A 45,716-nucleotide genomic window follows, 5' to 3' on the forward strand; every position below is an offset into this window, starting at 1 on the left:
TCCCGGGACAACACACCTAGGGCGTCGGGTGAGGCCGTGGCGGCCCCGACTACCAGCAGCACGACCACAGATACTGCCTGGAGCAGAAGCAGGGGGGCACCCGGGGCGGTACGTGGTCTCTGACGCGGCGCGGGGCAAGACCGGCGGTGCGTACCGCTTCCCGGGGGCGGGGAGTGAGGGCATCGCCGAGCAGGACGCCGCCCACCACGCACAGGCCGAATGCGGTGATGGCGAACACGGCCAGACCGGCCCAGCGGGCGTGGCGGTGCGCCCCGGCACGGAGGCGGGATTCGGACCAGTTGGTATCGAGCATCTGGGGACGCCAGTGAATGGTGATGGCTGCGCGGATGACTGGCAGTGCCGCAAACCGTGCTTGTATCAAGCAGCGAGTACAGGATGCTGTGGGCGGAATCTTGTGTCAACTGCCCGATACAATCGCTGGCCGGTAGCTGCTCGATACCGGTTGAACCGGCCAGCGAAGACGGCCTCGGGGATGTCATGGCTGGATGAGACCCAGGGCTCCGGAAACGTACGCGGCGTGACGGTGACGAGATTGATGTGTCCGGTCGGCCGGGCTCGCCGCGTTCCGTTGGTCGACAATTGGGCAACGGTCGTTCCGTCCCGCTGGAGTCGGAATGGCGCGGGGTGTGAGGGTGAAGCGCATGAAGTTTCCTACTGCCGTGCCGGCCTGCGCTGTCTGCGCCGTCTGCGTTGGGCCCGCTCCGCGGGCCTCGTACGGTCCTGCGAGCGGTTCAAGCTGATGCCGATGCGGAGGGCACGTGGGGATATGCGTGTGGGCACACGTTTACGGGGCCTGCGGATCGGCCTGCGTTTCAAGATCGGGATGACGATCGCCGCGACGGCCGCTGTGTCGGCAACGCTGACCGGCAGGTTCGTTCCGGGGATCGTCCAGGACGACCGCCGTGACAGCGTCCTCGCCGAGTACCAGGAGGCCGCACGGCACTACCGGGAGGGCCGGGTCACGGCCGGTCTCGAAGTCGACCCGGTGAAGGTGCCGGAGGACCTGCGGCGCGCCGTTGGACCCGGAGGAGCCAGGTCGGTCACCTATCTGGAAGCGGACGCGTCGGGAACCACCGTCTGGGCCGCGGGCCCCGGTGAAGACGGCCAACTGCTGGCCTTCCGCCGCCATTTTCCCCAGACCCTTTTCGAGGACCTGGAACACGCCACCCGGAGCGCTGCCGTCGTCGGCGCGCTCGGCGCGAGCATCGTGGGCATCGGGCTGGCGGCCGCGATGGCCCGCCGGCTCCGGCGGTCCACTCGCCAGGTCGACCGGATCAAGGACGGGGAGCTGGACGCCCGACTGCCCCAGCGCGGGCGCGACGAGATCGCCCAGCTCTCCGCAGCCGTCAATGCGATGGCGCAGGCCCTCGCCGCCCGGATCGAGACCGAACGCGCCGTGACGGCGAACATCGCGCACGAGCTGCGCACCCCGATTGCGGGACTGCTGACCGCGTCGAGCCTGCTCCCGGGGGACGACCGTCCGGCCGAAATGGTCCGCGAACGCGCCGTACGGCTGCGGGACCTGATGGAGGACGTCCTGGAGGTGGCCCGGATCGACAACGGGGGCGAGCGTGCCGAGCCGCGGGAGGTGGAACTCGCCGCGCTCGCCCGGCGCGTGGTCGCGGGCGTGCGGGCCGACCGGCCGCAGGCGGCTGTGGCAGTGGAGGTCATCCACGACACCGTGCGGGAGACCGACCCGCGTCGCCTCGATCGTGTCCTCACCAACCTGGTCACCAACGCGCTGCGGCACGGCGCGGAGCCGGTGGTGGTGGAGGTCGACGGCCCCGAACTGCGGGTCCGCGACCACGGCCCGGGCTTCCCGCCCGAGCTGATCGCCCACGGCCCTCAGCGGTTCCGCACCGGCGGCAACGGCGGCCTCGGCCTGGGCCTGGCCATCGCCACCGGACAGGCCGGAGTGATCGGGGCCCGCCTGCGCTGGCACAACCCGCCCGAGGGTGGCGCCGTCGCCACCATCACTCTCCCGCCGACACCCGCGGCCGAGGCGAGCCAGACGGTCAGGGGCGACGCCCCTTTTCACTGACCGCCAGAGGCTCGAGAGCGCCGGGCCAAGACGTTCGCGGAAGCCTTGACGGCGGTCGAGGCGTACCTGGAGATGCCGTACCGCATACGGCGCCGCCCCGAATCCTCAGCTGCCGACCGGCAACAACTCACGGACGAGGTGAGTGGCCTCTTGGCGCGCATGGCCTTCCAAAGGACGCGTTCGTCATCGCCGACCAGGCACGCATGCGCCAGGCCCTTGGTCCCCTGCGGCCCGGCGACGAGATAGCCGTTGACCTGCGCACCCTGACCGCGCGCCGCCTCGATCTGGTCAACGACCGGACCCGTCAGACCAACCGGCAGCGGGCTCAACTGCTGGAGTTCTTCCCAGCGTTGGAGCGCGTGCTGAACCTGAGCAAGAAGGGTCCGGTCGTCCTGCTGATCGGCTACCAGGTGCCATCCGCCGCAGCCGGGGCCAGGCAGATCGGAACCTGACTGGAGAACCGCAAGGTGAAGCGCCGCCGCGCTCGCCGAGACAGCCAGGGCGCAGCACACCGCGCTGCCGGGAGAGACCCTAGCGGCCGCCATGGTCGCCCGCATCGCCACAGTGATCCGGAGCCTGCCCGGCATGGGCACCCTCCTCGGCGCCGAGTTCATCGCCGCCACCGGTGGCGGTCTGGAGGCTTTCGGCACGGCCGACCGCCTCGCGTCCTTCTCGGGTCTCTCACCCGTGCCCCGGGACTCCGGCCGCGCAGGTCGTCGCGGATGTCGTCGGGGTTCCAGCGGGCGCGGGAGAGCAGGTGCTGCAAGCCGTCGGGGGTGAAGTGGCCGGCGTGTTCGGCGAGCTGCCAACTATTCTTGCGGGCTACCGGGGCGAGCCGTGCGCGCACGTAGTCCCGCATCCGGCGGCGGGGTTCGACGCGGCCGAAGTGGTGCCCGATGGTGGTGAAGAGGTGGTCCAGGTCTCGGTCCCAGATCTCGGCTGCCTGTTCGGTGATCACGGCCTGAGGCTTCCCCGGCCCGGGACGATACTGGCGTCGTGGGCACTCCTTCGAGGGGCTCGCGGGCAGAAGCCGTCCGTGACAGCGTTCTGCCCGCTACACTCCCACCGCTCGACGTTTCCCCAGGTCAAGCCACGAAGTGCTGCTGGAGTACGTGATCTCGACGGTGAGGGGCGTCAAGGCGGCAGGTGTCCAGCGTGGATCATCTCGCCCGAGATCGACCATGCCGTCGCGGGCGTCGGCTCCTTCTCCGTCCACCCGAGTTCACCGCGACGGAGGGCGTCCCTTATCTCGCTGAGCTTCGCGGTCGTTGCCGGGGTCCGCTCCTGTGCTTGTTCAGCGAGTCGGAGGGCATCGTCGATCTCGCTGAGCTTCCTGGAGGACAGGACGGCCGCCCGCTCTATCAGGTCGTCCCGGGACACGGTGGTCAGCCACGTGCACGGGGTGAAGCCTGGACGCGGGAACGCGAGCCGCAGCACGCCTTCGAGCGGTAGCCCTTCACCGGCACCGACCGTCACTTCGATGCCCAGACCGCTGATGTCGAGGCCCGCCGGAGCGACGACCTGCATCACCTGGAACCCGGACGCGTCGTCTCCTGACAGCAGTACGACCAACCTCCGCTCGTCGAACTGGACCCACCAGACTTCGCCACGTTGCACAAGCCCTCCGATGCACAGGATGGCAGGCAGACGCTGCGCGACCTGACGCGGTGTGGACACGGGTGCGGCCACCGTTGATCATCGGTGTGTGAAGACAAACGATCATGCGGTGGCCGCAGGTCACAGCGTAGACCCTGCCTGCTGGCAGGAGACGCTCGAGGGCCTGATGAGGCGGATAGCGGGACGCTTCACACGGGTCGAATCCCGACGCCGGGCCCGGAAGTTGGTACTCGGCCTGTTGTCGCACCTGCCGCGCAAGAACTGCTGGACCATCGCCGAGTGGGCCGGGGACAGGACCCCGGACGGCATGCAGCACCTGCTCGGGCGGGCCAAGTGGGATGCCGACCAGGTCCGCGACGAGCTGGGTGACTGCGTGGTGGAGCATCTGCACGCCGTCTACCTGGTCCACGTCGGCCGCCGCGGGCACGCCGCACTGGACCGGGAACTCTATGTTCCGCGTTCCTGGACCTCCGATCCCGACCGCTGCCGGGGCCGCCGGCCCCGGTGACAATACGGAGTTCGCGACCAAGCCGGAGCTGGCCGCTCGCATGGTCACCCGATTCCTCGACGCCGGCCATCGGGCCGCCTGGGTCGCGGGAGACGAGGTCTACGGCTGCAACCCGAGGCTGCGCACCGCGCTGGAGGAACGCGGCACCGGCTACGTCCTCGCGGTGGCCTGCTCGCACGAAGTCACCGCAGGCGCCGGGAGGTTTCGCGCCGACATGTTGGCCAGGAAGGTGCCCAAGAGTGCCTGGCAGAAGCTGTCCGCAGGGGCGGAGCCAAGGGCCACCGCTTCTACGACTGGGCCGTCATCGACCTCACCGATCCCCGGCCCGGGAGCCGGCAGCTGCTGATCCGCCGCAACCGCAGCACCGGCGAACGTGCCTACCACCGCTGCTACTCGCCTGCCGCAGTGCCGCTGACCACCCTGGTGCGCGTCGCTGGGTCAAGGTGGCGGGTCGAGGAGTCCCGCTGGGTCACCCTGGCCATGCTCGCGCATGCCTTCCTCGCTGTCCTCCGCGCGAACGAACACGAGGGTCATCCCTCGCCCGACGAGGTGATACCGCTCACTGGTCCGTCTGGCGACGCCGCCACCAGGCCCGATCCCAGACCAGCCACTACCGGCGTCAAGCCGCTCAAGCATGAAGATCACGATTCTGTCAGCTTGCTGGCGGACCCTTTGTGGTGGGTGTTGGTGGTGATTTCGGAGTCTGGGCAGGTTGCGTGCCCGGCTGTCGCGTCGGGTGGGCGCCGGGTTCCACGGCTCAGGTGGGCTCGTGCTCCTCGCAGGGACGGAAAGGGCTGGGCAGCCTGGGTTTGAGAGGGCGTGGAGCCGGTCCAGGGCGTCGGTGATCACGTCGGTCCATGGCCGATGCCCGGCGAGGCGGAGGATGCGGCGGCGGCCGGTGGTGACGAGCTGGGCGGCGGTGGAGAAGAGACGGAGCCGCAAGCGGCGGGGCTCCCAGAGCCGGACGGTGCCGGTCAGGGCGAGCAGGGGCATCCCGGCGAGCAGGTCCAGGGCGATCTGGATGATCTCCAGCCAGATCTGGTTCTGCGCGGTGTCGTGCGGTGGCAGATTGCGCAGGCCGGTGGCGCGGGCGGCGCGGATGCGGTCCTCGGCCCGGGCTCGCTGGCGGTGACGCAGTTCGAGGGCGGCGATCGGCTTGGCCGCCGTGTTGGTGGCGAAACAGGTCAGCCGCATGCCGTCGGCATCGGCATCGGCATCGGTGTCGGTGAAGCGCAACTGGGTGCCGGGGTGCGGGCGTTCCTCGCGCACGATCAGCCGTAGCCCGTTGGGCCAGCCCGTCAGGCAGTCGCCGGCGAGTTCGGCGACCCAGGCGCCGTCGCGGATGTCGCCGTCGGGTTCGACGGCCGGTGTCCAGGCCGAGGCCGGGACCTTCAGGACGGCGTGGTGGATGGCGTCGGTGATGGTCATGCCGACCGAGTACTCGACGGAGCCGCCCCGGCCGTGGTCGACGAACCCCGTCAGCGGGTGGTGGCCGAAGGTCTTCTGCCAGGTCGCGGTGGCGTCCTGCGTCTCGGAGTGGGCCGGCACGAGAACGCCGTCGACGTGCACGATCACCTGGCCGCCCGCGTCCGGCGCCCCATCACCGGCCAACTTCCAGACGTGTTCGCGCACTTCGGCCCGGGCGGTGCGCAGCGGGGCCAGGACTCGCTTGCCACCCGTCGCCAGCTTGCTGACCAGGCGGAAGACCCGTCTGGTCGGAGGCCACTGGTGCGAACACGGCCGGCTCGGCCCGCAGCAGGGCCACATCGGCCAGGCAGTCCCCGCCCGGCGCGACCGCGAGCGCCACATCCAGCAGGATCTTGCCGGGATCGTGCACCGCGCGGGCCTTCCGCCACGCCGTACTCCAACTCCTGAGACCAAGCGTCCGTGCTGGGAACATCCGGCACGGTCGGTGGGGTTGATCAAAAGAGGGGCCGGGACCACACACGCCGGGATCACGGGGACCGTAAGGTCGTCCGCCGCGCTGGGGTCCGGACCTCATGGTCGCGGCATGCCGCCGCACTTGGATCAAGACATATGTCTGTAGGAGGACTGATTCGTGGCTGGACGGCCCCTGACGCTCATGGCAGTACACGCCCACCCGGACGACGAGGCCACGGGAACCGGAGGGGTCCTCGCGCGGTACGCGGCGGAAGGCATCCGCACGGTTCTCGTGACGTGTACCGACGGCGGCTGCGGTGACGGGCCTGGGGGTGTCAAGCCGGGCGACCCAGGACACGATCCGGCTGCGGTCGCCTCGATCCGCCGGCAAGAACTCGAGGCCAGCTGCGAGGTCCTGAAGATCAGCGATCTGGAGATGCTCGGCTACGCCGACTCCGGGATGGTGGGCTGGCCGAGCAACGACGCCCCCGAATCCTTCTGGCAGACCCCCGTGGAGAAGGGCGCGGCCCGACTCGCGGAACTCATGCGGCACTACCGACCTGATGTGGTCGTCACCTACGACGAGAACGGCTTCTACGGTCACCCCGACCACATCCAGGCCCACCGCATCACGATGGCGGCGCTGGAGATGACCGAGGACCTGGCACCGAAGGTGTACTGGACCACGATGCCCCGCTCGACGATGCGGCGGTTCGGCGAGCTCATGCGCGAGTTCAATCCGGACATGCCGGAGCCGGACCCCGCCGAGGCCGCCGCGCTGGCCGAGATCGGCCTCCCCGACGATGAGATCACCACGTGGGTGGACACCACCGCGTTCAGCGGTCAGAAGTTCGACGCGCTGGCGGCGCACGCCAGCCAGGGCGAGAACATCTTCTTCCTCGGGATGGGCAAGGAGAGGTTCGGCGAGTTCATGGGCATGGAGACGTTCGTACGCGTCCAGGACACCACCGGCGCTGCCCTACCCGAGAGTGATCTCTTCGCCGGCCTGCGCTGATCCGCGCGTCCGACCGGCAGGGGAGGCACACGGGCTGAACGGCGTGATCGAGCGGCTGCGCCCTCATTCCCGTGGGCCGGCCGGATCGCTCCCGCCACGGCCCCGCGAGCGTCCATGGGTGGGCGGTCGAGCGGGCACCGCCCACGGCGACGGTCGGGCGCAGGACCCTCCCGTACCTGCGCCGCCTCCGGGTAGGGTCTTCGCGTCAGACCGCCAGGCGGTTGATTGCATGGGCAGGGCCAGTGCGCAGGGTCAGCGTGGAGGAGAGGCGCGAGAGCGTCGTTCGCGCTGCGATCACCGAGTTCGCGATCGCCGGGTACCGCGGGACCACCACCGCGGCGATCGCCAAGCGGGCCGGCGTCGCACAGCCGTATCTCTTCCGACTCTTTCCGGACAAGAAGGCGATCTTCGTCGCCGCTCTGGCGCGGAGCAGGGGAAGACACTCGGCTGACTTTCGAGAGGGCGGCCGACGCGGTGGAGTGCGGCGAGCAGGCTCTCCAGGCCATGACCGACGCTTACACCTAGTTGATCTCGACGCGCCCGGAAACGCTTGTGGTGCAGATGCAGGGATACGCCACCGTGGCGGCGGCCGAGGCGCGGGGCGAGGATGCGATCGGCGAGCGCGTCCGGGACGGATGGATGAGGATCCGGGAGACCGTGCACCTGTCGCTGGGTGCCGATGCCGGCCGGACTGCGGACTTCTTCGCCTGCGGGAAGTTCGGCACCGCCCTCGCGGCCACGGGGTTCCGGCCGAACGCCGGGCGGCCGAACGCCGGGCGGCAGGGCAGCGCCGCCGAGAAGGTCAGCGCACGCCCGCCGCGTCGAGCAGGGTGATCACCGTGGGCGCGAGGAGCCCCAGCAGTTCGTCCGCGCCGATACCGGCTCGGGCGCTGCCCCCGTCGAAGACCAGGCTGAGCTGCCGGGCCAGCAGACCCGGATCGTTCGCCCCGCCCCGCTCGGCCTCGGCACGGAAGAACGCGGTCAGCTTCTCCTTGACCTGACGGGCGACCCGGCTCGCGGGGTGACCGGGGTCCTTCAGTTCGATCTGCGCGGCCAGGAAGGGACAACCATAGAACTCGGGCGCACCCGACTGCGTTTCCACCTGCTCGAAGACATGCAGGATCCGCTCCCGGGGTGAACGGTCGTCGTCCGCCGCGGGCAGGAGTGCGGCCGCATAGGCGGACGTGCGCCGCTCCAGACTCGCCGCCAGCAACTCGTCCTTGCTCTCGAACAGTTGGTACATGGAGCGCTTGGACACTCCCGCCGCCTTGCAGAGCGCCTCGACGCCGATACCGACACCGTCTCGGTAGGTGAGCGCGGCCGCCGCCTCCAGCAGTCGCTCCCGGGGGCTTGGCTTCACTTCGGTGGTCATAGCACGAGATTAGCCCACGGAGAAGTAAAAGAAAACCGATCGGTTTCCGCGATGGTGCCCCACCCCGGGGGAGGTGACGGGCGGCCTGACCTGCGCGGGGGCCGCCGCCTTCTCCGGCGCTGTCTCCGGTCCATCTCCTGTGAACTCCTGGTTGGCCACGCTGCGGGCCGGGGACCGGCAGTCGTCTCGGTCCCTCCGGACCGCCATCGCGATCAGACTGCGGGTGCCGGGCAGCGCCGACTGCGCGTACGCGCGCTCACCTGCCAGGTCGGGGTGGTCCAGGCTCACCGCCGCCGCGTCGTCCGTACCGGCCGCCAGACACAGCTCGCGCAGCCAGGCCGCGTCGATCACCGCCGGCGAGCGCACCGCCCCTCCGTCACCGCGCCGGGCCAGTACGGCCCGTACGGGTGAGCGGCCAGCTTCGCGGGGAGCCTGGGACCGGGCAGTCGTCGCCCCTCGGCGTCGCGCGCGGCAGTCATCCGTGCTCCTCGTGACTCGGGTCCGGTGCTCGCCCGCGCGCACGCGCGATGCGAGACCGATCAGTTTCACCACGTAAACCGATCGGCTTCCCCGCGCGCAAGGCCGAGCCGAGAGTTCCGCGCGCAAGCCCGCGCCGAGGGCTCGACTCGCACCCCTCCCGAAGCGCACACGAAACGACCCCCACACGGACCGCGAGCCCCTCAGTGGATCCCGGCCTCCACCTCCCCCGAATGCCCCACCGCGAGCTTGCGCCTGGAAACCGATCGGTTTACCTTAATGGAAACCGATCGGTTTCCAGTCTCTGTGGAGGTAGTCATGACCGCTCTCAAGGGCGCACACGTGCTCGTCACCGGTGGCAGCCGGGGCATCGGCAAGGCGCTGGTGGAAGAGCTGTACGTACGTGGCGCCGCCAAGGTCTACGCCACCGCCCGCGACCCGCGCACGGTGACCCACCCCGACGCGGTCCCGGTGGCGTTGGAGGTCACCGACCCGGCCTCCGTGGCGGCGGCCGCCGCACAGGCGGACGACGTCACCGTGCTGATCAACAATGCCGGGGCCGCGATCGGCGCGTCCTTCCTCGGCTCCCCGGTCGAGGACGTCCGCCGGGAGTTCGAGACCAATTTCTACGGCCCGCTGCTCCTCACCCGGGCCTTCGTACCAGTCATCGAGCACAACGGCGGCGGTCACATCCTCACCATGCACTCCGTCCTCTCCTGGCTGGCCCTCGGCGGCTCCTACAGCGCCTCCAAGGCCGCGCTGTGGTCGCAGACCAACTCCCTGCGCCTGGAGTTGCAGCCCCGCGGTATCGCCGTCACCGGAGTGCACGTCGGATACGTCGACACGGATCTGGCGGCCGGTGTCGACGCCCCCAAGTCCGACCCCCGTGACGTCGCCGTACTCGCCCTCGACGGCGTCGAGTCCGGCGCGTACGAGGTGCTCGCCGACGACATCACGCGCCAGGTCAAGGCGGGGCTGGCCGGCGACCTGGCCGGACTGTACGCCGGACTGGCCAAGTAGCCCCGCTTCAGAGCGCAAGGAGTCTGCGAGATGCCCAGCCAGGAGCCACGTCCCACGATCCACATCGCGGGGACCACCAGCCACACCATCGCCCCGCGCGCAGGGCACAGCCGCGAGGGGACGTTGCGCTACCTCAAGGCGGGCCGCGGTGCCCCCTTGGTCCTGCTGCACACCGTGCGCACCCAGGCGGAGCACTTCCGTCTCCTCATCCCGCTGCTCGCGGACCAGTACACCGTGTACGCCCTCGATCTGCCGGGGATGGGCTACTCCGAGATCGTGCCCGGCGCGTCGTACGACGAGCCGGCCATGCGCGCGGGCGTCAAGCGGCTGCTGACCGAACTCGACCTGCACGACGTGACGTTGGTCGGCGAGTCCATGGGGGCGGTGCTCGCGCTGACCACGGCGGCCGACCTGCCGGAGCGGGTGCGGCGCGTCGTGGCCGTCAACACGTACGACTTCCGCGGGGGGATCGCCCGCTCCGGCCTCCTCGCCCGCGTGGTGGTCGGCGGTGTCCTCACGCCCGGGGTGGGCCCGGTGATCGCCGGTGTCGAGCCCAAGCCCGGGCTCAGCAAGATCCTTCAAGGCGGTCTGGACGACAAGAGCGCGCTGCGGGAGGACTACGTGGACGAGCTGCTCCAGGTGGGTGCCCGCCCCGGATACGCGACCGTCGCCCGGGGCGTGTACCGGAACCTGCCGAGCCTGATCGCGGCCCGCTCGCGCTACCCCGAGATCAAGGCGCCGATCCACCTCGTCTACGGGGAGAAGGACTGGTCGCGGCCTTCGGACCGGGAAGCCAACAGGCGGCTGCTGCCGGCCGCCGACTTCACGCAAGTGCCCAAGGCCGGCCACTTCATCGCCCTGGAACGGCCCGACGTCTTGGCCGACCTTCTGAACGCGACGGCGTGACCGCCCCGGACCGCCCCGGACCACTGTGCCCACACCTGGGGAGGGCTGCCCGACGGAGACGGAAGCCCAGGGTGCGGGTTCAGCCACGGCGAGCGTGCGTTTCGTCAACGGCGAGCGTGCGCTTCGTCGACGGCCGACGTCTCGGCGAGGAGTCGCTGCGGGGTGCCCTGCGGGCCCCGCGGCGCTCGCGGTGCCCGCTCGACGGCTTCGCGTGATTCCCGGCGCCCGCGGCGCCCAACTCCGCGGCGCATCGGCCGCTGTTCCGGCATCCGATTCCGGCGCGGATCAGACGTCGAGGACCAGGCGGTCGCCCTTGGCTCGGGAGACGCAGATCATCATGGTGTCGCCCGCGGCGCGTTCCGCCTCGGTCAGGACCGAGTCGCGGTGGTCGATCGCCCCGGACAACACCTTCGTCTCGCAGGTTCCACAGATCCCCTCCTCGCAGGAGGTCATCACCGGCACACCCGCGGCTTCGACGGCCTCGAGGACGGACATGTCCTCCGAGACCAGCAGCTTCTTGCCGGACTGGGCCAGCTCCACCTCGAAGCTGCTCTGCGGCCCGGCGGTGGCGCCCTGCTTCGGGGCGAAGCGCTCCAGGTGCAGGGATCCGCTCGGCCACTTCTCGCAGCCGACCTCGACCGCCGCGAGCAGTGGTTCCGGACCGCAGCTGTAGACGGCTGTCCTCCGTTGCGGCTTGCCGAGCAGCGCAGGCAGGTCCAGCAGCCCGTACTCGTCCTGCGGCCGCAGGCTCACCCGCTCTCCGTAGGCCCGCCGGAGCATCTCTCCGAACGCCATCGAGGCCCGGGTGCGGCCCCCGTAGACGAGGCGCCAGTCGGCGCGGGTCGCGTTCACGGCCGCCACCATGGGCAGGATCGGGGTGATCCCGATGCCGCCCGCGATGAACAGGTAGTTCTTGGCCTTCACCAGCGGAAAGTGGTTGCGGGGCCCGCGGACGCGTACCGACTCACCTTCCATGAGCACCTCGTGCACGTGGCTCGACCCGCCGCGGCTTTCCGGTTCACGCAACACGGCGACCTGGAAGCGGGACCGATCCGCCGGGTCCCCGCACAGCGAGTACTGCCGGACCATGTCGACCCGCAATACCAGGTCGATATGGGCTCCCGGCTGCCATTCCGGCAGTGGACGGTTTTCCGGGTGCCGCAGCGTCAGCAGCACCACCCCTACGGCCATCGTTTCCTTGCGTTCCACCACGAGGTCGAGCTCGACTTCGGTGCCGAGAGTGCTCATGATCCGCCTTTCGTTTCTTCAGTGATGCTTCAGTGATGCGTTCTTCCTTGACCGGTCAGGACGGGAAGCAACGGCCGAAGTCGCGCAGCAGTCGGGGGGAACCGTGCAGCTTGATCTGCCGACGTACGAGCGCCCACGCCAACACTGACGGCTTGGCGAGGAAACGCAGCCAGGTGCGCGTGTCGGCGGTGATCGTGAGATCCGGCTCGCCGTGATGCCCCTCGGCGACGTCGAGTTCGCGGTCGCGGATGGTCACGGTGATCTGCCGGGACTCGTCGCCGGTGAAAGTGAAATGGTAGGTGGCGGACATGTCCTTGGCCTGTTCGCGCTGAAAGATCAGCGGCAGTCCTTCCACCAGACCGTCGATGCTGTTCGCCCGCAGGCTCATCGCCACATGCTTCGTGCGCTTGTTGGGGAACCGGTCGGCGACATGCTGCTCGGCATCGGAGCCGGGGACGACGTAGACGGTCTCGTCCTTGTCCATCAGCGGGCGCACGACCTGGGTCAGATGCGCCTTGCGGTCGTCCAGCCACGGGCCGATGACGTCCTCACCGGCCGGGCAGACCGACATGCAGTAGGCCGCTTTGTAGTTGGCGCCGAAGGACAGGCTCTGCCACATGGAGGCGCTCTCGCTGTCACTCACTCGTGCGCGGTAGTCGTGGGCATCGCGGCTTTCGGCGACCTGTTCGGCCCAGTCACCGAAGCCGCCCATGAACTCGCGGTAGTTGTGCGTGTAGCAGGCGGAGAAGTTGAAGTGACCGTCGGAGGCGATCGCCCCGGTCGGGCAGGCCGTCACGCACAACTTGCATTCCAGGCACGGGTTGTACGCGATGGGCCGGGTGTATTCGCTGACCTCGGCGTCGATGAGGATCGTGCCCAGCAGGATGAAGTTGCCGAATGTGGGGTGGATGACGTTGCGGTGAATACCCATCTTGCCGAGCCCCGCCGCCACGGCGACCGGCTTGTGCGAGACGACCCATGCCTTCCTGGGGAAATGGTCCATCTCCATGGGAAAACCCATCGCCGGGTTGATGGCGCGCACCCCCACCGCTTCCAGCTCCCTCACCACCTGCCGACCGACCTCGTTGGTGTGGTCGCCGCTGTGATGGAACTCCAGGTTGGCGACCGAGCGGGCGGGAGTGCGGATGTTCTCCCGGTTCATCCGGGTCACGATGCTGATCAACGTTCGGACGCCTGGCAGCGCGGCGCTCAGGTCCTCCCGCTGATCGGCGATGTCCGACCGGTGGATCTCGACGAAGCCGACGTCGTCAGCACCCGCGTCGAGACACAGCCGGCGCAACCACGCCGCGTCCAGCGGCTCGGCGGGCCGGGCGGTGGTCCGGTCGCGGCGACGGGCTCGGACGACGGTGGGATGGTCTTCGAGTTTGTTCTTGGCCATCGAGCGTCACCTCAGGGGCGGGATACGAGGAAGTTTCATGAAGCAACTCGCACCCTAGCCCTGCGAGTTTTGTGAAGCAACTTACTGCCTGGCCGTGAGCATTCCGCGAGAGTCGGCCGCCGGACGTGAGGACTGGTGACTCACACACGAGAGGACGTCAGCGGGCGTGCGTTCGCCGCGCCGCGAGAAAACGGCACGCAGAGCAGCTACGCGCCCCAGCGGGCGGCAGCGAGTAGGCCCTGGAGCGATGCGTCAGGCCGACGAGTCGGTGAGTGCCGGGCCGGGAAGCAGCTGAACATCGTCCGGACCCACGACCTGTCCGCAGTGGGTGCAGACGAGTTGTTCCCGAACGTTGCCGCCGCATCCCGCGTGGTTCGTGATCCGCGGAGGGCCCGCCGGGCTCTCGGCGTGCTCATCACCCCAGTGCATCAGGCCGAGCAACGCGGTGAGCAAGTCCTTGGCCTTGCTCGTCGGCTGGTACTCATAGCGGGCGGGGCGCTCCTGGTAGCAGACCCGTTCCAGCAGACCGTCGTCGACCAGCTTCGACAGGCGGTTGGTGAGGACGTTGCGGGCGATGCCGAGACTTTCCTGGAACTCCTCGAACCGACGCAGGCCCAGATACGCGTCACGAATGATCAGCAAGGTCCAGCGCTCCCCCACGACCTCCAGGGTTCGGGCGATGGAGCACAGTTGACTTTCGTAGGTTCGGCCCAGCATGCTCCGAACCTAGCACGTTGCGTCAAGCAACTGATTGCTTGACGGGGTGAGCCCGCTCGCCCTCGGAGCGGGCGGCGGGTGCTGCGGCTCGGGCAGCCGCCGAGTCGCCCCAGGGCCGCCGCCGGCTGCGCCATGGGCCCGGCTCCGCGCCCGCCGCCCGGCGTCGGCGGAGGCTACCGGGCGTCAGGGGTGCCGTTGTCCGAAGGCTGGGGGGCTTCGCAGGTGATCTCGTCGCGGGGGGTGTAGTGGGTGTGGAACGGCTCCCGCTTCACCACCTTGCCGTCGTCGTGGAAGACGCGCTCGACGGTGACGTCGAAGCCTTCGAGCGGGGTCTGCGGCACGCACTTCTCGTCGGTGCTCACCTGCTTCTCCGGCGGCTGCACGTGGGTCCGGGGGCCCTTCACCGACTCGATCTCGTCGTACTTCTTCGTACCGAGGAAGGTGACGGTCACCGAGGTGTCCGTGGCCTCGGCCTGGATGTATATGGCGTGGCCGGAGTCGTTGGTGAACCTGAGATCGAGGCTGCCCCAGGCGACCGTCGCCTCACGGCCCTCCGGGTACCGCTCGATGTAGAAGGAGTGGGCACCGTGCTCCACCGGCTTGACCCCGGCGAAGAACATCGCGTTGTACATGGTCGTGGCCACGGCGGAGACACCGCCGCCGGGCGCCTCCGTGAACTTGTCGTCGAGGATCATGATGCCGTCGACGAAGCCGTTGGCCGCGGTGCGCTCCCCCACGGTCCGGTTGAAACTCCAGGTCTCGCCGGGCTGGACGACGGAGCCGTTGATGAGTTGCGCGGCCCGCCCGATGTTCTTCGTGCGGTAAGGGGCCGGTTCGAAGTTGACGGTGAAGGAGGACATCTTCTCCGTCAGCCCCAGCCGCGCCGCGTTCTCGCGGGTCACCTCCGGCTGGATCCGTCGCACGGCGACCTCACCGCTGCGTGCGGCGCCCGTCTTGGTGAGCAGCGGCAGCACGGCCTTGGTCAGTGCCTGGTCGGTGACCTGCGTGCCGGGCCGGGCGTCGTCGGCCACCACGACCCGGTCGCCGTCCAGCCGCAGTCGGGCGTTCTCGGCCGTCGTGGTCAGGCCGGCCAGGGGGCGGGCCACCGCGGGAGCGGAGCGCAGCCCCTTGCCGTCCAGCTTCGGGATCAGTTCGCCGGAGTCGTCCGCCCGCATCGTCAGGTGCTCGCCCACGACGGCGGGGCTGAGCGTGAACTGTCTGCCGCCCGCGGTGAGCGTGACGGGCGCCGACATGGCGGGCCGGGCGAAGTCGCGCACCGCCCGCCGTACCTCCGCCGCCGCCACCTTCGGCTCGGTCTCGCGAGTGGGCAGTGTCGTGACCGCGTCCGTCGGGCCGTGCAGGAAGGAGACCCGCAGGGTGTCGACCGCGGCGTCCACGTCCAGTGCGTAGCCACGGCGTGGGGTGACCTGGTCGACATGACCCTCCTCGAAGGTCACGGCTCCGTCGCGCACCTTCTGGTCGAGGTTCCGCGCCAGTTTCCCGAGGGCGGTGCGGGCCTTGCTCTCGTCGAGATCTACGACCGGCTCGATGTCGTCCCCCGAGTGGAAGAACGCGCCGATCACGCTGAACGGATCGGAGGCGGTGCGCGCGGCCCGGTCGACGGTCCGCTCGGTGTCGAAGGTGAGGCCTGCCCGGCGAGGGTCGACGGTCCCCTTCCGGCCTCCGACCTTCACGGCCAGCTTCTTCGCGCCTGCCGCCGCGAGGTGATCGTCCAGCTTGCGGACGGCTTCCGCGCGGCTGAGGCCCCCGATGTCCACCCCGCGCACCGTCGTCCCCGCTTCGATCTCACCACCCGTGACGAGCAGCCCGGCCAGATACAGACCGCCGAGGCCCACGGTCAGCGCGCCGCCGGTCAGGGCGAGGGACGGCACGGAGGCTATTCGAAGGCGCATGGGTCTCCCGGACCGGGGATCGATGGGCGGCGCGTGCGGTCACGCAGCGCCATGGACGGGCGAGCCCCTCAAGCTACCCAAAGCGGAGCAATGGCATGTATGTCGCACATCACTCCCGCCATGGATCACATCGGACAATCCGGGGTGCGGTGAGGGTCGGGGCTGTGGGTTTGACCTCTGTGTGGGCCATCGCTGGTCCTAGTGCTTTCTTCCGAGACGCGTTGCGCCAGGAGACCGATTCGCGCCGGTCGAGGCATCCCTACTGTCGAGCGCATGAGTGACGCACCGCACAGGACCTCCCACGACGCCGCACTGGACGCCGTCAGGGGCTACGCGCACAGCGACGCCGTCGCGGTGCGGGAGGCATTGGCCGGTCTGGACGCACGGGCCTGGACGGAGGTGTACGCCGTCCAGGGCGGTCTGCTGCGCTCCACCATCAGCATCATGGAGCTGACCGGCAGGCACTGGAAGCTGGACGACCTCGTCCGGTACACCGACGAGGTCTCCGCCGCGGCTCCGCCCCACTACGAGTTCGCCATGGCCGAGGCGATACGGGCCTGGGCGCGCGGGGACCAGTCGATGATGCGGGCGTTCTCGGGACGGGACATCCATGGGGCCGTCCACATGTCGGCCATAGGTGTCGCCGTGCTGGGCCTGGCACTGTGGGGCAGGAGCGGGCTCCTCGCCGTCCTGGAGGAGTTCCGCGCGACCGCCGACGCACTCGTGCACGACCCGCCGACCGTCACCTGACAGACGGTCAGGTCACTGGTGAACAGTCTCAACGACCGTTGCTGTACGTACTCTTGACGCTCCGTCATGCGCGGAACTGAGACCGCCGGAACCGAAGTGCCGTCAGGGCGGCCTGCTTTGCCGGTGATGTGGGTGGGTGAGATACTGCGCGCCGCGGAATCAGCGGAGCTTACGGGGGCGCGATGAGCCAGGTGGTGACCACCGCAGCCATGCTGCGGGTGGCGGATGTGCACAAGTCGTACGGGCGGGGCGCGAGCGCTGTTCATGCGCTGCGTGGCGTCTCCTTCGAGGTCCCTCGGGGGGAACTCGTCGCTCTCAAGGGGCGCTCGGGCTCCGGCAAGACCACCCTGCTCAACATCGTCGGTGGTCTGGACGAGCCGGACAGCGGAAGCGTCACCGTCGACGGGCTGGACCTCGGGGAACAGGGTGAGGACTCCCTCCTCGCGCTGCGCCGGGAACGCATCGGCTTCGTCTTCCAGTCGTTCGGGCTCATCCCCATCCTCACGGCCGCCGAGAACGTGGGCATGCCGATGCGGTTGCGCAGGGCCGACCCGCGCGAGCGGCGGGAGCGCGTCGATCTGCTGCTGTCCCTGGTGGGGCTCGCCGACCATGCCGCGCAGCGGCCCGGCGAGCTGTCGGGCGGGCAGCGCCAGCGCGTCGCCATCGCCCGCGCCCTGGCCAACAGCCCCTCGATCCTCATCGCCGACGAGCCGACCGGTCAGCTGGACGCGGAGACCGGGCACTCCGTGATGGAACTGCTCCGCGCGGTCGTCCGCAGCGAGCAGATCACGGCTCTCGTGGCCACCCACGACGCGACCCTTCTCGACCTCGCCGATCGTGTGCTGGAGCTCAAGGACGGCGAGATCACCGAGTCCTAGCTCCGCGCGTCCACCTACCCGCGTCGCCTCAGAGCCCCGGCTGCTTCGCGGCCGCGCCCCGGCCGCGCCGCCCGGCCTTCTAGCCTTCCCGGTCGTTGCGTACGGCGTCGTCGTTCCGTGTGTCGTCCGGGCGGACCGCGATGTGGTCGGGCTCCAGTTCCAGGGCGACCCGGTCACGCATCCCGAGAGCGCGGGTGTACTCGGCGGGGAGTTGGAGGCGGCCGGCCCGGTCGAGCATGGCGTACTCGCGGGCGACCAGGTTCTCCTGGCCGGTGGCGGAGTCGACCTCGCTGTGGCGGAGGACCTCCGTCGACGTGCGGCCGTCCCTGATGGCCACGGTCCGGCGGACCTCACTGGCGACGGACTGGTCGTGGGTGACGATGACGATCGTGGTCCCCAGTTCCTCGTTGGCGGTGCGGAACGCGGCGAAGACCTGTTCGGCGGTGTGGGAGTCGAGTTCACCGGTGGGCTCGTCGGCGAGCAGGACCGCGGGGTCGTTGGCGAGGGCGACCGCGAGGGCGACGCGCTGCTGCTGGCCGCCGGACATCTGGTGCGGCCGGCGGTCGCGGCACTCGGCGACGTCCAGCAGGTCGAGGAGCTCCTTGGCGCGGTCGGCCCGGGCTCGGCGCCCGCCTCGGGTGCCCGCGAGCTGCAGGGGCAGGGCGACGTTCTGCGCGGCGGTGAGGTAGGGCAGGAGGTTGCGGGAGGTCTGCTGCCAGACGAAGCCGACGGTCGTGCGACGGTACGCGAGGCGTTCCTTCGCGGACATGGTGACCAGGTCGTGGTCGGCGACACGGGCCGCGCCGGCGGTGGGCTTGTCGAGTCCGGCCAGGATGTTCATGAGGGTCGACTTTCCGCTGCCGGAGGCGCCGACCAGGGCCATGAGCTCTCCCTTCCGCACGAGGAGATCGAGGCCCTGCAGCGCCTGGACCTCCACGCCGTCGGCGGAGAAGATCCGTACGACCCGGTCGCAGGTGATGAGGGCGTCGTGACCGTAGGCGGCGGCGTTGCGCGCGGCGAGGGCGCGGTCGGCGAGCTCGTGGAAGGTGGGAGTGGTGGTCATCGGCTGCTCCTGGGCGGACGGAAGGACACGGGCCGGTACCGGAGGGGGCTGACACCCGCCGTTCGGATCACACCGAGCCCGCTGGGACCGGCGGCACCGGTCCCTGTATCGGCGTGATCGCGACGGGCGTGATCCGGACGGCGGGCCCTGGCGCTGTTCGACGTGCGGCTCATTGTCTAGTTGTCACCCAGCCTCAGTTCGCTCACCGAGCCGCGTCGGCCGGTCCACCAGGCCTGAGCGGCCGGCACGCCGACGGCCAGCAGCAGCACGGTCAGCGCCGGAACCGCCAGCGAGAGCGGATCCGTGCGCAGCGCGGCCCCTTCGAGGCCGGACGGGGAGGCCAGGGCGATGGTGGCGAGGTCGATGCCGGGCGACAGCAGGTGGATGCCGGCCCAGCCGGTCAGCACGCCGCCCGCGGCGGCCAGGAACGCCTGCGGCAGCGCCATGAGGATCAGCAGCCGTCGGCCCTGGGAGCGGCTCATGCCCATCGTGCGCAACCGGGCGAGCAGCGCGCGGCGTTCGGGCGCGGTGCGCAGCACGGTCAGCAGGAGGGCGAGGACCGCGTACCCGGCGCCCGCGGCGACCGCGACGACGTACAGGCGTTCCGCGCCGGACTGCAGCGGTGAGTCGACGTGCCGCGCGCGTTCCTCCGCGCGCAGTCGGACGGATGCGCCCGTGCCGTCCGCCGCCGAGCGCAGCGCCCGCCCGTTCAGGGAGTCACCGGTCAACAGCAGGGTCGTCGCGTGCGCCGCCGCGCGGGGAAGCCCGGCACGGTCCACGATCAGGAAGTCGTCGCCGATCACGGCCGGGGTGTGTTGCCGGACGAGGACGACCTGGACGGTGACGGAGGCGCCGTCCGGGAGCAGGACGACGTAGGGGCCGGTGCCGTACTCCTCGGCCACCCGGGGGGAGGCCAGCGCGGGCAGCGGCCGATCGGCGCCGTCCCCCGCACCGGCGTCCTCGCCCTCGCCCCGGCCCTTCGCGTCGGCCTCGTTCCCGCCCTCGCTCTCGCCCCCGCCTCGGAGGCTCGCCGCGTCGAACGACCCCAGTCCCGTGTCGTGCGACAGGCGCGCGTAGGCGGCGGGGTCCACGCCGGCCAGCGGGACGGGCTGGCCGCTCTGCTCCGGCTTCGCCTCATGCGTGACGCTCGCCGCCGTCACGTCCCGTACGCCGGGCAGCCCGCGCACGCGGTCGGGCAGGGCGTTCGGAAGTCGGCCGGTGGTGGTCTCGACGCGGCCGTCGGCGCCGACGTCGAGGAGCGCGGCCTGGTCGCGGGCCGCCGTGACCCCCGCCAGGACGGAGCCGCCGAACGCGGCCGTGGTCAGGGCGCTGAGCAGGGCGAGCAGCGGCAGCACGGCGAAGCCGGGGGCGCGGGCCACCTGGGCCAGCGACAGCGGGATCACCAGGCCGCGCAGGCGTGCGGCGGCCTTGCTGAGCGCGCGCAGCGGCAGGGGGTGCAAGCGGGCCAGCAGCAGAGCCGCGACCACACCGGTGAGCAGGGGCGCGGCGGCCACCAGGCCGGTGCTGCCGGATCCCTGGCGGCGCAGGGCGGCGACGGCGCCCGCCGCGATCACCAGCACCGTCGCTTCCGCGACCGTGCGTCGCCGCGACGGCCGGGTCGCCGTGAGGTCCTCCCGGCCGTCGTGCATCCGCACCGTGCGGTGCGCGGCCACGGCCCGCAGGGGCAGCGCGAGGCAGGCGAGCAGGGTGACGGCGAGGGCGGCGGTGACGGCGGGCGCGGTGCGGGCGTCGGGCAGGAGGAGCAGTGCGGCGGTCAGTCCGAGGGCGCCGGCCGGCACCGCCACCGCCGCCGTCTCGGCCAGCAGCCGGGCGGCGAGGCCGGGCAGGGAGGCGCCACGGGCCCGGAGCAGGGCCAGTTCGGCGCGTCGGCGATCGGCCGCGACTCCACCGGCCATGGCCAGGACGATGACGGCGAGGCTGCCGGTCCCGACGGCGGCGAGGACGAGCAGCGGCTCGATCCCGGAGCGCAGTCGGGCGTGGTCGGCGAGGACCTCGTCGAGATTCGTCTGGGCCTCCAGCTCGTCGTCGACGGCCGCGCGCAGGCGCTGCACTCCCGGGCCCGACTCGAGGGCGGCGACGGCGGACGCCAGCCGGTCGAGATCGTGGCCGCGCAGGGTGGCGACGTCGGGGGCCACGTTCCAGTACCGGTCCGGGCGGCCGGGTGTGCCCAGGAGAGCCGGGCCCGCGTCGGGGGCGAGGAGCAGGCCGCCGAGCCAGTAGACCTCGGAGAGCTGGCTGCCGGGCAGACGGCTCAGTGCGGGGGTGCGCAGCACCGGCAGTGCCGACCAGTAGGCGCCGTCGGGGCTGCGGGGGACGACGATCCCGGTGATCCGGACGGCGAGCGGGCCGCGTCCCGAGCCCGGTACGCGGATCACGGAGCCGACCTTGATGTTCAGGGTGCGGGCGGTGTCCGCGGTGACGGCGGCCTCGACGCTCTCGGTCGCCGCGGTCACCGGTTCGCCCGTGGTGCGGGGCAGCCGGCCTGCGGAGAGGCGGGAGTGGGAGGCGAGGTCCTGCTGGGCGGCGAGCAGCACTTGGGCGGGCAGGCCGGCGGGCTGGGCAAGCCAGGGTTCGGACGTCTCCAGGGGGACGGTCGTGCGTACGCCGTACGACGACTGCGGGCGGTCGGGAGCGAGCGGCGCCTCCGCCGCGGCCAGCACCTCGGCCCGGGCCTTGGCCAGCGGACCGGCGCGCAGGAGGGACTCCATCTGCTTGAGCGAGGCCATCCAGGGCGGCGCTGCCTGGATCTGCACACTCGTCCGGTCGGGGCGGGCCTGCTCGATGGCCCGGCGCAGCCCCGCGTCCCCGTACCGGTCGACGGCACGCGGGTACGCGGCGGCGAGCGCGGCCGTCACGGCCACCAGCAGCGCGAGGGCCACGGAGGTACCGGCGAAGGCCCTCAGCCGGGTGCCCAACCCGGCCCCCGCGTGCGGCGGCGCCGCCCCCGTCCCCTTGCCCTGAGGGGGCACCGGTCGCGCGCTCACTGCGTCACCTCGTCCCTGAGAGTCGTCGTCACGGGTTTCGCCCGCCGGAGCGCGAGGGCCACGGTCACGAGGGTGGGGCCCGCCGCGAGTGCCGCCAGCAGGGCGGCGAGCCGCAGGAGCGGGAGTTCGACGAGCACCGGTGGGAGCGGCCGGGTGGCCTGCCCGGTCAGGACGACGAGCGGCACCAGCGCGTACGTCAGCACGGCGCCCAGGGCCGTGCCGACCAGCAGCGCCAGGGCCACCAGCACGCCGTGTTCCGCGGCGACCAGCCGGGCGAGCCGGCGGCGCCGTGTCCCGAGGGCACGCAGCACGGCGAACTCGCCGTCCCTGGCGCGGATCGCGCCCGCCGCGCTCACCGCGAAGCCGAGCGAGGCGAAGAGGACCGTCACGGCGGCCGCCGCGACCAGCGCGGCTTCCGGGGCCGCCCCGAACGGGTCGTCGCTCAGCTCCGCCGCCGTCTCGTCGCGCACCATTACCTGCTCCGGGTCGACGTCGGGCAGGGCCCGTACGGCGGCCGCCGTGGCACCGGGGGCGCTCGTGCGCAGCCACCACTCGGTGGGCTTCAGGCTGGTTCCGTGGCGGGCCTGCAGTACCTGGTTGACTGCGCGGAGATCGACCATCAGAGCCCCGCCGTCCTGCGCGGTGGTCTCCGTCGTGGGCAGGGCGCTCGCGGTGCGGACGACGCGTACGGGCACGGAGTGGCCGTCGAAGTTGACCTGCAGGCGCTGGCCCTCGCGGGTACCGGAGGCGGTGAGGTACCGGTCGGTGGCGACCGCGACGATCTCGGGCTCAGCGGGCTGGGTGACCTTCAGCCGGACCTCCAGCGGCGAGGCGGGCGGTGACATGTCCGGCGGCTGGTACCCGGTGCTGTACGTCATGGTGACGGGCGCCGTGGAGGTGATCTGAGGGTGCGAAGCGAGGGCGTCGTCGTCGGGGACGGCGGGCGTGTCGGCCTCGATAGCGGTCGTCCACTTCGTGGGCAGGGTCAGCTGGTGTTCGTCGCCGCCGTCGGCCGCCGCCGTCAGCGTGTCGAGGACCAGGCGGTGTCGGTGCGGGCGGCTGAACGGCTGCGGTGTGGTCAGTTCGAGTCCGGTCAGCGTCAACGGGCCGCGGGCGCCGTTCAGTTCGGGGGTCAGCTCGTGGGGGCGGCCGTCGGCGGGGAGGCGGCCGGACGGTATCTCGTAGGAGGTGCCGTGGCGGTCCAGCACCGTGAGGGTGACGTCCGCGCCCTGCCCGCGCGGGGTGCTGTGGAGGATGGCGGTCAGCGTGAGCCGGGTCGTGCCCTCGGGGATCTCCACGCCGGCGGGCGGTGCTCCGCGCGGGGCGAGCCCGGCGAGCAGCGGGCCGTCCGACAGGTCTCGCCGCGCCCGCACCACCCCGGACGCCCGAGCCGTGTCCAGGGCGACGACGGTCGCGGTACGGCTGCCGGAGAGGGCCACCGTGCCACGGGCCGCGGGGGCGATCGCGTCGACGTGCGGGAGGTCCGTGTAGACGTCCGTACGGCCGAGACCGTCGCCGCCGGAGGCCAGGACGCGTACGTCGGCGCCCACGCGGAAGTCGGCCTGGTCGGCCTGGGAGCGGTGCCAGGACGCGCCCTGCCCGATCGCCATGACACCGAGCGCCACGGAGATGACCAGGAGCAGCACAGGGCCCGCCCCGCGCATGGGCCGGCGGCTGAACTGCCAGCCGACCATGGCCGCGGTCAGGCCGCGCCCGCGGGTCAGGAGTCGTTCACCGATCCGCGCCAGGAGGGGCAGCAACCGCAGTACCAGGACCGTTCCGGCGAGGAGCACCAGGGCGGGCGCCACGACCAGCAGTGGGTCGACGTCGAGGACGCCCTCGCGGTCCGCGGTGACGGCGCCGGAGTCCCGGCCGGAGAGCATCCAGAAGGCGACACCGGCCACGGCGACCAGTCCGAGGTCCGCGCCGGCGCGCAGCGGTGCGGGCAGGGCGGCGGCCCGTGCCGTGGCGAAGGACGCCCGCCACGCCGGGACGGCCACCGCGAGCGCGCAGAGCGCGGCCACGCTCGTGGAGACCACCCACACCTCGGGCCGGCCGGCGGGCGGCAGGTCGACGCGCACGCCGGTCCGGCCGAGCGCGCCCTGCGCGGCCAGCAGCCGCGTCAGGGGTCCCGACAGCAGTGGCGCCGCCACCACCGCCGGCACGGAGATCAGCACGGCCTCCAGCGCGGCGAGGCCCGCCAGGCGGGCCCGGGTGGCGCCGCGCGCTCGCAGTAACCGGGTCTCGGCCATGCGCTCGGAGCTGAGCAGTCCCGCGACCAGCAGTAGGGCGCAGGCCGCGAGCAGTCCGAGCTGGGCGGCGACGATGAGCATGCTGGAGCGTGTGACGAGCAGGGAGCGTTCGACGCGGTCCAGCACCTCGGGCAGGGCGGTGGCCGCCGTGGTGGCGCCGCTGAGCGCGGGCCGCTTGCGCAGCTCCGCGCTCCCCGAGCGGACGCCCTCGCGCAGCGCGCCGATCCTCTCCGTGGTCAGCGAGGAGTAGTCGGCCGACACCAGCCAGCCCGACGCGCCGACGCTCACCCGGCCGGACGTCGACACGCCGGCGGCGGTGAGGAGGGGGCCGTAGGTCGTGAAGCTCGACGCCTTCACGCCGCGGCCGCCGAGGTCGTCCAGCTGCCAGTACGGTGCCCCGACGTCGACCGGCCGGTACACGCCGGTGACGAGTACGCGCACGGCCGGGCCGTCCAGCTGGTCGGTGACGGTCAGCCGGTTGCCGGGCTCGACCCGGAGCTGTCGGGCGGCGCTCTGCGGGAGCGCGACCTCCAGGGGCCCCGAGGTCGTTCCCTTGCGGGGGAGCCGTCCGGCGACGGTCCGCACCTGGGTGTGGTCCAGGGCCGCGAAGTGGGTGAGGTCCGGGTTGCCGCCCCGTTCGGAGGCCGGCCGCAATGTGGGCGGCAGGGCGTAGGGGCCGGATCGCAGCAGGGTGCGCACCTTGACGGGCAGACCGGCGAAGATGGTGCGGGAGTCGGCCCGCACGGCGTCGTCGGCCGCCTGCCTCTCGTCGGCCGGCACGTTGGCCTTGACCACCAGGGCGGCCTCGGCGGCGGTGCGCTCCTCGGCGAGTGACCGGCGCAGCGCCGCGTCGCCGATGGCGCTCGAGTAGGCGGTGAGCGCGGCCAGGACGGCCGTCGTCAACAACACCGTCAGCAGTACGGCGCCGAGCAGCGCGCGATGCGCCCACGCCCGCAGCGCGATGAACCGCAACACGCCTGCCGGCACGGCTCGTTCCCCCACCAAAACCCCCGTTTCCAACCGCACGGACCGGGCCGCTTCGCGGCGTCGGTGGCATGCGGGTGACAAGAGGGCATTCTACGACTGACTTTGGTCGCCTCGTGATCGGTTTCGATCCACCCACCTTCTCCAACTTGCCTGTCTCAGACGGTGCTTGGCACGCGCTTACTTCGCCGGTTTCCTCTCGGATCGCGCGGGAGGGGGACGAGCGGCCGGCTCGCCCCCGACTCAACCGGATGGGGTACCCACTTATCCTGCACGGGTGACCGGTGCACCTCTGCGCAAGGACGCAGCACGAGGTGGGGGTGGCCACCGTCTACCGGCACTTCCCGACCCCGGAAGCGTTGATGGAGACCGTGGCCGCTCCGGGCCTGGAGGCACTGATCGACCGCGCGGAACGGGCGCTGGACGAGGAGGACCCCCGGCAGGCCCTGGCCGGCTTCCTCGACGTGACCCTGGAGGCGCAACTGACCGACGCCTCGCTCACCATCGTGCGCGCGGCGCCGGCTCGGGTCCTGCCCCGCACCGAGGAACTGACGACCGGGCTGGACGCGCTCGCCGGCCGGCTGCTGGACCGCGCACACGGCGGGCGCCGTACGCGGCGTGGTCGCCTGGGACGACCTGCTGCCCCTCATGTGCGGCATCGCCTTCGCCGCCCAGGTCCACAGCGAGGACCGGCAGACCCGCCTGGAGCCCGGCCGCCGCTATCTGGAGGTGATGCTGCGGGGGCTGCACGACTGAGCCGCCGCCGGGGCGGGCGGGGCATGCGCCGCGGCGCTGCCCGCCGTCCGCCTCGCGCTCGTCGGCGCCCCGGCGGCCACCCCCTCGCGGTCCGCGACGGATCCGGTCGAAGCGCCGGGGAGCGTGAGCGGATCTAGGGTGGAGACACGGGCCGGCAGAACCGGCCCTGGCGGGCGCGGCTGTCCGGACGGAGGCGTGACGCGTGGAGATGGCCGGCAAGCAGGACGCCCCCACTGCCGCCGTGGTGGTCGACGCGGACGGCGTGGTGAGCGGCTGGAGCGAGGGAGCCACACTGCTGCTGGGCTGGACGGCGGCGGACACCGTCGGGCGCCCCGTGGCCGAGCTGCTGGCCGGTCCCGTACCTCCGGGCTTCCCGCAGGACCATGGCGTCGGCCCCGATCCCACGGGGTTCGTCCCCCTCCGCCACCGGGACGGTTCCACGGTGGACGCCGTGGTGGCGGTCCACCCCCTGCACGGCACCGACAGCCAGGCGCTGGGCCACGTCCTGACCGTGCAACGCTGGGGGCGCCGCCCGGTGATCGCCGACCGGGCCTTCGAGCAGTGCCCCTTCGCGCTGGGCGTCTACGACCCTGAGCTGCGGTTCCTGTGGATCAATGCCTCCTCCGGCCGGGTGATCGCGCACACCGAGGAGCAGGTGCTCGGCAAGAAGTACCGCGAGGTGCTTCCGGAGTTCGACCGCTCGCTGTTTCCCGAACGGGACGACAAGCCCTACACCGACGCGCTCGCCGACGTGGCGAGGACGGGCAAGGCCACGCGTCTCATCACCGTCTTCCGCCCGCGCGGCAGTGACTACGCCAATGCCTGGGCCACCAGCATCTGGCCCGTCCGGGACGCCGAGGGCACGGTCCGCGCGGTCGCCAACTGGGGATTCGACATGAGCGCCGAGTACTGGGCCCGGCAGCGCCTGCTCATCCTCAACGAGGCCAGCGGCGGCATCGGCCGGACACTCGACGTGATCGGCACCGCCGAGGAGCTGGCCAGGACCCCCGTACCGGGATTCGTCGACCTCGTCACCGTGGACCTCTTCGACGAGGTGCTGCGCGGGGAGGAGCCGCCCTCGCTGCCCGCGTTCAGCCCCCGCGAGGCCCTCACGCTCAGCCGCGCCGCACAGCACAGCGCGAGGGACGACGGCTCCGCCCTCCCCGAGCCCCCCAAGCCGGTCAGCCACGCCGCCGGTTCCGTGGCCGCCCGCTGCATGGCCACCGGCAGGTCCACGGTCGAGCTGACCGCGCAGTCCGGGCAGGGCGGCGAATGGGCGTTCGGTCCGGGGCTCGCCGCCGACCCGGCCCACTGGCCGCCGGGCAACCCGGTGATCGACGAGTCGCTCGCCGAGGACGGACTGACCGGCCGGATCACCGTGCCGCTGCGGGCGCGCGGCGCACTGCTCGGTGTCGTCGTGTTCTCCCGCCGGGACCGGCCCGAGGCCTTCACCGCCGACGATCTGATCCTCGCCGAGGAGCTGACCGCGAAGGCGGCCGTCGCCATCGACAACGCCCGCCGGTACTCACGCGAGCGCACGACCGCGCTGACCCTGCAGCGCAGTCTGCTGCCGCAGCGGCTGCCGAGCCAGGAGGCGGTCGAGGTGGCCTCCCGCTATCTGCCCGCCGGGACCGGCTCGGAGGTGGGCGGTGACTGGTTCGACGTCATTCCGCTGTCCGGCGCCCGTGTCGCCCTGGTCGTCGGCGATGTCGTCGGGCACGGCCTGCACGCGTCGGCCAGCATGGGCCGGCTGCGCACGGCGGTACGCACCCTCGCCGACGTGGACCTGCCGCCGGACGAGCTGCTCACCCATCTGGACGATCTGGTCCTGCACCTCGCCACCGACCACCAGCCCGGCGGGCACTTCCAGCCGACCGGCGAGTCCGGGGCCACCTGCCTGTACGCCGTCTACGACCCGGTCTCGCGCCGTTTCACGGTGGCGAGCGCCGGCCATCCGCTACCGCTGGTCGTCTTCCCGGACGGCACCAGCACGCCCGTGCCCGCGCAGCCGGGGCCGCCGCTCGGCATCGGCGGGCTGCCCTTCGAGGCGACCGAGGTGGAACTCCCCGAGGGCAGTCTGCTCGCCCTGTACACCGACGGCCTGGTGGAGAGCCGCGAACGCGACGTCGACCAGCGGATCGCCGAACTGCTGCGGGTCCTGCGGCCCTCCGCGACCTCGCTGGAGACCCTCTGCGACACGGTGATGGACGCCATGCTCCTCCCAGAGCGCCGGACCGACGACGCGGCCCTGCTGCTCGCGCGCACGCACGCGCTGGATCCCCACCATGTCGCCGACTGGGACGTCGAGGCCGACTTCGCGCAGGTCCAGCAGGCCCGGCAGGCGGCCGTCGACCAGGTGGAGGCGTGGGGTCTGGCCGAGGCGGCGTTCGTCACCGAACTGGTCGTCAGCGAGCTGGTCACCAACGCCATCCGGTACGGCGAGCCGCCGATCCGGCTGCGGCTGATCCGAGACACCTCCCTGATCTGCGAGGTCTCCGACGGCAGCAACACCGCCCCGCATCTGCGCCGGGCGCGCGCCTTCGACGAGGGCGGCCGGGGTCTGCTGCTCGTCGCCCAGCTCACCCAGGGCTGGGGCACCCGGCACACCAGCGACGGCAAGACGATCTGGTGCGCGCAGGCCCTTCCGCTCAGTAGCCCTGTGTGATGGTCTTCTCGCGCATCATCCTCTCCAGTTCCTTGTCCGACAGCGGGTGCAGGGTGTCCAGGAGACGGCGCAGGCCGGGCTCGTCGAGGAACTGGCTGGAGACCTCGACCTCCGCGCCGCGGTGCCGACGGACCAGGCTGATGTCGCGGACCCCACCGGGGAGTTCGCGGATCACGCGCATCTCGCCGCGCGCGTCCACGGCGCAGGTCATGCCGTCGATGAGGCGTTGGGCGCAGGTCGCCGACGGCGTGAGCGGCGAGCGGACCGTCAGCCCCACGTACCCGCTGACGTCCGGATCGGCGGGGCGGTACTCGACACCGAAGGCGGCGGACTCGACCACGGCGCGGGACAGCCGCATCCCGGCGGGCGCGTCGCCCAGGTACAGCAGCTCCCGATGCTCCCGGTACCGCGCGACCTCGGCGGCGTGCCGGCGCCGCTCCGCCTGCGCGGGACCGACGAAGCCGCCGTAGACCACACCGAGCACCAGCACGGCCATCGCCCCCAGCCGCAGTCGCCGGTCCGGCACGAGGAACGCGGCGGCCACGGCGTACGGCACCCCCGTCAGCGCGATCCGTGTGCCGGCGCTCCCCAGGTCGACGTCCCCACCGTAGGCGGCCACCCCCGCCAGGACGCCGAGCGTGCCGAGCACGAACACCAGGGCCGCCCAGCCGAGGCGTCCCCGAGCGGAGTCGCACATCGGCACGACCGTGCGCGCCGGCAGGCCCGCCGTGGCCAGCAGCAACACCGTCAGCGGCACCCCGAACACGAGGGCCGTCGCGGCCGCCCCCATGCCCCCGCCCCATCCCGCCATCAGCAGCCCGACGCCGAGCGTCGGCACCACGGCCGCCATCGTCGCCCAGACCAGGAGGAGGTGCAGTACCGTCAGCGTCCCTCTGCCACTCGTCATGCCCGGCAGCCTGCCAGCGGACGGCCGGGGGAACATGAGTTCTCCTACTCAGATGTGTCCGTGAGGATCCAGGTGAGGATCTATACGACGTCGACGAGGACGCCCGGTGAGAACGTGGCGGAGAACAGGTCGGTGCCCCGGTACCTCAGCCACCACGAACCGTCCCGTGTGACCGGTTGGGACGTGCCGGTGATCCCGGAGGCACCGGTGGTGAGCGACCGTACGGGCTCCACCGTCCGGCAGGGACTGGCGCAGAACTCGAGGGCGACGGGCTGGCCGGAACGGCCGGTGTAGGCGTCGGTCTCCCAGTCGGCCACGGTGAGCCGGCCGAGCATTCCGACATCACGCCCCGCGGCCACGGGGTTGGGGGAGGCGACGAAGGTCAGTCCGGACCTGCGCTGCACCTTGAGCGCGTCGGGGAACCACCGGGTGGTGATGCTGCTGTCGGGATCCTCGTCGACGGTGTTGCTCGCCACCAGGGCCCACACGCGCCAGCTGCCCGCCCAGTCGTTGGTCACCTGCGCGCTGCCGGTGTCGATGCGGAACCACTCGGTGCACACCGCGGTGGTCGCGCCGGTGGGCGAGCATCCCGGCGCGGGCTCCGAGAGGCCGTCCAGCAGCTGCCCGCCCGGACCGAACAGGTTGATCTCGACGCCATGGCGGTGGATGCCGACGTCGGCCCTCGCGGTGACCGTGGCCTGGAAGATCACCGACTGACCGGGGCCGAGCACGAGGGGCCGACCGCCGTTGACGGAGACACCGAGGATCTCGGGCGGTGTCGGGTCGTGGTCATCGGCCCGTGCCGACGGCACCATCGCGCACACCATCAACAGGGCGCCGCACAGGGCGGCGAGCGTCGCCCGCCGGGCGGGCACCGCCGCGACCTCGGCCTTGGCCATGGCTCTGGCCTCGGCTGTGGCTCTGACTCCGGCCTCGACCGTGGCGATGACGCCGGCCCTGGCTCTGGATACGGCTCTGGTTCTGGCTCTGGTTCTGCCTCTGGATGTGGCTCTGATGCGCATGGTGCCTCCCCCGTGACTCGTCGTCAGTGGGCAGAGGGTAGGGAGCGCCCACGTCACCCGGCACCGCCCGCGCCCGCTCCGGTACACGGTCATGACATTCGTGACAGCCACGGCGATACGCACCCCGGTCGGGCGTTGCGGAACGCGTTACAGAACAAGGACAACTCGGTGCAACCGTGTACCACCCGTCCGCGTCTCCGACCGTGCCCAGCGGAAGGGCCGGGCCATGGCGCGACGGAGAGTGACGAGTGAACCGATCCAGGGGTTGTGCGAGACGGGTGTCCCAGATGGCCGCCGCGGGGCTGATCGCGGGGCTGGTGGTGGCCTGCGGGCCGAAGGACCTGGCTCCGGGAGAGTCGGGCGGGAGCGGGAAGCCGGGCAAGGCGTCGAAGTCCGCGACTCCCACGCCGGCGAAGACGCCCGGCGGCCCGAAGAAGACACCCGGTACCCCCACCAAGACCCCGTCCTCGAAGCCGAGCGGTACGGCAGCCGGAGGCGCCAAGGCCCTGACCTGCGCGCAGTTGCAGAACGCGTCCCTGGACGGCGGAGGGCTGGAGGGGTACGGCATCGCGGGGGCCTCCCTCAGCGCGGGCCGCTGGGAGGGCCCGGACGGTGTGGTGATCGAGCTGCAACCGCAGTGCGCCATCGGTGACATCACCGGGGACAGCGCGGCCGACGCCGTGGGCGCGCTGAAGATCTCGACCGGTGGAACGGGCAAGTTCTACACGCTGGTCACCTGGCGCAACGACGGCGGCACCCCCGTCCCCGCGGCCGCCGCCGAGCTGGGCGACCGCACCCCCGTGGTCTCCATCGACTTCCCGTCCGCCGGGCCGCCGCGCCAGGTGACCGTCGTCTACCGGACGCGCGGCGACGACGATCCGGCGGCCGTCGTCACCCTCACCCGCACCGCGGTGTACGAGGTCAGCGGCGCCTCCATGGTGGAACTGCACCACAGCGACGCCCCGTACACGCCGTAGCGCCAGGAGGAGTCGCGGTTCAGGAGGCGGGCCGGGGGTCGATCCACAGCGACTCGGACGTGGCGCACAGTTCGCCCTCGGGTGTGGTGAGCGCGACGCCCATCGTGTGCTTGCGGCCGGACTCCGAGAGCAGCCAGGCGTGCAGGAGGTACGGCTCGCCCGCGGCGACCGGCCGCAGGACCGTACCCGTGAGGGAGGCGGTGACCGCGCCGGGGCGCTGGGTGCCGAGGAAGCGGCCCGCCCAGTGTCCCGGGCAGTCCAGGGCGCCCCAGACCAGACGGGTGGGGAGCAGGCCGTCCGGGTCGGCGAAGACCGGCGACGGGGTCCAGGCGGTGGCCACGACGTCCTGGCCCGGCACCGGCCCGCAGTAGACGCGCAGGCCGCGGTCGGCGGTGCGCAGGCCGCAGCCGAAGCAGTCGACCACACCCGGGGGCGGTGTCGCGCGAAATCTCTCCGCCGCGGCGGCCGCCTCGTCCCAGGAGGGCGCGGCCGGCACATCGAGCGGCAGTTCGGCGGGGCGGGCGGAGGCGAGGGGCCGTTCGGCCTCGCCCAACTCGACGCCCCCGTCCGCCGTTTCGGCGATCCGTACGGGCACGCCGACCGGCACCGGCCCGCGGAAGTCCACCCGTACCGTCTTCGCCTCGGACCACTCCGCCAGGGTGCCGGCGACATAGCCCCCGAAGGCCACTCCGGGGTAGCCGACGTACAGCTCCGGCACCACGATCGTGTCACTCGTCGTCATGATCCCCACTTCACCACATCCCGGCGACCGCGCCCGGCCGACCGGCTGGACACGATGTCGCCCGGCGGGGGCCCGTCGGGCCCGGCCGGGACCCCGGCGGGTCAGGCGCGGCGGTCGGCTCCGCCCGGTGTGAGGGCCGGCTGGAACTCCGCCTGCTGGAGTTCCGCGAGCAACTCGCTCTGCCCGGCGAGTAATTCGGTCAGGATGCGGCGCGCGGCGCGCAGCAGGTCGGCCACGTCGCCTCCGGCGAGCGCGTAGCTGACCGTGGAGCCCTCCCGGATGGAGACGACGATCCCCGAACGGCGCAGGACACCCAGTTGCTGGGACAGGCTGGACGGTTCGATCTCGATCTCACTGAGCAGGTCGCGCACGGCGAGCGGGCCGCTCTGCAGCAGTTCCAGAACCCGGATGCGCACCGGGTGTCCGAGCATGCGGAAGAACTCGGCCTTGGCCTGGTAGAGGGGGACCTGCATGAGAATCGCTCGCTCCCTGCCGTGTTCGACGGGCTTTCTCTGGGTTTTCGCTGGGCTTTCTCTCGGCGGCCCAGATGCCACCGCGGACGGCTCGACGGGGGCCGGCGCCGTGTGCCGCGCCAATCCTCGCTGATCCGGCCCCGCACACCCATGGCTTTGACCTCATATGGATATTCCCAGTTGAAGAAGTCTTCAAGTCATGGGCATGCGAGAGCGCGCATCACGGCATTGCTATACGTGGAGATCCGCTCCGACGCGCTTGAGTTGGTGGCGGGCCATGGCGAGGTTCGATTTTCCCCTGTCGAGCACGAGATAGAGGAACAGGCCGTTGCCGCTGCGGCCCTTGAGCGGCTGGATGATGTGGTACTGGCTGCCGAGAGTGATCAGCACGTCCTCGATCTCGCCCGTGAGCCCCAGATGCTCCATGGTGCGGGTCTTGGCGCGGATCACATCCGTGTTGCCCGCCGCCGCGACGGTCAGGTCGAGGTCCTTCCCACCCCCGAGCGTGCCGAGCGCCATCCCGCTCGTGTAGTCGACCAGCGCGGTCCCTAAGGCGCCTTCGATGGACGTCATGATCTCCTTCAGCGAGATCTCCACATTGCTCATCCCGGAATCTCCTCCACGTCACTGTGCGGTCGGGGCATCGCCCTCTCCGCCGGTGCAAGGACCCTATGAAGTGCCCGCGACGGACAGCGCTGTTGTTCGGTTGTCGTTCGGTACTGAACGCATGAGCCGTGAATTGCCGGATGCCGTATCTCTTTTGACCGGTCGTGCGCGCGGAAGTCCGGTGCCCCTCTCGGTCTCGGGATCCGGGGATTTCTCACGGGAAACGGCGCACGTCCCTGAGGCGTGGGTGCGCCCGGCGGCGCCGCCCGGGACGGCCGCCGGGCCCGCCGGAGACGAGTGACGGGCGTCCGTGTCGACACAGGTCGCGGTAGGTCCGACGAGGAGCGGGCGTCCGAAAGTGGGCACTGGGCCGCCCCCTGTGCGCACGCCCGGAGAGGGGCGCACGCCCCCCAGGAAAGGGAATTGTCCATATGAGATGAGCTTTGCGAACGCTCTTGCCCGAGGCTCACGGTCTGCAGCTTGCTAGGTGCTGCGCCCACTTCCTGACCGGGGTTCCGGATGAGCCCCGGGGCGGACCGTCGGCATGCCGGGCAGTCCCGGAGCCGTCGGTCCCGGAGGTGGTCGGGAATCACCATCCGAAGCAAGGAGTAGTCATGAAGAAGGCTTACGAGGCACCGACGCTCGTCCGACTCGGCACGTTCCGGAAGGAGACGGGGCTCCTGGGGCGCTCCGGCAACGACCGGCTGATCCTGAGCAAGAACTGACGATCGACGGTCCTTGACCCGACGTCATGACTGAGCTGCACGAAAGTGCGGGGACGGGCCCCGGCGACGCGCACTTCGCGGTCTTCACCGACCGTGCGGACGCGGCCGCCGTGGCCCGCTCCTTCGCCCACCCCGGAAGCCGGACCCTCACGCACGCCTCAGGCCGGCCCTGGCTGGTCGGCCGATGGCACGACGGCGAGGTCGTCACGGCGAGCGCCGGCACCACCGCCCTCGCCGTGGTCGGCTGCTGTCCCGTCGACGCCGACGAACTGCGGCGCCGCGCCGCCGCGTTACGTGACCTCGCGGAGCTGGACGCGCTGGCCCGGTCCCTGCCCGGCAGTTTCCATCTCGTCGCCGCCCTCGACGGACGGATCAGGGTCCAGGGCACAGCGTCCGGGCTCCGGCTCGCCTTCCACGCCGAGATCGACGGCGTACGCGTGGCCGCCACCCGTGCCGACACGCTCGCCGACGCCCTGCACCTCGACCCGGACGTCGAGGAGTTGGCCGTACGGCTGCTCTGGCCCGCCCCGTATCCGCTGTTCGAGACGTCCCTGTGGCGTGCGGTGACCGCCGTCCCTCCGGAGGACGCCGTGGTCGTCGCCGCGGACGGGCGCACCGTGCGGCACACCCGCTGGTGGTCGCCGCCGGAGCCGGTCCGGCCGCTCGCCCACGCGGCGCCACTGATCCGCGAGGCGCTGCGGGAGGCCGTCGACGCCCGTACCCGGCAGGGCGGCACGGTCAGCTGCGACCTGTCCGGCGGCCTGGACTCGACGTCCGTCTGCTTCCTCGCCGACCGTTCCCCCGCCCGCTTGGTGGCCAGTACCTGGCCGGGACGCGATCCGGCGGACACCGACCTGTACTGGGCCGAGCAGGCGATGGGGCACCTCCCGGACGTCGAGCACGTGGTGTGGGACGCCGACGCGTCACCGCTGGTCTACGAGGACCTCCTCGACATCGACGACCTGCTCGACGAACCGACCATCGGTGTCATGGACCGCTCGCGGGTCCTGCACCATCTGCCCGGCCTCGCCGCGCGCGGCAGTCGGCTGCATCTGACCGGCATCGGCGGCGACCACGTGGCCTGGTGCTCCGAGGCGTACTACCACCGGATGCTGCGCACCCGCCCGCTGTTCGCCGTACGGCAGCTGCGCGGATTCCGGGCGCTGTGGCAGTGGCCGCTCGGCGGCACGGCCCGCGCGCTCGCCGACTCCCGGCCGTACCGGGACTGGCTTCGCGACGCCGCCGGGCGACTGCGTGATCCGTTGCCCTCGTCCGTGGCGACGGGGCTCGGCTGGGGCATGGCCCCCCGTCTCTTCGACTGGGTGACCCCCGAGGCCGAACGGATGGCGCGCCGGGCACTGCTCCGGACGGCGGCGACGGCCGCACCGCTGCACCCGGACCGCGGCATGCACAGCGACCTGGAGCAGATCCGGTCGTGCGCCCGTGTCATCCGGCAGTGGGACCGGATGGCGGCCCGCGCCGGTCTGCCGATGGCGTCCCCGTTCCTCGACGACCGCGTCATCGAGGCGTGCCTCGCGGTCCGCCCGAGCGAGCGGGTCACGCCCTGGCGGTACAAGCCCGTCCTGGGCGCCGCGATGCGCGGCATCGTGCCCGAGGGCTGCCTGCGGCGCACCACCAAGGCCACCGCCTCCATGGACGCCTCCAACGGGCTTCGCGAACACCGCGCCGACCTGCTCACCCTGTGGGAGGAGTCGCGGCTCGCGGAGCTGGGCCTGGTGGACGGGGCCGCGCTCCGCCGTCTCGCCCGGCGGCCCGCCTCCCCTGGGCTGTCCGACGCCATCCTCTACTCCACCATCGCGGCCGAGGTGTGGCTGCGCGGACTCTCCCGCGGCCGCGCCCACGCCCCCCGCTCCTGACCCTCCCCCACGTCAGAAAGGTCCTCATATGCCCCTGCGGTTCGGCGCCGACGTCTCCACGGCCGAGACCGACTACGGCACGGTACTGCTGGACGAACGGGCCGGCACCTACTGGGAGTTGAACCCGACCGCCACCCTGGTGGTACGGACGCTGCTGGACGGCGGTGAGGAGGCGGACGCGGTCGCCGCCCTGGTCCGGGAGTTCGACATCGACGAGACGCACGCCCTGCGCGACGTCGAGGCGCTCGTACGGCAGCTGCGCGGCTCGGGGCTGGCCTCATGACGACGCCCAGCGCGCTGGAACGGCCCACCGGTGTGCCCGTGGTGCGACGGCTGGCCGCCCGCCTCGTCCTGCTCCCCGCCGTCGCCCTCGCCCTGCTGCCGCCCCGGCACATCCGCTCCGTCCTCGGCGTCCTGCGGCGCGGTGCCGCACCGGCCACCGCCCGGCAGGCCCTGAACGCGCGCGACGCCATGTGCGCCGCCAGCCTGTACTGCGCCGGACCCAAGGGGTGCCTGCCCCGCTCCCTGGGGGCGGCACTGCTGTGCCGGCTCGGCGGGACCTGGCCGACCTGGTGCACCGGTGTACGGGTCGTGCCTCCGTTCACCGCCCACGCCTGGATCGAGGCGGAGGGCCGTCCCGTCGGCGAGGGGGTGCCCGAGGGGTACTTCGCCCGGCTGGTGGCCGTCGCGCCCTCGCCTCGTCCGACGGACCGATGACAGGCGCGACGGTCACGGACGGCGGCCGGGCCCCGGCCGCAGAGGGGGGCAGGTCCACGCGGGCGGCGGTGGCCACGATGTACCGGCTCACCGCCGGGCACCGCAACGCCGTCGCCGTCGCCACCGTCCTGACGCTCGTGGGCTCCGCCCTGGGCCTGGCCCAGCCGCTCGTCGCCAAGCAGGTCGTGGACGCGAGCGGACGCGGGCAGATCATCTGGCCGCTGCTGGCGCTCCTCGCCGCGCTGTTCGCCACCGAGGCGGCGACGGGAGCGGTGGGGCGCTTTCTGCTGGAACGGATGGGCGAAGGCGTCGTACGGCAGCTCCGGCACGGACTCGTGGGGCGGCTGCTGCGGCTGGAGATGAGGGAGTACGACCGGCATCGGCGCGGCGACCTCATCTCCCGCGTCACCTCCGACACGACGCTGCTCCGCGAGGTCGTGTCGCAGGCCCTCGTCGACCTGGTCACGGGAAGCCTCGTCGCCGCGGGCGCGATCGTCCTCATGGCATGGCTCGACCCGCTGCTGCTCCTCCTGGTCGCCGTCACCGTCACCGCGGCGGCCCTGGTCGTGGCCTCGCTCCTCACCGGTATCCGGCGCGCGTCCGAGCACATGCAGGAGTCGGTCGGCGCCGTCGCCGCCGACCTCGAACGCGCCCTCGGCGCCCTGCCGATGGTCCGCGCGCACTGCGCCGAGGAGCGCGAGGCGGCGGGCATCGGCGCCCGCGTCGAGGCGGCCTACGGGGCCGGGGTGCGCACCGCGAAGCTCGCGTCGGTCATGAGCCCCGCCGTCGAACTCGCCGTCAAGGGCTCCTTCCTCATCGTCCTGGTCGTCGGCGGTCTGCGCGTCAACGGCCACGCCGGGTCCCTCGGCGACCTCGTGGCGTTCCTGCTGTACGCCTCCTACCTCGCTCTGCCGCTGTCGTCCGTCTTCCACGCGGCGGGCCTCATCCAGCGCGGCATGGGCGCGTACCAGCGCATCGACCAGGCGCTACGGCTGCCCGTGGAGCCCACCGGACCGGGGACGCGGGACGCCACCGCTCCCGCCGGACGGCGGATGGCCGAGGTCCCTTTCCCGGCGGCCCCGGCCACCTCACGGCCCGCGGTTCCGGCGCCCGAGCCGGCCCTCGCCCTGCGCGACGTCCACTTCGGCTACGCGCCCGACCGGCCGGTGCTGCGCGGTGTCTCGTTCGCCGTCGCGCCCCGGCAGCACGTCGCCCTGGTGGGGCGGTCAGGAGCCGGCAAGAGCACGGTGTTCTCCCTGGTGGCGAGGTTCTACGAGCCGGACACTGGCCAGGTGCTGTTCGACGGGGTACCCGCCTCCCGGCTCAGCCGTGACGCCTGCCGCCGCCGCATCGCCGTCGTCGACCAGAACGCCCACGTCGTCCACGGCACCCTGCGCGACAACATCGCCTACGCCGTGCCCGACGCGACGGCGGCGGAGATCCGGCGGGTCGTCGAACTGGCCCGGCTGGAGGAGGTCGTCGACCGGCTGCCCGGCGGTCTGGCCGCCGTCGTCGGCGAACGCGGCAGCACCCTCTCCGGGGGCGAACGCCAGCGCGTCGCCATCGCCCGCGCGCTGCTCGCCCGCCCCGCACTGCTCCTGCTGGACGAGCCCACGTCCCATCTGGACGCGATCAACGAATCGGCGCTCACCACCGTCATGAAGGACGTCGCCCAGGAGTGCGCCCTGCTGGTCATCGCGCACCGCCTGTCCACCGTGCAGCACGCCGACCACATCGTCCTCCTGCACGAGGGCCGTACGGCCGACGGCGGACGCCACGAGGAGCTGCTGGCCGGCAGTCCCCTCTACCGCGAGCTGGCCGCGAGCCAGATGCTCCGGCCGGGCACGGCCCCCGAGGGCGTCGACCGCAGGCGGACCCCACGCTGAAGCCGCCGGGAGGCCGCCGGGGAGCCGCGGGGGCGTGCGCCTGGTGATCCGCCCCGGTGGCCGATGCGCGGTCACCGGCGGCAACCGGCGGGGTACGGCGGGGCGTCCCCGACCGGTAGGGCACGGCATGGCGTCCCCCTCGTGGGCACCCGTCCCTCGCCCCCTCCCCCTCTCGCGGCACCCGGTCCGCTCGTCCGGCGCACTCCTTAACGCGGTCTTGACGCCGCCCGACCCCCTTTGCCATGGCCTTGGAATCACTCCCTGCTTACGCTGATGCGGCGGTCTTCCGATGGCCGGAACTGTTCGTATCACCGCACGTCTGGAGTTCCTTCATGGCTGCCACGGAGGCCACCCGTTCCACCCGCCTGCGCGCGTGGATGCTGGAGGGCCTGTCCGACATGGGCAAGGGCGGCGACCACACCGCACCGCACCCAGAGCCTGAGCCGGGGCCCGGATCCGGGTCCACGCACCGGGGTCAGCCCTGGTGGCGGGTGATGTGCCTGACCGGCGTCGACTACTTCTCCACGCTCGGCTACCAGCCCGGCATCGCGGCGCTGGCGGCCGGACTGCTCTCCCCCGTGGCGACCGTCGTCCTGGTGATCGTCACCCTGGCCGGGGCGCTCCCCGTGTACCGGCGGGTGGCCGAAGAGAGCCCCCACGGCGAGGGCTCCATCTCCATGCTGGAACGTCTGCTGACCTTCTGGAAGGGCAAGCTGTTCGTCCTGACCCTGCTGGGGTTCGCGGCGACCGACTTCCTCATCACGATCACGCTGTCGGCGGCGGACGCCTCGACACACCTGGTCGAGAACCCCCACCTGGCCGACGCCCTGCACGACAAGCAGGTCCTGATCACGCTCGTGCTCATCGCCCTGCTCGGCGCGGTGTTCCTCAAGGGCTTCCTGGAGGCCATCGGCGTCGCGGTGGCACTGGTGGCGGTCTATCTGGTGCTGAACGCCGTGGTCGTGGTGACCGGTCTGTGGCACGTCGTGACCGAGGGCCATGTCGTCACGGACTGGTCGACCGCCCTCACCGCCGAACACGGCAACGTCTTCGTCATGATCGGTGTGGCGCTGATCGTCTTCCCGAAGCTCGCGCTCGGCCTCTCCGGCTTCGAGACCGGCGTGGCGGTCATGCCGCATGTGCAGGGCGACCCGGGCGACACGGAGGCGAACCCGAAGGGACGGATCCGGGACACCAAGCGGCTGCTGACGGCCGCCGCCGTGATCATGAGCGTCTTCCTGATCTGCACGAGCTTCATCACCACCCTCCTCATCCCGGAGAAGGAGTTCGAGCCGGGCGGCAGCGCCAACGGGCGGGCGCTGGCCTATCTCGCGCACGACTATCTGGGCAACATCTTCGGCACGGTCTACGACATCTCCACCATCGCCATCCTGTGGTTCGCGGGCGCCTCCGCCATGGCGGGCCTGCTCAACCTGATGCCGCGCTACCTCCCCCGCTACGGCATGGCCCCGCACTGGGCCCGTGCCGTCCGTCCCATGGTGATCGTCTTCACCCTGGTCGGCTTCCTGGTCACCTGGATCTTCGACGCGGACGTGGACGCGCAGGGCGGCGCGTACGCGACCGGCGTCCTGGTCCTCATCTCCTCCGCGGCGATCGCGGTGACCATCGCGGCCCGCAAGGCGGGCCAGCGCAACTGGACGATCGCCTTCGCGATCATCTCGGTCGTCTTCCTCTACACCACCGTGTTGAACGTCGTCGAACGCCCCGACGGTGTGAAGATCGGCGCCTGCTTCATCGCGGGCATCGTCCTCATCTCCCTCCTGTCCCGGCTGGCCCGTGCCTTCGAACTGCGCGTGACGAGCGTGGAGCTGGACGACGTGGCGGAACGCTTCGTACGGGACATCGCCCACCGCAGGATCCGCTTCGTCGCCAACGAGCCCGACAGCCGGGACAGCACCGAGTACCGGGAGAAGATCGAGCAGATCCGTCACGACAACGACGTCCCCCTGGCCGAGGACGTCGTCTTCGTGGAGGTCACGGTGGCGGACCCCTCGGAGTTCGAGGCGGGCCTCACCGTCCGGGGCGAGGTGCTGCACGACCGTTACCGGGTGCTGACGCTGGAGTCCTCCTCGGTCCCGAACGCCCTGGCCGCGCTGCTCCTGCACGTCCGTGACACGACCGGGGGCATCCCCCACATCTACTTCGAGTGGACGGAGGGCACCCCCTTCGCCAACCTCCTCCGGTTCTTCCTCTTCGGCCAGGGCGAGGTCGCCCCGGTCACGCGCGAGGTCCTCCGCGAGGCGGAACCGGACCGGGCCCGGCGCCCCCGCGTCCACGTGGGCTGACACCGGTCCACGCGCAGGGGGCGGCCGCGTCGGCGCGACCGCCCCTGATGTCAGGCTCAGGCGTCAGGCGCCGGTGAGCATGCCTTCGCGCAGGCGGGCCAGGAGGCGGGAGATGAGTCGGGAGACCTGCATCTGGGAGATGCCGAGGCGCTCGCCGATCTCGGCCTGGGTGAGTTCCTCCACGAACCGCCAGTGGATGATCTTGCGATGGCGTTCGTCGAGTTCCGCGATCATCGGGGCGAGGGCGTGGAAGTCCTCGATCAGACCGAACGCGGCGTCCTCGTCCCCGATGAAGTCGGCCAGCGCGGACTCACCGTCCTCGCTGCCGGTGATCGCCGCGTCCAGGGAGGCCGACTTGTAGCCGTTGGCGGCCAGCTGGGCCTCCACGACCTCGTCCTCCGGCAGGCTCATCAGCTCGGAGAGCTCCTTCGTCGTCGGGGTCCGGCCGAGGCGGCTCTGCAGCTCCTCGTTGGCGCGGGCGAGCTGCGCACGGGCCTCCTGGAGCCTGCGGGGCACATGCACGGCCCAGGAGGTGTCACGGAAGAACCGCTTGATCTCACCGACGATGTAGGGGACGGCGAAGGAGGTGAACTCGACCTCGCGGGACAGCTCGAACCGGTCGATCGCCTTGATGAGGCCGATCATGCCGACCTGGACGATGTCCTCCATCTCCTCCGGCCCACGGCTGCGGAAACGTCCGGCCGCGTAGCGGACGAGGGACATGTTCATCTCGATCAGCGTGTTCCTGGCGTACTGGTACTCGGGGGTGCCCTCCTCCAGTACCGCCAGCTGGTCGAAGAAGAGCTTCGACAGCTCTCGCGCGTCCTTCGGCGCGACCTTGGAAGGGTCCGCGATCTCCGGAACGCCCGCCGTCCGTCCAGTGGTCTGTACGGCCGTCGCCATCATCCGCCCCTCCCAGTCGATCCGCCTCGTACTCGCCGGCCTTTCGTCCGGCAAGCACGCGCATACCCCGGCCCCCGATGCGCATTCCTCCGACCTCGGGATTTTTTTCTCGGCCCGGTGCGGACGGGGAATGCGCGGGACGGTAGGCCGTCCAGTTCAGACGGTGAAGCGGTCCGGGTCCGCGGCCCGCCAGTCGGCCGCCCACGAGGCGGGCGGCTCGGCCAGCAGCTGGCCCGGCGCGAGCCACTCGTACAGCTCCGCGTAGGACCGGTCGGTGCAGGCGTCGACGCGTCGGCGGAGCATGTGCGGGCGCAGCTGACACGGGTCGGTGACGCCCATGGCCGCCATGATCTGCAGGGCGCCGGACACGGTGGCCTCCTGGTAGCGCCGGACGCGCGCCGTCTTGTCGGTCACGTCGAGGGCGTTGCCCGGTCGTCGGCGGCCATGCGCGCGGCCGGGCGGGAAGTGGCCGTCCCGGGCGAGGGCCGGCGGCGGTTGCCGTGCCAGTCGAGCACCAGGACGGTGGCGTCGTCCGCGAGGTTGCCCCGGCAGGCGTCGAGGACCGCGCCGGTCAGTCGGCGTACGACTTCTCTCGGGTGCAGGGCGCGGGTCTCGTGGAGGAGCGCGAACAGGTCGACGGACGCGGCGCCGCGGTCCTGCATGCCGTCGGTGAGCAGGATCAGCCGGTCCTTCGGGCGCAGGCGCAGCTCCTGGGCGCGGTAGGGGATGGGCGCGGCGACGCCGAACGGCAGGTTCACGGCGAGTGGGACCTCCTCGACGGTGCCGTCGCGCAGCCGCAGGGGCCAGGGGTGGCCTGCGTTGACCAGTTCGCAGACACCCGTGTCGAGGTCGACGCAGAGCAACTGGCCTGTGGCCAGGCCGCAGTTGTGGCGCAGCAGTGCCTGGTGGGCCTGTTCGGCCTGCTTGACGGCGTCGCAGCCGCCGCGACGCGCCCGCCGGAGCGCGCCGATCAGCAGGGTGGCCAGCAGGGCGGAGTCCGTGTCGTGGCCCATGGCGTCGGTGATGGACAGGTGCAGGGTGTCGCGGTCGAGGGTGTAGTCGTAGGTGTCGCCGCCGATGTCGTCGGCCGGGACCAGCCCGGCGGCGAGGGTGAACTGGTCGGCCTCGCAGCAGGGCGCCGAGGGGAGCAGCTGGTGCTGGATCTCGGCGGCGAGGCTGGTCTCGGTGGTGCGCCGGCCCAGGTGGTAGAGATCGGTGAAGCGGCGGTCCGTGACGATGATGTAGGCGAGCGCGTGGGCCGCGTCGCGGACCTGGCCCAGCGCGGTGTCGTCGGCGGACTGGAGGGTCACCTCCAGCAGGCCGATGCAGTCGCCGCGGTTGGTGACCGGCGTGACGACGCGGAGTCCGTCCTGCCCGTCCGGCTCCACGTGTTGGCGCTGGTCGCGGAGCACGCCGTCGTAGACGCTGCCGTGCAGGGCGATCGGCTCGGGGTGGTCCGTGATGTCACCGCCGGGCGCGGCGAGGCGTACCAGCCGCCGACCGATGAGGTCGGCGAACAGGAAGGAGACCCGCTCCGCTCCGAACCGCTTCTGCAGATCGCGAGCCACCACGTCGACGGACTCCCCGGGCGGGGCCGCCTCCGCGGCGGCCAGCAACTCGCCCAGTTCCAGATCTCCACGCTCCACGACAACCTCCTGTCGGTTGCCGCAACTTTTTCCCCGAGTTTCCGCGACCTCACCCGATGTGCGACACGGCACGCGGTCAGAGGACCCGACGCGACGCCGGATTCGCCCCGATTTTCACCTACGGAGCGTGACGGCCGGTGACGTCCGCGGCGGGGTCGTCGGGCAGGGCGATGCGGACGGTGATGCGCTTGCCGACCGGTTCGCGCCGCGCCTCGAAGCCGTGCGCGACGGCCATGACGATCTCCAGGCCGTGCTGCCCGACCCGGCCCGGGTCGGCGGCCCGGGCCACCGGGAGGACGGGATCGCTGTCCCACACGGCCACCTCGACCATCGCGCCGGAGACACGCAGCTCCATCAGCACCGGGCCGGGGGCGTATTTGCGCGCGTTGGTGACGAGTTCACTGACCACCAGCTGGGTCAGTTCCATAGCGCGGGCGGACACCGGCACGCCGTGCTCGACCTGGACACGGGTGAGGAAGTCGGCAGCGCTGTGCCGCGCCTGGGCGATGCAGGACCCGTCGCCGTCCAGGGCGACGGTGTCCTGGATCGGAGCGACATCGGGCATCACACCGCCCTCGCCGTCAGGAACTGATTCCGCCGGGTCCACTTTGATCCCCCGTTCACCTGCCTGCGCGTACCCCGCACCATGACTCACATGCTCCCTGAGATCGACCCAGGCATTGAACACCTGTTCGCCGTACCATCGTGGCAGGGTGCCGAAGTACATCCTGTCGGAACCCGAGCAGCCACCCGCCAGAGCAGTCGAGGACACGAGCGGTGACAGACACCCATGGAGCAGCCCGTCCCGGCCGGCTGTCGATCGGTCTCACCTCCGTCGACGGCGTCCGGGTGGTGACGCTGCGCGGCGAGATCGACCATACGGTCAGGGAGCGGTTCACCGAAGCCCTGCTGCCCGACGGGGACGCGGGCGCGCGGACCGTGGTCGACCTCAGCGAGGTGACGTTCATGGACTCCAGCGGCGTCAACGTCCTCGTCGCCGCCCACCACGAGATGAGCGACGCGCAGGGCTGGCTGCGCATCGCCGGCGCCCGGGATCCGGTGCGGCGACTCCTGCACCTGGTCGCCCTGGACCAGGTCATCGCCTGTCACCCCACCGTCGAGGAGGCCCTCGCGGCCTGAGCCGCGGGCCGGGGCAGCGGGCGGCTCAGGCGGCCGGGCGGCCGGCGAGCGCGCGTCGGGACGACGACGGTCTGCCCCACGGGGGTGTGCCCCTGGATGCCCAGGGGAAAGGCGCTCGCTACCGCGAGCCTCCCCCGGGCCCCCGTCCGTTCTCCGACCCCCGGCCGTCCTCGGGCTTCCAGCCCCAGGCGGTCAGCATGCCGGCCGAGAGGGCGGCGCATTCCTCGGAGCCCAGGTAGCGGACCGCCTCGTCGACGGCCGTGTCGTCGACGAGGCCTGTGGCGAGCATCGCGGCTCTGCTCCGCTCCCACGTGTCCGCCCAGAAACGGCTGATGGGGCTGCCCGGAAGCAGGGGCGGCACATGGATCTCGGCGGCCACGGACCCGAGCCGCGCCGCCCGCAGCAGGTGCGGGTACGACGGCACCCAGGAGACATCGGTCCCGATGGTGGCCCGCAGCCCCTGCCACATCGCCCGCATCACCCGGCTGTACGGGGTGTCGGGCGTCCGGCCGCCGGTCAGGTCGACCGCGTCGCTGAGGACCAGCACGCCGCCGGGTTCGACGAGGTCGGCCAACGCCGTGATCAGGCGGTCGCGCTCGGGCAGATGCATCAGCACGAAGCGCGCGTGGACGAGCCGGAACCGGCCGGACACGAAGTCGGGGGCGGTGATGTCGGCTTCTCGCACGTCGAGTCCCGGGACGGTACGGGCGCCGAGGAAACGGACGTCGCGGTCCACGGCGAGCACGCTCGTCACCCCGGCCTCCTCCAGGAGCCGCCGGGACACCGTGCCCGTGCCGGCGCCGACGTCCAGGCAGCGCCAGCCGGGGCCGACGCCGAGCGCCCGGAGCCGCGCCAGGGTGATGTCGTCGTAGGCCAGCGCGCCGAAATCGATGCGCTCGCCCTCGCCCGCCCGCCCCGGAGAGAAGACGGCCTCGCCGTAGCGGCCGGCGCCCGACGGGGGGTCGTCGATGGGTTCCATGGTGCCGGGCCCCTTCGCACGGGAGGTGAGGACGTGCGGCCGCACCGAGGCCGCCGGTGCACCGATCCTCCCCGGACGGCGACGTGCACGGCCGAGGCGCGCCCGCGCCTGAGCCGATCGGACCTGGACGGTACCGACCCGCACAGCGCGGAAATCGTTTGTCCGGCGTGCGGGCCGGCGTCTAGTGCTGTGACCGGAAAGCTTCGCCGAAAACCCCGCGGCGTCAGGTGCGGTGCCTCGCAAGCCGCAGCATGACCAGCGTACCGGATGTACCCGCGTCATCCGACAACGCCGCGAGGTGCCGTGTCGGGCGTCGCGCGCC

The 45,716-nt window shown here is 71.8% G+C and carries 37 protein-coding genes and 6 pseudogenes; 21 read left to right on the plus strand and 22 right to left on the minus strand.

Translation table 11 applies throughout. The features are described from left to right. Positions 1-793: 793 nt before the first annotated feature. Complete coding sequence (locus AOK23_RS01895; RefSeq protein ID WP_240496207.1) at positions 794-2,062, plus strand: sensor histidine kinase; 1,269 nt, start codon at positions 794-796, stop codon at positions 2,060-2,062. A 170-nt stretch (positions 2,063-2,232) separates the two neighbouring features. After that, positions 2,233-2,770: pseudogene (locus AOK23_RS52205) on the plus strand (IS110 family transposase); the annotation flags it as partial. Here the strand turns inward: AOK23_RS52205 and AOK23_RS49250 are convergent. Together AOK23_RS49250 and AOK23_RS01910 are read right to left on the minus strand one after the other, a co-directional pair. Next, a pseudogene (locus AOK23_RS49250) lies at positions 2,769-2,996 on the minus strand (IS701 family transposase); the annotation flags it as partial. The pseudogenes AOK23_RS52205 and AOK23_RS49250 overlap by 2 nt on opposite strands. Before the next feature lie 200 nt (positions 2,997-3,196). Then, a complete protein-coding gene (locus tag AOK23_RS01910; protein ID WP_240496211.1) occupies positions 3,197-3,679 on the minus strand; it encodes a type II toxin-antitoxin system PemK/MazF family toxin in 483 nt (160 codons plus the stop codon). Positions 3,680-3,845: 166 nt separating this feature from the next. Here AOK23_RS01910 and AOK23_RS49255 point away from each other — a divergent pair. Together AOK23_RS49255 and AOK23_RS49260 are read left to right on the plus strand one after the other, a co-directional pair. Then, a pseudogene (locus AOK23_RS49255) lies at positions 3,846-3,972 on the plus strand (IS701 family transposase); the annotation flags it as partial. Positions 3,973-4,017: 45 nt separating this feature from the next. Beyond that, a complete protein-coding gene (locus AOK23_RS49260; RefSeq protein WP_079049227.1) occupies positions 4,018-4,533 on the plus strand; it encodes a transposase in 516 nt (171 codons plus the stop codon). 455 nt (positions 4,534-4,988) lie between these two features. Here AOK23_RS49260 and AOK23_RS44305 read toward each other — a convergent pair. Continuing rightward, positions 4,989-6,042 (minus strand): annotated as a pseudogene (locus AOK23_RS44305) (transposase); the annotation flags it as partial. Positions 6,043-6,246: 204 nt separating this feature from the next. Here AOK23_RS44305 and AOK23_RS01925 point away from each other — a divergent pair. The 3 genes and pseudogenes from AOK23_RS01925 (at position 6,247) to AOK23_RS51810 (ending at position 7,917) form a co-directional block, all read left to right on the plus strand. Then, positions 6,247-7,083, plus strand: coding sequence for a PIG-L family deacetylase (locus tag AOK23_RS01925; RefSeq protein ID WP_107102702.1), 837 nt, complete (start codon positions 6,247-6,249; stop codon positions 7,081-7,083). Positions 7,084-7,340: 257 nt separating this feature from the next. Beyond that, positions 7,341-7,442 (plus strand): annotated as a pseudogene (locus tag AOK23_RS51805) (TetR family transcriptional regulator); the annotation flags it as partial. 193 nt (positions 7,443-7,635) lie between these two features. Then, positions 7,636-7,917 (plus strand): hypothetical protein, encoded by a 282-nt coding sequence (locus tag AOK23_RS51810; RefSeq protein WP_420823681.1) that lies wholly within the window; start codon positions 7,636-7,638, stop codon positions 7,915-7,917. Here the strand turns inward: AOK23_RS51810 and AOK23_RS01935 are convergent. Both AOK23_RS01935 and AOK23_RS49265 read right to left on the minus strand, forming a co-directional pair. Continuing rightward, a complete protein-coding gene (locus AOK23_RS01935; RefSeq protein WP_055711002.1) occupies positions 7,886-8,455 on the minus strand; it encodes a TetR/AcrR family transcriptional regulator in 570 nt (189 codons plus the stop codon). The two genes, AOK23_RS51810 and AOK23_RS01935, sit on opposite strands and share 32 nt — an antisense overlap. 9 nt (positions 8,456-8,464) lie before the next feature. Continuing rightward, on the minus strand, positions 8,465-8,821 hold the full coding sequence (locus AOK23_RS49265; RefSeq protein WP_055711003.1) for a hypothetical protein: 357 nt from the start codon (positions 8,819-8,821) through the stop codon (positions 8,465-8,467). Between the two features lie 429 nt (positions 8,822-9,250). On the opposite strand from AOK23_RS49265, the gene AOK23_RS01945 reads away from it, so the two are divergent. Both AOK23_RS01945 and AOK23_RS01950 read left to right on the plus strand, forming a co-directional pair. Next, the gene (locus AOK23_RS01945; RefSeq protein ID WP_055711004.1) at positions 9,251-9,952 is read left to right on the plus strand and encodes an SDR family oxidoreductase; all 702 of its coding nucleotides are present in this window, start codon (positions 9,251-9,253) and stop codon (positions 9,950-9,952) included. A gap of 30 nt (positions 9,953-9,982) precedes the next feature. Further along, on the plus strand, positions 9,983-10,858 hold the full coding sequence (locus AOK23_RS01950; protein ID WP_055711005.1) for an alpha/beta fold hydrolase: 876 nt from the start codon (positions 9,983-9,985) through the stop codon (positions 10,856-10,858). 285 nt (positions 10,859-11,143) lie between these two features. On the opposite strand, the gene AOK23_RS01955 is transcribed toward AOK23_RS01950, so the two are convergent. The 4 genes from AOK23_RS01955 to AOK23_RS01970 form a co-directional block, all read right to left on the minus strand. After that, on the minus strand, positions 11,144-12,106 hold the full coding sequence (locus AOK23_RS01955; protein WP_055711006.1) for a PDR/VanB family oxidoreductase: 963 nt from the start codon (positions 12,104-12,106) through the stop codon (positions 11,144-11,146). 55 nt (positions 12,107-12,161) lie between these two features. Next, complete coding sequence (locus AOK23_RS01960) at positions 12,162-13,505, minus strand: SCP2 sterol-binding domain-containing protein (protein WP_055711007.1); 1,344 nt, start codon at positions 13,503-13,505, stop codon at positions 12,162-12,164. A 252-nt stretch (positions 13,506-13,757) separates the two neighbouring features. Then, a complete protein-coding gene (locus AOK23_RS01965) occupies positions 13,758-14,222 on the minus strand; it encodes a winged helix-turn-helix transcriptional regulator (protein WP_055711008.1) in 465 nt (154 codons plus the stop codon). A gap of 173 nt (positions 14,223-14,395) precedes the next feature. Continuing rightward, positions 14,396-16,135, minus strand: coding sequence for a VanW family protein (locus tag AOK23_RS01970; RefSeq protein ID WP_055711009.1), 1,740 nt, complete (start codon positions 16,133-16,135; stop codon positions 14,396-14,398). Between the two features lie 273 nt (positions 16,136-16,408). Between AOK23_RS01970 and AOK23_RS01975 the strand changes: the two genes are divergently transcribed. Both AOK23_RS01975 and AOK23_RS01980 read left to right on the plus strand, forming a co-directional pair. Then, entirely contained in the window at positions 16,409-16,885 is a 477-nt protein-coding gene (locus AOK23_RS01975) for a hypothetical protein (RefSeq protein WP_055711010.1), read from the plus strand. 182 nt (positions 16,886-17,067) lie between these two features. Continuing rightward, positions 17,068-17,763, plus strand: a complete 696-nt coding sequence (locus AOK23_RS01980; RefSeq protein WP_055711011.1) for an ABC transporter ATP-binding protein — start codon at positions 17,068-17,070, stop codon at positions 17,761-17,763. Positions 17,764-17,842: 79 nt separating this feature from the next. Here the strand turns inward: AOK23_RS01980 and AOK23_RS01985 are convergent, their stop codons facing one another. The 3 genes from AOK23_RS01985 to AOK23_RS01995 form a co-directional block, all read right to left on the minus strand. Continuing rightward, on the minus strand, positions 17,843-18,826 hold the full coding sequence (locus tag AOK23_RS01985; RefSeq protein WP_055711012.1) for an ABC transporter ATP-binding protein: 984 nt from the start codon (positions 18,824-18,826) through the stop codon (positions 17,843-17,845). A 176-nt stretch (positions 18,827-19,002) separates the two neighbouring features. Further along, the gene (locus tag AOK23_RS01990; RefSeq protein ID WP_107102703.1) at positions 19,003-21,831 is read right to left on the minus strand and encodes an ABC transporter permease; all 2,829 of its coding nucleotides are present in this window, start codon (positions 21,829-21,831) and stop codon (positions 19,003-19,005) included. Beyond that, positions 21,828-25,070 carry an FtsX-like permease family protein gene (locus tag AOK23_RS01995; RefSeq protein ID WP_240496208.1) on the minus strand — a complete coding sequence of 1,081 codons (3,243 nt, stop codon included), beginning with the start codon at positions 25,068-25,070 and terminating at the stop codon, positions 21,828-21,830. Before AOK23_RS01995 ends, AOK23_RS01990 begins: the two co-directional genes overlap by 4 nt. Positions 25,071-25,685: 615 nt before the next feature. Between AOK23_RS01995 and AOK23_RS49270 the strand changes: the two genes are divergently transcribed. Next, the gene (locus AOK23_RS49270; RefSeq protein ID WP_240496209.1) at positions 25,686-25,823 is read left to right on the plus strand and encodes a hypothetical protein; all 138 of its coding nucleotides are present in this window, start codon (positions 25,686-25,688) and stop codon (positions 25,821-25,823) included. Positions 25,824-26,031: 208 nt separating this feature from the next. After that, on the plus strand, positions 26,032-28,488 hold the full coding sequence (locus AOK23_RS02005) for a SpoIIE family protein phosphatase (RefSeq protein ID WP_055711030.1): 2,457 nt from the start codon (positions 26,032-26,034) through the stop codon (positions 28,486-28,488). On the opposite strand, the gene AOK23_RS02010 is transcribed toward AOK23_RS02005, so the two are convergent. Together AOK23_RS02010 and AOK23_RS02015 are read right to left on the minus strand one after the other, a co-directional pair. Continuing rightward, on the minus strand, positions 28,472-29,395 hold the full coding sequence (locus tag AOK23_RS02010) for a hypothetical protein (protein WP_055711031.1): 924 nt from the start codon (positions 29,393-29,395) through the stop codon (positions 28,472-28,474). The two genes, AOK23_RS02005 and AOK23_RS02010, sit on opposite strands and share 17 nt — an antisense overlap. A gap of 80 nt (positions 29,396-29,475) precedes the next feature. Further along, entirely contained in the window at positions 29,476-30,294 is an 819-nt protein-coding gene (locus AOK23_RS02015) for a hypothetical protein (RefSeq protein ID WP_055711015.1), read from the minus strand. Between the two features lie 410 nt (positions 30,295-30,704). Between AOK23_RS02015 and AOK23_RS02020 the strand changes: the two genes are divergently transcribed. Next, the gene (locus tag AOK23_RS02020) at positions 30,705-31,394 is read left to right on the plus strand and encodes a hypothetical protein (RefSeq protein WP_240496210.1); all 690 of its coding nucleotides are present in this window, start codon (positions 30,705-30,707) and stop codon (positions 31,392-31,394) included. Between the two features lie 19 nt (positions 31,395-31,413). Here the strand turns inward: AOK23_RS02020 and AOK23_RS02025 are convergent, their stop codons facing one another. From AOK23_RS02025 to AOK23_RS02035, 3 genes are all read right to left on the minus strand, one after another. Next, complete coding sequence (locus AOK23_RS02025) at positions 31,414-32,136, minus strand: PaaI family thioesterase (protein ID WP_055711017.1); 723 nt, start codon at positions 32,134-32,136, stop codon at positions 31,414-31,416. A gap of 101 nt (positions 32,137-32,237) precedes the next feature. Beyond that, on the minus strand, positions 32,238-32,609 hold the full coding sequence (locus tag AOK23_RS02030) for an ArsR/SmtB family transcription factor (RefSeq protein WP_055537720.1): 372 nt from the start codon (positions 32,607-32,609) through the stop codon (positions 32,238-32,240). 231 nt (positions 32,610-32,840) lie between these two features. Continuing rightward, the gene (locus AOK23_RS02035) at positions 32,841-33,215 is read right to left on the minus strand and encodes a hypothetical protein (protein WP_055711018.1); all 375 of its coding nucleotides are present in this window, start codon (positions 33,213-33,215) and stop codon (positions 32,841-32,843) included. Between the two features lie 614 nt (positions 33,216-33,829). Here AOK23_RS02035 and AOK23_RS46500 point away from each other — a divergent pair. From AOK23_RS46500 to AOK23_RS02060, 6 genes are all read left to right on the plus strand, one after another. Then, positions 33,830-33,940 carry a keywimysin-related RiPP gene (locus AOK23_RS46500; RefSeq protein ID WP_107102704.1) on the plus strand — a complete coding sequence of 37 codons (111 nt, stop codon included), beginning with the start codon at positions 33,830-33,832 and terminating at the stop codon, positions 33,938-33,940. A gap of 26 nt (positions 33,941-33,966) precedes the next feature. Continuing rightward, on the plus strand, positions 33,967-35,817 hold the full coding sequence (locus tag AOK23_RS02040; protein WP_055711019.1) for a lasso peptide isopeptide bond-forming cyclase: 1,851 nt from the start codon (positions 33,967-33,969) through the stop codon (positions 35,815-35,817). Positions 35,818-35,845: 28 nt separating this feature from the next. Next, on the plus strand, positions 35,846-36,100 hold the full coding sequence (locus AOK23_RS02045; protein WP_055711020.1) for a lasso peptide biosynthesis PqqD family chaperone: 255 nt from the start codon (positions 35,846-35,848) through the stop codon (positions 36,098-36,100). Further along, entirely contained in the window at positions 36,097-36,534 is a 438-nt protein-coding gene (locus tag AOK23_RS02050) for a lasso peptide biosynthesis B2 protein (protein WP_055711021.1), read from the plus strand. Before AOK23_RS02045 ends, AOK23_RS02050 begins: the two co-directional genes overlap by 4 nt. Then, positions 36,531-38,420, plus strand: a complete 1,890-nt coding sequence (locus tag AOK23_RS02055) for an ABC transporter ATP-binding protein (RefSeq protein WP_055711022.1) — start codon at positions 36,531-36,533, stop codon at positions 38,418-38,420. Before AOK23_RS02050 ends, AOK23_RS02055 begins: the two co-directional genes overlap by 4 nt. 332 nt (positions 38,421-38,752) lie before the next feature. Beyond that, positions 38,753-40,726 (plus strand): APC family permease, encoded by a 1,974-nt coding sequence (locus AOK23_RS02060; RefSeq protein ID WP_055711023.1) that lies wholly within the window; start codon positions 38,753-38,755, stop codon positions 40,724-40,726. Positions 40,727-40,789: 63 nt separating this feature from the next. Here AOK23_RS02060 and AOK23_RS02065 read toward each other — a convergent pair whose 3' ends face one another. The 4 genes and pseudogenes from AOK23_RS02065 to AOK23_RS02080 form a co-directional block, all read right to left on the minus strand. Further along, entirely contained in the window at positions 40,790-41,632 is an 843-nt protein-coding gene (locus AOK23_RS02065) for an RNA polymerase sigma factor SigF (protein ID WP_055711024.1), read from the minus strand. Positions 41,633-41,785: 153 nt separating this feature from the next. Continuing rightward, a pseudogene (locus AOK23_RS02070) lies at positions 41,786-42,058 on the minus strand (FMN-binding glutamate synthase family protein); the annotation flags it as partial. After that, the gene (locus AOK23_RS02075; protein ID WP_055711026.1) at positions 42,040-43,275 is read right to left on the minus strand and encodes a PP2C family protein-serine/threonine phosphatase; all 1,236 of its coding nucleotides are present in this window, start codon (positions 43,273-43,275) and stop codon (positions 42,040-42,042) included. The gene AOK23_RS02075 and the pseudogene AOK23_RS02070, both read right to left, overlap by 19 nt. A 118-nt stretch (positions 43,276-43,393) precedes the next feature. After that, a complete protein-coding gene (locus tag AOK23_RS02080; protein WP_055711027.1) occupies positions 43,394-43,840 on the minus strand; it encodes an ATP-binding protein in 447 nt (148 codons plus the stop codon). 212 nt (positions 43,841-44,052) lie between these two features. On the opposite strand from AOK23_RS02080, the gene AOK23_RS02085 reads away from it, so the two are divergent. Next, entirely contained in the window at positions 44,053-44,415 is a 363-nt protein-coding gene (locus AOK23_RS02085; protein ID WP_055711028.1) for an STAS domain-containing protein, read from the plus strand. A 118-nt stretch (positions 44,416-44,533) separates the two neighbouring features. Here AOK23_RS02085 and AOK23_RS02090 read toward each other — a convergent pair whose 3' ends face one another. After that, complete coding sequence (locus tag AOK23_RS02090) at positions 44,534-45,394, minus strand: class I SAM-dependent methyltransferase (protein ID WP_055711032.1); 861 nt, start codon at positions 45,392-45,394, stop codon at positions 44,534-44,536. Between the last annotated feature and the right edge of the window lie 322 nt (positions 45,395-45,716).

It is taken from the genome of Streptomyces torulosus, from assembly GCF_001419765.1.
GTDB classification, from domain to species: domain Bacteria; phylum Actinomycetota; class Actinomycetes; order Streptomycetales; family Streptomycetaceae; genus Streptomyces; species Streptomyces torulosus.

What these genes read in the sequence shown, in the direction of transcription:
- AOK23_RS49260 (WP_079049227.1), top strand. Translation starts at nt 4,018, where the DNA reads ATGCCGACCAGGTCCGCGACGAGCTGGGTGACTGCGTGGTGGAGCATC.
- AOK23_RS01935 (WP_055711002.1), bottom strand. Translation starts at nt 8,455, where the DNA reads ATGACCACCGAAGTGAAGCCAAGCCCCCGGGAGCGACTGCTGGAGGCG.
- AOK23_RS01945 (WP_055711004.1), top strand. Translation starts at nt 9,251, where the DNA reads ATGACCGCTCTCAAGGGCGCACACGTGCTCGTCACCGGTGGCAGCCGG.
- AOK23_RS01950 (WP_055711005.1), top strand. Translation starts at nt 9,983, where the DNA reads ATGCCCAGCCAGGAGCCACGTCCCACGATCCACATCGCGGGGACCACC.
- AOK23_RS01955 (WP_055711006.1), bottom strand. Translation starts at nt 12,106, where the DNA reads ATGAGCACTCTCGGCACCGAAGTCGAGCTCGACCTCGTGGTGGAACGC.
- AOK23_RS01960 (WP_055711007.1), bottom strand. Translation starts at nt 13,505, where the DNA reads ATGGCCAAGAACAAACTCGAAGACCATCCCACCGTCGTCCGAGCCCGT.
- AOK23_RS01965 (WP_055711008.1), bottom strand. Translation starts at nt 14,222, where the DNA reads ATGCTGGGCCGAACCTACGAAAGTCAACTGTGCTCCATCGCCCGAACC.
- AOK23_RS01970 (WP_055711009.1), bottom strand. Translation starts at nt 16,135, where the DNA reads ATGCGCCTTCGAATAGCCTCCGTGCCGTCCCTCGCCCTGACCGGCGGC.
- AOK23_RS01975 (WP_055711010.1), top strand. Translation starts at nt 16,409, where the DNA reads ATGAGTGACGCACCGCACAGGACCTCCCACGACGCCGCACTGGACGCC.
- AOK23_RS01980 (WP_055711011.1), top strand. Translation starts at nt 17,068, where the DNA reads ATGAGCCAGGTGGTGACCACCGCAGCCATGCTGCGGGTGGCGGATGTG.
- AOK23_RS01985 (WP_055711012.1), bottom strand. Translation starts at nt 18,826, where the DNA reads ATGACCACCACTCCCACCTTCCACGAGCTCGCCGACCGCGCCCTCGCC.
- AOK23_RS02005 (WP_055711030.1), top strand. Translation starts at nt 26,032, where the DNA reads ATGGCCGGCAAGCAGGACGCCCCCACTGCCGCCGTGGTGGTCGACGCG.
- AOK23_RS02010 (WP_055711031.1), bottom strand. Translation starts at nt 29,395, where the DNA reads ATGACGAGTGGCAGAGGGACGCTGACGGTACTGCACCTCCTCCTGGTC.
- AOK23_RS02015 (WP_055711015.1), bottom strand. Translation starts at nt 30,294, where the DNA reads ATGGCCAAGGCCGAGGTCGCGGCGGTGCCCGCCCGGCGGGCGACGCTC.
- AOK23_RS02020 (WP_240496210.1), top strand. Translation starts at nt 30,705, where the DNA reads ATGGCCGCCGCGGGGCTGATCGCGGGGCTGGTGGTGGCCTGCGGGCCG.
- AOK23_RS02025 (WP_055711017.1), bottom strand. Translation starts at nt 32,136, where the DNA reads ATGACGACGAGTGACACGATCGTGGTGCCGGAGCTGTACGTCGGCTAC.
- AOK23_RS02030 (WP_055537720.1), bottom strand. Translation starts at nt 32,609, where the DNA reads ATGCAGGTCCCCCTCTACCAGGCCAAGGCCGAGTTCTTCCGCATGCTC.
- AOK23_RS02035 (WP_055711018.1), bottom strand. Translation starts at nt 33,215, where the DNA reads ATGAGCAATGTGGAGATCTCGCTGAAGGAGATCATGACGTCCATCGAA.
- AOK23_RS46500 (WP_107102704.1), top strand. Translation starts at nt 33,830, where the DNA reads ATGAAGAAGGCTTACGAGGCACCGACGCTCGTCCGACTCGGCACGTTC.
- AOK23_RS02040 (WP_055711019.1), top strand. Translation starts at nt 33,967, where the DNA reads ATGACTGAGCTGCACGAAAGTGCGGGGACGGGCCCCGGCGACGCGCAC.
- AOK23_RS02045 (WP_055711020.1), top strand. Translation starts at nt 35,846, where the DNA reads ATGCCCCTGCGGTTCGGCGCCGACGTCTCCACGGCCGAGACCGACTAC.
- AOK23_RS02050 (WP_055711021.1), top strand. Translation starts at nt 36,097, where the DNA reads ATGACGACGCCCAGCGCGCTGGAACGGCCCACCGGTGTGCCCGTGGTG.
- AOK23_RS02055 (WP_055711022.1), top strand. Translation starts at nt 36,531, where the DNA reads ATGACAGGCGCGACGGTCACGGACGGCGGCCGGGCCCCGGCCGCAGAG.
- AOK23_RS02060 (WP_055711023.1), top strand. Translation starts at nt 38,753, where the DNA reads ATGGCTGCCACGGAGGCCACCCGTTCCACCCGCCTGCGCGCGTGGATG.
- AOK23_RS02065 (WP_055711024.1), bottom strand. Translation starts at nt 41,632, where the DNA reads ATGATGGCGACGGCCGTACAGACCACTGGACGGACGGCGGGCGTTCCG.
- AOK23_RS02080 (WP_055711027.1), bottom strand. Translation starts at nt 43,840, where the DNA reads ATGCCCGATGTCGCTCCGATCCAGGACACCGTCGCCCTGGACGGCGAC.
- AOK23_RS02090 (WP_055711032.1), bottom strand. Translation starts at nt 45,394, where the DNA reads ATGGAACCCATCGACGACCCCCCGTCGGGCGCCGGCCGCTACGGCGAG.